35 protein-coding genes and 4 pseudogenes are annotated in these 46,474 nt (G+C 71.9%); 26 read left to right on the top strand and 13 right to left on the bottom strand.

Features of this window, described 5'->3' with window-relative positions; all coding sequences use genetic code 11:
* Positions 1-457: 457 nt before the first annotated feature.
* Positions 458-2,779 carry a SpoIIE family protein phosphatase gene (locus tag ACFF45_RS12435; protein WP_417801363.1) on the bottom strand — a complete coding sequence of 774 codons (2,322 nt, stop codon included), beginning with the start codon at positions 2,777-2,779 and terminating at the stop codon, positions 458-460.
* Positions 2,780-3,018: 239 nt separating this feature from the next.
* Between ACFF45_RS12435 and ACFF45_RS12430 the strand changes: the two genes are divergently transcribed.
* Together ACFF45_RS12430 and ACFF45_RS12425 are read left to right on the top strand one after the other, a co-directional pair.
* Positions 3,019-4,380 (top strand): PucR family transcriptional regulator, encoded by a 1,362-nt coding sequence (locus ACFF45_RS12430; RefSeq protein WP_381345685.1) that lies wholly within the window; start codon positions 3,019-3,021, stop codon positions 4,378-4,380.
* A 273-nt stretch (positions 4,381-4,653) separates the two neighbouring features.
* Positions 4,654-5,589 carry a LysR family transcriptional regulator gene (locus ACFF45_RS12425; RefSeq protein ID WP_381345683.1) on the top strand — a complete coding sequence of 312 codons (936 nt, stop codon included), beginning with the start codon at positions 4,654-4,656 and terminating at the stop codon, positions 5,587-5,589.
* A 41-nt stretch (positions 5,590-5,630) separates the two neighbouring features.
* Here the strand turns inward: ACFF45_RS12425 and ACFF45_RS12420 are convergent, their stop codons facing one another.
* The 4 genes from ACFF45_RS12420 to ACFF45_RS12405 all read right to left on the bottom strand — a co-directional run bounded on the left by ACFF45_RS12420 (position 5,631) and on the right by ACFF45_RS12405 (position 8,548).
* Positions 5,631-6,344 (bottom strand): TetR/AcrR family transcriptional regulator, encoded by a 714-nt coding sequence (locus tag ACFF45_RS12420; protein ID WP_381345682.1) that lies wholly within the window; start codon positions 6,342-6,344, stop codon positions 5,631-5,633.
* A 4-nt stretch (positions 6,345-6,348) separates the two neighbouring features.
* Positions 6,349-7,035: an alpha/beta fold hydrolase gene (locus ACFF45_RS12415; protein ID WP_381345680.1), complete on the bottom strand. Its 687-nt coding sequence runs from the start codon at positions 7,033-7,035 to the stop codon at positions 6,349-6,351.
* Between the two features lie 32 nt (positions 7,036-7,067).
* Positions 7,068-8,042 (bottom strand): DODA-type extradiol aromatic ring-opening family dioxygenase, encoded by a 975-nt coding sequence (locus tag ACFF45_RS12410; protein WP_381345678.1) that lies wholly within the window; start codon positions 8,040-8,042, stop codon positions 7,068-7,070.
* Between the two features lie 68 nt (positions 8,043-8,110).
* The gene (locus ACFF45_RS12405) at positions 8,111-8,548 is read right to left on the bottom strand and encodes a nuclear transport factor 2 family protein (protein WP_381345676.1); all 438 of its coding nucleotides are present in this window, start codon (positions 8,546-8,548) and stop codon (positions 8,111-8,113) included.
* 222 nt (positions 8,549-8,770) lie between these two features.
* Here ACFF45_RS12405 and ACFF45_RS12400 point away from each other — a divergent pair, with 222 nt between their 5' ends.
* The 3 genes from ACFF45_RS12400 to ACFF45_RS12390 all read left to right on the top strand — a co-directional run bounded on the left by ACFF45_RS12400 (position 8,771) and on the right by ACFF45_RS12390 (position 10,986).
* Positions 8,771-9,190, top strand: coding sequence for a winged helix-turn-helix transcriptional regulator (locus ACFF45_RS12400; RefSeq protein ID WP_381345674.1), 420 nt, complete (start codon positions 8,771-8,773; stop codon positions 9,188-9,190).
* Between the two features lie 162 nt (positions 9,191-9,352).
* Positions 9,353-10,240: a cupin domain-containing protein gene (locus ACFF45_RS12395; protein ID WP_381345673.1), complete on the top strand. Its 888-nt coding sequence runs from the start codon at positions 9,353-9,355 to the stop codon at positions 10,238-10,240.
* On the top strand, positions 10,237-10,986 hold the full coding sequence (locus ACFF45_RS12390) for an HpcH/HpaI aldolase family protein (RefSeq protein WP_381345671.1): 750 nt from the start codon (positions 10,237-10,239) through the stop codon (positions 10,984-10,986). Before ACFF45_RS12395 ends, ACFF45_RS12390 begins: the two co-directional genes overlap by 4 nt.
* 52 nt (positions 10,987-11,038) lie before the next feature.
* Here ACFF45_RS12390 and ACFF45_RS12385 read toward each other — a convergent pair whose 3' ends face one another.
* Complete coding sequence (locus ACFF45_RS12385) at positions 11,039-11,725, bottom strand: TetR/AcrR family transcriptional regulator (RefSeq protein ID WP_381345670.1); 687 nt, start codon at positions 11,723-11,725, stop codon at positions 11,039-11,041.
* A gap of 190 nt (positions 11,726-11,915) precedes the next feature.
* Here ACFF45_RS12385 and ACFF45_RS12380 point away from each other — a divergent pair, with 190 nt between their 5' ends.
* Positions 11,916-12,878, top strand: coding sequence for an amidohydrolase family protein (locus tag ACFF45_RS12380; RefSeq protein ID WP_381345668.1), 963 nt, complete (start codon positions 11,916-11,918; stop codon positions 12,876-12,878).
* 57 nt (positions 12,879-12,935) lie between these two features.
* Positions 12,936-14,003, top strand: coding sequence for an amidohydrolase family protein (locus tag ACFF45_RS12375; protein WP_381345667.1), 1,068 nt, complete (start codon positions 12,936-12,938; stop codon positions 14,001-14,003).
* Between the two features lie 69 nt (positions 14,004-14,072).
* On the opposite strand, the gene ACFF45_RS12370 is transcribed toward ACFF45_RS12375, so the two are convergent.
* On the bottom strand, positions 14,073-14,780 hold the full coding sequence (locus tag ACFF45_RS12370; protein WP_381345665.1) for a TetR/AcrR family transcriptional regulator: 708 nt from the start codon (positions 14,778-14,780) through the stop codon (positions 14,073-14,075).
* 232 nt (positions 14,781-15,012) lie between these two features.
* On the opposite strand from ACFF45_RS12370, the gene ACFF45_RS12365 reads away from it, so the two are divergent.
* On the top strand, positions 15,013-16,062 hold the full coding sequence (locus ACFF45_RS12365; RefSeq protein ID WP_381345663.1) for a hypothetical protein: 1,050 nt from the start codon (positions 15,013-15,015) through the stop codon (positions 16,060-16,062).
* A 40-nt stretch (positions 16,063-16,102) separates the two neighbouring features.
* Positions 16,103-17,011, top strand: a complete 909-nt coding sequence (locus ACFF45_RS12360; protein WP_381345661.1) for a cyclase family protein — start codon at positions 16,103-16,105, stop codon at positions 17,009-17,011.
* A gap of 129 nt (positions 17,012-17,140) precedes the next feature.
* Here ACFF45_RS12360 and ACFF45_RS12355 read toward each other — a convergent pair whose 3' ends face one another.
* Positions 17,141-17,860 carry a TetR/AcrR family transcriptional regulator gene (locus tag ACFF45_RS12355; RefSeq protein WP_381345659.1) on the bottom strand — a complete coding sequence of 240 codons (720 nt, stop codon included), beginning with the start codon at positions 17,858-17,860 and terminating at the stop codon, positions 17,141-17,143.
* A gap of 164 nt (positions 17,861-18,024) precedes the next feature.
* Between ACFF45_RS12355 and ACFF45_RS12350 the strand changes: the two are divergent.
* Positions 18,025-18,406: pseudogene (locus tag ACFF45_RS12350) on the top strand (FAD-dependent monooxygenase); the annotation flags it as partial.
* Between the two features lie 442 nt (positions 18,407-18,848).
* Here the strand turns inward: ACFF45_RS12350 and ACFF45_RS12345 are convergent.
* A complete protein-coding gene (locus tag ACFF45_RS12345) occupies positions 18,849-19,583 on the bottom strand; it encodes a dienelactone hydrolase family protein (protein WP_381345658.1) in 735 nt (244 codons plus the stop codon).
* A gap of 255 nt (positions 19,584-19,838) precedes the next feature.
* Between ACFF45_RS12345 and ACFF45_RS12340 the strand changes: the two genes are divergently transcribed.
* The 8 genes from ACFF45_RS12340 to ACFF45_RS12305 all read left to right on the top strand — a co-directional run bounded on the left by ACFF45_RS12340 (position 19,839) and on the right by ACFF45_RS12305 (position 35,848).
* Positions 19,839-20,249 (top strand): recombinase family protein, encoded by a 411-nt coding sequence (locus tag ACFF45_RS12340; protein ID WP_381345656.1) that lies wholly within the window; start codon positions 19,839-19,841, stop codon positions 20,247-20,249.
* 1,026 nt (positions 20,250-21,275) lie between these two features.
* Positions 21,276-22,691, top strand: coding sequence for an ABC transporter substrate-binding protein (locus ACFF45_RS12335; protein ID WP_381345655.1), 1,416 nt, complete (start codon positions 21,276-21,278; stop codon positions 22,689-22,691).
* A 106-nt stretch (positions 22,692-22,797) separates the two neighbouring features.
* Positions 22,798-23,757 (top strand): carbohydrate ABC transporter permease, encoded by a 960-nt coding sequence (locus ACFF45_RS12330; RefSeq protein WP_381345653.1) that lies wholly within the window; start codon positions 22,798-22,800, stop codon positions 23,755-23,757.
* A 16-nt stretch (positions 23,758-23,773) separates the two neighbouring features.
* Positions 23,774-24,649, top strand: a complete 876-nt coding sequence (locus ACFF45_RS12325; protein ID WP_381345651.1) for a carbohydrate ABC transporter permease — start codon at positions 23,774-23,776, stop codon at positions 24,647-24,649.
* A 210-nt stretch (positions 24,650-24,859) separates the two neighbouring features.
* A complete protein-coding gene (locus tag ACFF45_RS12320) occupies positions 24,860-26,464 on the top strand; it encodes a glycoside hydrolase family 13 protein (RefSeq protein WP_381345650.1) in 1,605 nt (534 codons plus the stop codon).
* A gap of 232 nt (positions 26,465-26,696) precedes the next feature.
* Positions 26,697-27,707, top strand: coding sequence for a LacI family DNA-binding transcriptional regulator (locus ACFF45_RS12315; RefSeq protein ID WP_381345648.1), 1,011 nt, complete (start codon positions 26,697-26,699; stop codon positions 27,705-27,707).
* Positions 27,708-28,094: 387 nt separating this feature from the next.
* Positions 28,095-31,469, top strand: a complete 3,375-nt coding sequence (locus ACFF45_RS12310) for a CARDB domain-containing protein (RefSeq protein ID WP_381345646.1) — start codon at positions 28,095-28,097, stop codon at positions 31,467-31,469.
* A gap of 86 nt (positions 31,470-31,555) precedes the next feature.
* Positions 31,556-35,848, top strand: coding sequence for a discoidin domain-containing protein (locus ACFF45_RS12305; protein WP_381345645.1), 4,293 nt, complete (start codon positions 31,556-31,558; stop codon positions 35,846-35,848).
* Positions 35,849-35,926: 78 nt separating this feature from the next.
* Here the strand turns inward: ACFF45_RS12305 and ACFF45_RS12300 are convergent, their stop codons facing one another.
* A complete protein-coding gene (locus ACFF45_RS12300) occupies positions 35,927-36,595 on the bottom strand; it encodes a TetR/AcrR family transcriptional regulator (RefSeq protein ID WP_381345644.1) in 669 nt (222 codons plus the stop codon).
* 164 nt (positions 36,596-36,759) lie between these two features.
* On the opposite strand from ACFF45_RS12300, the gene ACFF45_RS12295 reads away from it, so the two are divergent.
* Positions 36,760-37,851: a type 2 periplasmic-binding domain-containing protein gene (locus tag ACFF45_RS12295; RefSeq protein WP_381345642.1), complete on the top strand. Its 1,092-nt coding sequence runs from the start codon at positions 36,760-36,762 to the stop codon at positions 37,849-37,851.
* Positions 37,852-37,873: 22 nt separating this feature from the next.
* On the opposite strand, the gene ACFF45_RS12290 is transcribed toward ACFF45_RS12295, so the two are convergent.
* A complete protein-coding gene (locus tag ACFF45_RS12290) occupies positions 37,874-38,119 on the bottom strand; it encodes a hypothetical protein (RefSeq protein WP_381345640.1) in 246 nt (81 codons plus the stop codon).
* Between the two features lie 213 nt (positions 38,120-38,332).
* On the opposite strand from ACFF45_RS12290, the pseudogene ACFF45_RS12285 reads away from it, so the two are divergent.
* From ACFF45_RS12285 to ACFF45_RS12255, 7 genes and pseudogenes are all read left to right on the top strand, one after another.
* Positions 38,333-38,718 (top strand): annotated as a pseudogene (locus ACFF45_RS12285) (zinc-binding dehydrogenase); the annotation flags it as partial.
* Positions 38,715-39,396, top strand: a pseudogene (locus tag ACFF45_RS12280) (MBL fold metallo-hydrolase). The pseudogenes ACFF45_RS12285 and ACFF45_RS12280, both read left to right, overlap by 4 nt.
* Before the next feature lie 17 nt (positions 39,397-39,413).
* Positions 39,414-39,920, top strand: a complete 507-nt coding sequence (locus ACFF45_RS12275; protein WP_381345639.1) for a MarR family winged helix-turn-helix transcriptional regulator — start codon at positions 39,414-39,416, stop codon at positions 39,918-39,920.
* Positions 39,921-40,880: 960 nt separating this feature from the next.
* Complete coding sequence (locus tag ACFF45_RS12270; protein ID WP_381345638.1) at positions 40,881-42,014, top strand: GDSL-type esterase/lipase family protein; 1,134 nt, start codon at positions 40,881-40,883, stop codon at positions 42,012-42,014.
* 75 nt (positions 42,015-42,089) lie between these two features.
* Positions 42,090-42,404, top strand: coding sequence for a putative quinol monooxygenase (locus ACFF45_RS12265; RefSeq protein ID WP_381345636.1), 315 nt, complete (start codon positions 42,090-42,092; stop codon positions 42,402-42,404).
* A gap of 115 nt (positions 42,405-42,519) precedes the next feature.
* The gene (locus ACFF45_RS12260) at positions 42,520-43,344 is read left to right on the top strand and encodes a class I SAM-dependent methyltransferase (protein ID WP_381345634.1); all 825 of its coding nucleotides are present in this window, start codon (positions 42,520-42,522) and stop codon (positions 43,342-43,344) included.
* Between the two features lie 128 nt (positions 43,345-43,472).
* Entirely contained in the window at positions 43,473-43,940 is a 468-nt protein-coding gene (locus tag ACFF45_RS12255) for a MarR family winged helix-turn-helix transcriptional regulator (protein ID WP_381345633.1), read from the top strand.
* Between the two features lie 149 nt (positions 43,941-44,089).
* On the opposite strand, the pseudogene ACFF45_RS12250 reads toward ACFF45_RS12255, so the two are convergent.
* Together ACFF45_RS12250 and ACFF45_RS12245 are read right to left on the bottom strand one after the other, a co-directional pair.
* Positions 44,090-44,611 (bottom strand): annotated as a pseudogene (locus ACFF45_RS12250) (aldo/keto reductase); the annotation flags it as partial.
* 94 nt (positions 44,612-44,705) lie between these two features.
* A complete protein-coding gene (locus ACFF45_RS12245) occupies positions 44,706-45,806 on the bottom strand; it encodes an amidohydrolase family protein (protein ID WP_381345631.1) in 1,101 nt (366 codons plus the stop codon).
* Positions 45,807-46,474: the final 668 nt, after the last annotated feature.

Below are 46,474 nucleotides of genomic sequence, written 5' to 3'. Positions count from 1 at the left end.
ACGGTGTCGCGGAGCATCTCGTGCTCCTCCGACGGGCGGTACAGGTCGAAATCAGGCATTTTTTCCTCGGTCGTTCAGGATCTGCGGGCGGCGCGCCGCGCGGTGTCGTGGGAGGTGGGGGGAGTGGTGTGCGGCGCTGCCGAATGGAGGCGGGGCGGCGCCGCACACCGGCCGAACCGTCGGGGGGCGGCAGGGGCGAGTGGGTCGGGCACACCCTCGAGTGCTCGACCGGCAGAGTGTGCGGTTCTGCTCGGCTCGCCTGCCGCCCCGCCGAGGGCCCGGCGGTCAGGGGGCGCGGAGCGGCGGGGGAGGGGGCGGGCCCCCGGCGTACCGGTACCTGGCGCCCTGGAAGGCGCCGGGCCGTGCCAGGCGCATGGAAGCCCCCTCCGAGCCGTGCGGGATGTCTCTGCGTAGTCTTGCCCTGCCAATATCGATGACGCAAGAGATTAACGATAATTTATGAAACTGGCGTTGCGTCCAGCTCGACCCAGATGGTCTTGCCCGACTGCCCGTACCGGCTCCCCCAGCGGCTGGACAGCTGCGCGACGAGGAACAGGCCGCGGCCGCCCTCGTCGCTGAGAGCGGCGCGGCGCAGCCTGGGCTGGGTGTTGCTCGGATCGCTGACCTCGCAGAACAGCACGGTGTCGTGGATGAGGCGGAGGCCGATCGGGGCGCCCGCGTACCGCACCGCGTTGGTCACCAGTTCGCTGACGATCAGCTCGACGGTGAAGTCGAGATGGGCCAGCCCCCACTCGGTGAGCTTGCCGGAGGCCGCCGCCCTGGCGTCGGCGACCGTGGCGGGGTCGGCCGGGAACTCCCATTCGGCCACGGCGCCGGGGCGCAGCGGCCGGATGCGGGCGAGCAGCAGCGCGGTGTCGTCGGCTGCCGGTCCGTGCGACTGCCCGGTGATCAGGGCGTGGCCGGCCTCCTCCAGAGGGGTGCCCGACCGGTGCAGTGCGGCGATCCGCAGGGCCAGCCGGTCCGCGCCGGTGTCGATGTCGTCGGCGTGCCGGTGGAGCAGGCCGTCGGTGTACAGGGCGAGCCAGCTGTCCGGGGCCAGCTGGACCGTGGTCGTCTCGAACGGCAGACCGCCGACACCCAGGGGCGGGCCGGGCCGTACCGGGACGGGGCGCGCGGTGCCGTCGGGCTCGGCCACGATGGGCGGAGGGTGCCCGGCGCTGGCCATCGTGCACCGCTGCGTGACCGGGTCGTAGAGCGTGACCAGGCAGGTGGCGCCGACCGCGTCGCGCTCGGCCGGGCTCGCCTCGGCGGCGAGCCGGGCCACCAGTTCGTCCAGCCGGGTGAGCAGTTCGTCCGGGGGCAGTTCGAGGTCGGCCAGGGTCTGTACGGCGGTGCGCAGCCGTCCCATGGTGGCGGCGGCGTGCAGCCCGTGCCCCACCACGTCGCCGACGACCATGGCCACCCGCAGGGACGGCAGCGGCAGGGCGTCGAACCAGTCGCCGCCGATCTCCGCGCCCCCGGCCGCGGGCAGGTACCGGCCCACGGCGTCGATCGCCGGGGTGAAGGTGGTGGCGGCGGGCAGCAGCCGCTGTTGCAGGGCGACGGCCGCGCCGTGCTCACGTGTGTACCGGCGCGCGTTGTCGATGCTGAGCGCGGCGTGCGCGGCGATCTCGGTCAGCAGGTCCGCGTCCTGCTCGTCGAAGGGCTCCTCGCGGTCCGTCCGCCACGCGCCGATCAGGCCGAGGATCAGGCCGCGCGCGAACAGCGGGGCGACGGCCACGTAGCGCCCGTCGTCGGGGATGAGCAGCCGGCGCAGCGGGTTGTCGCCCATCGCCTTCTCGAGCGTGGCCCGGTCGGTGACGATCGTCCGCCCCTGCTGGATGGCGCGGATGTTGGGCCGGTTCGGCAGCGCGGGGAAGGCGTCCCCGGGACGCAGCAGTCCCGCCGGCCAGCCCTCGGCCCCCCGCACCGCCATGCGGCGCAGATGAGGGTCGCCGGCGCCGAGCGTCTTGGACGGCTCGTCGCCCGCCAGGACGGGCTCGGCGAGGTCGACGGCCACCAGCTCCGCGAAGTCGGGCACCAGCACGTCGGCGACGTCCTGGGCGGTGCGGCGCACGTCCAGGGAGCTGCCGACCCTGATCGCCGCCTGATGCCTCAGGCGCAGCCGCCGGGTCGCCCGCCACTGCGCCGTCGCGTCCGTCAGCAGCACCGTGACCCCGGACGGCCGTCCGCTGCGGTTGGTGGTCCGCACCGCGGTCACCGACAGCGAGTAGTCGTGCGCGGGATCGGACAGGGTACGCACGTGCTGGGCGCGGTCCACCAACGGCGCCCCGGTCTCCAGTACCGCGCGCAGTGTGGCCTCCGCGACGGCGGCGTCGGGCTGCTCCATGACGTCCGCCAGCCTGCTGCCCGGCGTCAGGCGCAGCGCTTCGCCCGAGTCGAGATTGCTCCGCACGACGGCCAGGCCGGTGTCCCGCAGCACGATTCCGATGTGCTGCTGGCCGAGCAGGGCGCGCACCAGCGCCGCCCCCCACTCGGCCTCCTCCGCGCGGTCGACGGGCACGGCGAGCAGCAGCCGGTGGGCGGTTCCCTCCAGCGGCAGCACACGGCAGCGGACGGCGACGTCGTGCCCGCGGGCGTGGCGCCACAGGGCGGTCGCCCCGTGGTCGGGCAGTACGCCGGCCGCCCGGTCCGGGTCCGCGAACAGCCGGGCCGCGGGCCGGCCGCACACGTCGTCGGCGGACCTGTCCAGCAGCTTCGCGGCGGCGCTGGACCACTGCACGACCTTCCCCTGGTCGTCGATCAGGGCGGCCACCACGTCAGTGAGGGCGTCGTCGAACGCGTCGTGGCCGTCGTTGTCGTCCCCGAAGCAGGTGCCCACGCCGGACCTCACCAACCGATCGAGACCTAGAACATCCTCATTATGCGCGTTTGGGTGGTATTGGGGGCACTGTGGGTGCTGCACGGGTGCACTGCCAGGCCTGACGTACTCGATAACATCGCCGATTGGCGATAATCCGCAGCGCGCGCTGCTCTCACGACGGCAAGGACGGCGTCATGACAGCTCCCCTCGGCTCCGGCCGTACCGACTGGGTCTACCGGCTCGCCCCTCCACCCGGGCAGGCGGCCGGAAGGGACGCACCGTACCAGCCCGCCGGCACGGTGAGCGCCCTGACCGACGCCACGGACCGGCTCGGTCCGGGCCCCGTGGCCTGGGCCGTTCAGGTCGGTCACGACCTGGCCCGCACCATCATCGACGCGGTCCCCGAACTCGGCGGCGGCAAAGCGCCCTTCGAGACCCTGCGCATGGGCACGGAAGCCGCGACGCTGCACGCGCTGACGCTGCTGGCCGACCCCTCGGCCGACCTGGTCGTACCCGAGGAGTCCCTGCGCGGCGACCGCGAGTTCGCCCGTCGCCGCATCGCGCTCGACAAGGTCCTGCGGGGCATCCGGGTCGCCCACGCCAGCCTCACCCGGTCGCTGATGGCCGGGTGCCAGGACCTCGTCCCGCCCGACGACCTGGCCGGACAGTTCCGCCGCATCTCCGAGCTGCTCTTCGGCTACATGGACGCGTTCTCCTCGCACATGACCGCGGAGTACCTCGCCGAGCACGACCGCTGGATCACCAGCGGCGCCGCCGCGCGCGAGGAGACCGTCCGTCTCATCCTCGACGGCGAACCGGTCCGGCAGGACACCGCGAGCCAGCTGCTGGCCCACCCGCTGGAAGGGCGCCAGCTCGCCGTCATCGCCTGGTGCGAGGCCCCCCGGGCCGAGGCCACGACCGACCTTCAGGCGGCGACTGCCGAGCTGCTCCACCAGCGCGGCTGCTCCTCCCCGCTCGTCGTGCCGATCGGTGGGACGACCGTGTGGGCCTGGGGCAGCCCCCATCCCGGGCCGCCGGCCCCCCGGCGGCCGGAGCCGGCGTTCCCCGCCGACATCCGGTTCGCCTGCGGCTCCGTGCGCGAGGGCCTGGCCGGATTCCGCCAGTCGCACGAGGACGCCCGGCACGCCGCGCGGGTCGTGCAGCTCAACCCGCGCGGGACCGGACGGCTCGTCGAGTACCGGGACGTGGGGCTGGCGGCCCTGCTCTCCGCCGACCTGCCCGCGCTGCGCCGCTTCGTCAGCGACGAGCTCGGCGCCCTGGCGGTGGACAGCCCGCAGGCGGACCAGCTGCGCGAGACCGTACGCCGGTACCTGCGCAACGAGCGCGGTCTCGCGGCCGCCGCCGCCCAGCTGCACGTGGCGCGCAACACCGTCACCTACCGCGTCAAGCGGGCGCAGGAGATACTCGGCCACGACCTCGCCGCCCGGCTGCCGGAGCTGACGGCGGCGCTGGAGGCCGCGCGGGTCCTGGGCTCCGCCGTGCTCCGGAGGGACGGTACGGAGCCACGTGACGCCGCGCCCGGCCGCGCCGGGTGAGTCGCCCCGGGGCCGCCCCGCCGGAGCGACCGGCGCCCGGGCGTCCCGGCGCGGGTCCCGCACCTCGGGGAGGGAGTGGAAGCCGGCCGCCCGGCAGGTGGCGACCGCGCCGACACGGGCGCTCGGGACACACCGCCGCGCCGCCGGTCCGCACCCGGTTTCCCGTCCGGCGCCGCCGGCCGCGACGCCGCGACGCGGGTGGCGGCGGCCCCGCGCGCAGCATCAGCCGGGTACCATCCTTCGGCAGAGCCGAACGATGCGTGGGAGACCGGCATGAACATCGCCCAATTGGAATGCTTCCTCGCGGTCGCCGACGAACTGCACTTCGGCCGGGCGGCCGAGCGGCTGCACCGCAGCCCGGCGACCGTCTCGGAAGCGGTCGCCGCGCTGGAACGCGGCATCGGCGGCAAGCTCTTCGCGCGCACCAGCCGACGAGTCACCCTGACCCCGGAGGGCGCCCGGTTCCTCCAGGAAGTGCGGGAGCCGTTCGAGGCGCTGCTCCGGGCACACGCCCGGGCGTCCGCCCGCGCCCGCAGGCTGCGGCCCGAGGTGGTCATCGCCCACACCCCGCAGCTGGGGCACCTGCTGCTGCCGAGCCTGCAGGCCGCCGCGGGAGCGGGCTCGGCACCGGCTCTCCCGGTCTGGCGGCCGGTGCTGATGCACACGCACGAGCAGCAGCGGGCCGTGGAGGCGGGCACGGCCGACATCGGTCTGTGCTGGTCGGCGACGGTGCAGCCGCCGCTGCGCAGCGTCGTGCTACGGAAACTGCCCATCATGGCCGTGCTGCCGCAGGACGACCCACTGGCCCGCGAGGACGTCGTCGCGATGGCGTCGCTGCGGGGCAGAGGGCTGCTGATGACCCCGCGGAAGGACAACGCGTTCCTCGCGGGGACCGTGCAGATCGCTCTCGCGCAGGCCGGTCTGAACCCGGGTGACGTCGAGGAGGTCGAACGGTACGAGGACCTCGCCCTGCGTATTCGGACCGGCCGGCTGGTGGGTCTGCACCCGGCCACCGGGCTGGGCTCCGACCGGATGCCCGGACTGGTCATGCGCCCGCTCGCACCCGGGGTGGGCGCGACGATCTGCGCGCTGACGCGTGAGGACGCCGGGCAGGACGCGTGCGCCTTGGTCGACGCCCTGCGCGCGACGGCCCGGAGCCTGGAGGCCCCGGCGTCGTCGGACGACCGCCAGGGGCGCGCGGCGCGATGAGGGCGCTGCCGGACGGTGGCGTCGGCGAGGCGGCGGCGCGTTCATCCGCGCCCGTCCGCCGGGCGGGCGCCGCCGTCCGTGCGGGTGAGGTTGCCGGCGATGGCGACGGCGTTCTCGGGGAGGGGGGAGGTGATCAGGCGCTGCACGCGGGAGCGGTGCAGGCCGAGACCGAGGAGCACCGCCTGGGTGACGTCCTCGGCGTGGGAGGGCCCGGCCTGACCCTCGCAGACCGTACGGATGGCTTGCAGACCGGCTCCGGTGACCAGGTCGAGCGCGGCCTGCAGGCTGCTGAGCCGGAGCAGACCGCCGGCGATGCCGTCCCGCAGGGTCTCGGTGGCGTTGCGGAAGGTGTCCTGGCCGAAGACCTGCTGCCCGCCCGCGCCGACGTTCACCATCGCCCAGCCCCACTGCGGGTCCCGCTGGGCCTTGCGGATGTACAGCCTCAACGCCCAGCTGGTCCGGGTGGCGGGATCGGGCGCCAGCGCCACCGCCTCGTCCATCCCGTGGTTCAGCTCGTAGGCCATCACGTCGAGGAGGTGGTCGCGGCTGTCGAAGTAGTTGTAGAACGTGCCGCGCGCCACCCCGGCGTGACGGATGACGTCGTCGATCTGCGTGTGGCGTCCCTCGGGCCGGCCCAGCAGGTCGAAGGCGGCGCGCAGCAGCCGCAGCCGCGTCTCCGCGCGCTTCCTGGCCCCCCGCTCGCCTCGGGGATCCGGTGGGCCGGCGGGCGGGGGGGACGGCAGTCGGTCGGTCATCGCGTCATGCTAGTCGGCGGCCTTCGCCCAGGAATCCGAGGGCGAGCCGCTGGAACGCGGCGGACGCGGGCAGGTCCAGGTGGGCGACCTCGGGGAGGGTGCGCACCTGCGCGCCGGGCAGCGCGTCGGCCAGGGGCTGCACCGGATGCGCCACCCGGTCGTGCTCCCCGACGACCAGGAGCACCGGGCCCCGGACGCGGAGAAGCCGGTCGGGGGTGAGCACCGGGTTCGCCGTACGGCGCAGGCACGCGGCCAGGGCCAGGCGGTCGTTGCCGTTGCCGATGCCGTAGGCGGCCAAGTCGCTGACGGCCGCCGGGGTGCCGGCCCGGGGGCCGGCCTCCAGGGCGTCGGCGAGCTCCCGTCCCAGGCGTTCGGGAGCGAACGCGTTGCCGCCGAGACCGCCCAGCACGAGCCGGCCGAACCGGTCGGGATGCCGGGCGGCCAGTTCCAGGAGGACCTTCGCGCCCAGCGAGAACCCGACGGCGTCCAGCGGGCCGCCGTCCGGCAGCTCCGCCAGGACCCCGGCGGCCAGGTCGGCGTAGTCCGCGGGGTCGTGGGACTGCGGCAGCCGGCCGTGCCCGGGCAGGTCCACGGCCAGCGCAGCGCGTCCGTGCCCGGCGAGCAGGCCGCCCCAGCCGTTGTCGTGCCAGTCCGACGCCGCGGAACCGCCCCAGCCGTGGATCAGCAGCACGGCGTCAACGGGAGCCCGGCCGTCCACCCCCCTCACCGGGCGGTGCGCAGGCGGCTGTGCGCGATGCCCACCCCTACCGCGGTGGCCGTGTCCGGGGAGTAGTAGTCGACCACGCGTTCGTCGGCGCCGCACGCCTGTGCCGCTGCCGCGGCCGCGACCCACTGGCGGATCTCCGATCCGCCGCCACCGCCGGCCTCGAGGATCTCCTGGTCGGTCCAGGAGTCGAACGCGGTGAGATCGCCGGCGAACGTGGCCAGGAACTTCTCGTCCCACTCCTTGTTGATCCACGGCACCCGCAGTTCCCCGCTGACCAGCTGCCCGCTCAAGTCGTCCATGTCGGTCTGGATCTTCTCCATGAACGCGGTACGGGTCAGCGCTCCCCGCGCGCCGCCGCTGACGATGTAGTCCCGGGTGACCTCGTCCGGAGCGGTGTCGTACTGCGGGAAGATCGCGTCGGTCTGGTGCGAGAGACCGCCCGAGCCGAGGAAGGCGACCTTCAGACCGAGCGTGCGGGCGAACGTGCCGATCGCCTCGCCCAGGGCCCGGCAGCGGCGCATGGTCGGACGCGGATCGCTGAGGACGTTGACGTGGATGGGGATGACCGGCTTGGCGTCGAGTTCACCCAGGAAGTGCCCGAGGACGTTGGAGAAGCCGTGGTCCACTCCCATGTCGTAGGAGGTGGCGATGTCGAATTCCTGCTCGACCAGGTAGTCGGCCAGCTTCCGGGAGATGTCGGAGGGCACGTCGAGGACGCCGGGCTTGCCGCCGCAGTCGTCCACGGCCCAGGCCTTGTGCCCGATCATGAACTGCGGAGCCAGGTTGAGGAAGACGTTGTCGTAGTGGTCCCCGCCGAAGACGATCACCAGATCGGGGTCGAAGCTGCGGAACTCGGCGACCCGGGCGTCGTACGCCGCCCAGGCGTCGGCGTTGATCTCGCGGTCCTGCATGGTGAACAACGGCACGTGCACGACACAGGCGAGGTAGGCGGTGGACTCGGTGGAGGACATAGGAGAGCTCCTGGTGATCGTGAGGATGGTGACGGTGAGGTGATGAGTGCTGCGTGACGGGCGCGGGTTCAGGCGGGGGGTGCGGCGAAGGCGGCGGCCGTCGGGCCGAGGAAGACCGGCGTCAGCCGGCGGCTGCGGAAGCGCCAGCCGTCGGCGGTCAGCACGCACTCGTCCTCGGCGTCGGCGATGGTGGCGGGTGTCGAGGTCGTCAGCGGTGGGCGCCCCGCACCTGCGAAGACCACCACGGTCGACCGGCACAGAGCCTGGGTCGGCGTGAGCAGTCGCAGGTGGAGATTGGTCTGGAGATGGCGGGTCAGCCGCCCGCTGGCGGCCTGTTCTCGGTTGCGCTCGGCGAAATAGCTCTTGATCGCGGCACGCCCGTGCAGGTCCAGTGCTCCGGCACGGAAGACGCCGTCATCGGTGTAAAGGGCGTCGACGGGTTCAGGACTGCGGAGGTCCACCCGCAGCCAGTAGTCGGCGATCAGAGCCGCAAGGTCGGTTTCCATGTGCACCAGCCCTTCCGGCAGGTGTCCGGGACGCGGCGGCACCGTGAGCGGTGCGTTTCTGGAACGTAAGCCAGGGTGACACTTGTGTCAATTCAAAGTGCGGCAACAGCCTTCACCCGTGCGGGAAAAGCAGATCTGAGCGGGAAGTGCGCTAACTTTTTCGCAGCACGCTTTCCAGTTCACAGCCTGGCGGCCGCCGCGTCACGGCTCTAGGCTGCGGTCATGGATGCCGTGGATGCCGTGGATGCCGCCGTCGACGACGGCTCGGGAAGTGCGGCGGGAGCCGTGGACGTCTTCGCCCGCAACGGTGTGCCGAGGGCGACGCTGGAGACGGTCACCGGCCGCTGGGCGCCGTTGGTCCTGCTGGCTCTCGCGGAGCGCAGCCGGCGGTTCGGGGTGCTGCGTCAGCGTGTGCAGGGGGTGAGCGAGAAAATGCTCGCCCAGACCCTGCGAACCCTTGAGCGTGACGGACTGGTGGAGCGCAGGCTCTCCGGCGGGGTCCCGCCGCGAGTGGAGTACGCGCTCACTCCCATGGGCGTCGCGTTCGCGCAGCGCCTGCGGCGGCTGGCCGACCTCTGCCAGGAGTCCGCCGGGGAGGTGGCGGCGGCGCGGGAGGCGTACGCGGACGGTCTGGCCGGGTGAGGGGGGCCCGGCCGCTGCGGGCCTCTCGCCGCCGCGCATGCGGACCGTTCGGGTTCGTCGAACGATGCGATCGGCAGTTGCCCATTGATGGTGTCCGAGGGCGGATTCCACAGTGGGCACATGTCCCACCCCATTGATGACCCTCGCCGAAACCTGACCCCCGTGACGCGGTCCGACGTCCGCGGCCGGCTGCCGCGTGCGCCGGAGGTGACCGAGTGGGAGCAGCCGTCCGGACCGCGCCCCGCCGACCGCTCACAGTACGTGCGGGGCCAGAACTTCGTCGTGTCCCACACGCCGCTTCTCTCCGGGGAGGCCGTCGTTGAGGCGGGTGTGCCCGACGAGCACATCGTGCTGCTCACGCAGGAGGGCGTGCGGCTGACGGTCTCCGGCCCCGGCGGACAGGGCGTCCTCGACGAGCCCGGTCTGGTGATCGTGCCCCCCGGCGACAGTTCGGTCGTCGCCGACCGGGACTGCGCGGTGCTCAGGGTCTTCTCCGTTTTCGCGAGCTCCGTGCTGGAGCGGGCCGACAACGCGGCCCGGTACGAGAGTCCCGACCCGGCCGTCGCTCCGCTGCGGCGGTGGACTCCCGCGGCGATGCCCTCGGTGCCCGCCGTGCACCGGATGTCCGAGGTCCCCGAGGATCCGGCGCGGCTCGGCCGGATCTTCCGGACCGCCCACCTGATGGTCAACTGGTTCCCCCGCCAGGTCGGCCCCCGCGATCCCGAGCGACTCTCCCCGCACGTGCACGAGGACTTCGAGCAGGGGTCGGTGACGCTGGCGGGGGACTTCGTCCACCACTTCCGCACCCCCTGGACACCGCGGCTGAGCGAGTGGCGCGAGGACGCGCACACCCGGTGCCACAGTCCGTCCGTGGCGGTGATCCCGCCCGGCGTCATCCACACCACGCGGGCCGTCGGTGCCGGGGACCACGACCTGGTCGACGTCTTCGCGCCGCCGCGCGCGGACTTCCTCGGCCAGGGATGGGTCCTCAACGCGGACGACTACCCGGCGGACCCCGGACAGCAGGCGCAGCAGGGGAGTGACGCGTGAGGGCCCTGGGCACCCACGGACGGCCGGCGCTCGGCACGTTCGTGAAGCTGCCGACGCCGGAGGCCGTCGAAGTCCTCGCGGTCGGCGGTCTGGACTTCGTCGTCCTCGACACCGAGCACGCCCTCATCGGGCCCCGGGACCTGTCGGCGATGATCGCGGTCGCGCGCGGCAACGGCATCGCACCGTTCGTGCGCGTCCCCGGTCATGCGCCGCGGGACGTGCAGCCTCCCCTGGACGCCGGTGCGGCGGGACTGGTCGTCCCGCACGTCGACGACGCGGACCAGGCCCGCAGTGCCGTCGCCGCCTGCCGGTTCCCTCCGCTCGGCCGGCGCAGTGTCAGCAACTCCGGCAGGGCGGGCGGCTGGGGAAGCACGGGACTGGCGGACTACATGGAGCGCAGCGACCGGGACGTCCTGCTGATCGGCCAGTTGGAGAGCCGGCGGGCCGTCGAGAACGCCGGCTCCATCGCGGCCACCGCCGGTCTGGACGCCGTTATGATCGGCCCCGCTGACCTGGCCGTCAGCTGCGGTCTCGCCCTGGACGATCCGGAGCTGGACCGGATGGTGCGCAGCGTCGAGGACGTCTGCCGCCGGGCCGGTCACACCCTGGGCATCACCGCCTCCGACGGGGCCGGTGCGGCCGCCCGCATCGCCCGGGGGCACCGGTTCGTCGTCGTGTCCACCGACGTCGCCCTGCTGGCCCGCGCCGCCCGCGAGGTCGTCACCTCCGGGTCGGCGGCCGGGTGACGGCGGCCACCGGTCCCTCACCGCCCGGGAGCCCCATGGGCGGCCGGGGCGGTCAGGCGGTGCTGGGCCGCTGAGCCGCACGGGGGCGCCGAGCGTGCGCCGCCGTCAGCGGCAGCAGCACCTCGTCGACGATGGCCGCCACCTCCGACGGCGGCACCGAGTCGTGCTGCATGGACTCCATGATGACCAGACGGGGGCCGACCGAGGCGATGCGCTGGGTCACCGCGTCGGGTTCGGCTTCGCCGCGGTCGGCCGCCGCGCGGAGGATGCCGAGGAGAAGCCGCTGGTGCGGCGCGACCAGCACCCGCAGGAACTCGTCGAACAGCTCCGGATGGCGGGGCCGCTGGGTGATCAGCGGTCGCAGTGCGCGGCCTCTCGGCTCCTGGAGGCTGTCCGCCAGGGCGGTGAGCACGGACGCGAGGTCGTCGCGCAGGGAGCCGCTGTCGGGGGCGACCGGCTGGGGGAAGCCGGTCGCCGGATCGGACAGCGCGGCCAGCACCAGCTCCGCCGTGGTGGACCAGCGGCGGTAGAGGGTGGCCTTGCCGGTGCCGGCGCGCGCCCCGATCTTCTCGAAGCTGAGCTCCTCGAAGCTCGTCTCGGCCAGCTCTTCCAGGGTCGCCAGGTAGATCGCCCGCAGCAGCGCGGCGCCCCTGCGCCGGCTGCTTCCGCGCGGGACGTCCGGCGCGTCCTGCGGGGAGGCGGTGGTGTCGGAGCCGGCGGGCCGGCGAGCTGCTGTCACGGCTCCGGTTATAGCTGGCCGACTGACGTCCCGTCGAACGGGTCCATGGAAGCGTGCCCGGAAGGGCGCCGGTGACCTGCGCGAAGGCGGGACGGGACCCCAGGGGACCCCTGGGTCCCGCAAGGCGGGGAGGAGGAGTACTCTTCGCTTTTAAGAGACGCATCCGTATCTTATTTGGAGCTTATCTCTCGTGTCACCGAATCGCATAGACGTCCACGCCCACTACACGGGCGGGACCGTCGACGAAACCTTCCGCAACGGCTTCGCCCTGGCCGGCGGCTTCAAGATGTCCGTCCAGTGGTCCCCGCAGGCGGCGCTGGAGTACATGGACCGCCAGGGCATCGCCACCCAGATCCTCTCGGCGCCGTGGACGTTCACCGGCACCGCCGACGACCCCGGCTTCGCCACGCGCTGGGCCCGGCGCGTCAACGAGGAGTACGCACAGCTCATCGAGGAGTACCCGGGCCGCTTCGGCGCGTTCGCCGCCCTGCCCGGTGACAGCGCCGAGGCCATGCTCGAAGAGCTGGCCTACGCGCTGGACACCCTCCACCTCGACGGCGTCATGCTGAACTCCAACACCGCGGGCCGCTACCTCGGCGAGGACTGGGCCGAGCCGCTGCTCGCCGAACTCCACCGGCGGCAGGTGCCGGTCTTCCTGCATCCGTTCGACAGTCCCGTCATCGCGGACCACCTCGGCTTCGGCCGGGCCAGCTCGGTGTGCGAGTTCCCCTTCGACACCGCGCGCAATGTCATCAACGCCCTGTACCGCGGGGTCTTCCAGCGCTATCCCGACCTGAAGCTCATCCTCGCCCACTGCGGCGGAGCGCTGCCCACCCTCGGCTGGCGCATCGCCGAACACTCGACCATGGGCACGGGCCCCCGCGACGCCGCGCTCGACGCCGCCCAGGTCACCCGCGCCCTCAGCGGCCTCTACTACGAGACCGCGCTGGCCGGCGGCAGGCACTCGATCCTGCCCACGCTGGAGGTCACCGGGGCCGACCACATCCTCTTTGGCACCGACTGGCCCGCGGCGCCGGAGGCCACGGTGGAGCGCGCCATCGAGCAGCTCATGACCAACAGCGCCCTCACCGACGCCCAGCGCGCCGCCGTGCAGCGCGACAACGCCCTGGCCCTCTTCCCCCGCTTCGCCTGACCCTCTTTCTTTTCTCACGAAGATCCCCCCACCTCTCCCCTCACCCCTGGAGCACACGTGACCACCACCAGGACCGCGCTGACCGACGTCCGGGTCTTCGACGGCGCCCGGCTGACCGAGCCCACCACCGTCGTCATTGACGGCACCGTGATCGGCGACGACGCCACCGGTGCCCGGACCGTCGACTGCGGCGGTGCCACCCTGCTGCCCGGACTCTTCGACGCGCACGTCCACCTGATCTTCCCCGACGACCTCGCCAAGCTCGCCCACCACGGCATCACCACCGCCCTCGACATGGCCTGCTGGCCCCCGCAGCGGGTGGACTCCTTCCGCGGCCGGGTGCCCGACATCCGAAGCGCCGGCATCCCCGCCATCGGTCCCGGCGGCAACCACGCCCGCATGCCCGGCATGCCCGGCGAGGCCGCACTGACCGACGCGTCCCAGGCCAAGGGCTTCGTCGCCCAGCGGGTGGCCGACGGCTCCGACTACATCAAGGTCGTGATCGAGGACGACCTGCTCGACCAGGCCACCATCGACGCCGTGATCAGCGCAGGGAAGGCCCACGGCAAACTGACCGTCGCCCACGCCTCCTCGGTCGACGCCTACCGCCGGGCCGTACGCGCCGGCGCCGACGTGGTCACGCACGTTCCGCGCGACGGCGTCCTCGACTCCGACACCATCGCCCGGATGACGGAGCAGGGGCAGGTCGCCGTCCCCACGCTCGCCATGATGGAAGCCGTCATCAACGGCGCCCGCCCGCACGGCCAGGACTACGCCTACAGCCGCGACAGCGTGGCCGCCCTGCACGCGGCCGGGGTGCCCGTCCTGGCCGGCACCGACGCCTTCTCCGGCCCCGCTCCCATCCCGGACCCCGTCACCCACGGGCCCGGCCTCCACCACGAACTGGTCCTCCTGGTCGACGCCGGCCTCACCCCGGCCGAAGCCCTGCAGGCCGCCACCGCCCTGCCGGCCCGCCACTTCGGCCTGCACGACCGCGGCGCCGTACGGCCCGGCCTGCGCGCCGACCTGCTGCTCGTTGACGGCGACCCGCTGACCGACATCACCGCCACCCGCAGGATCAAGCGCATCTGGGCCGCCGGGGCCGACATCACCCCCGCCGCCTGACACCTGCTCGACGGCCAGGGCCCGCCACCGCACCCGGTGGCGGGCCCTGGCCGTCGTCGCCGACGACCGTCAAGCCTCCACGATCGCCTGCAGAGCGGGGCCGTAGTAGCGCACCACCGTGTCGGTGTCGGCCGAGGCGAGGGGCTCCAGCAGTGCGACGTAGCGCATCATGGCGAGCCCGATGAGCTGAGTGGAGATCATGCTCGACCGCAGCGTCACGTCCTCGCCGGTCACGACCTCGCTGAGCGCGTCTGCCAGGACCGTGGTCGCGGTGTCCCGCAGCCGGGCGGCGGCGGCACGGTGAACGGCGGCCGAGCGCACCATGGTCATGAGCGCCGGCCGCGCCGACAGGTCGTCCCACACGGCGAGATGGGCGCGCACCACGCGTTCCCCGACCCCCTCGCGCTCGCCCCGGGCGGCGGCGGCGAGAGCTTCGTGCATCTTTCCCGGTAGCTCCAGCGCCTGGAGGAACAGGCTCTCCTTCGTGCCGTAGAAGTGGTGCACCAGCGCCTGGTCCACCCCTGCCGCCTCCGCGATGCGGCGCATGCTCGTCGCGTCGAAACCGCGCTCGGCGAAACAGGCCCGGGCCGCGGCCAGGATCGTCTCCCGGGTCCGGGTCTCCCCGGGCCGCCGGCCCCCGGCGCGCTTGCTCCCCGTAGCCGCCGTGCCCGCTGCCGTACCCGCCGCGGCCGCCGTCGCCGCCGCCGTTCGCGCGTCCGCCCCGGCCTGCTCACGGCCGGGGCCGTTCTCTTCGCGCATGTCTCTGACGCTTCCCATGCCTCCATGATGCCTGCCTCCGTTAACTCATCGTTCGATGAACTCATCGCTCGCTGAGTTGTATAGTCGAAGTGTCGGGGGCGCCCAGTGCGCCCGTCCGCTCGTGTCCGACCCCTTCGCCGCGCCCCGCGCGGCCGGCCGAGGGCCGAGTTCCACGTTCCACACGCACCACGTCCGCCGTCCCGTCCCCGCTCGCCGGGGCCAGGGACCCGTACCACGCGAAACGGTTGTCATGCCTGCCAGCTCCGCCAGCTCCGCCCCCACCGCTCCGGAACCGGGCGGTACCACCCCCTCCTCCGCAGCGCCGCCCGGTGGCCCGCGGCTGGTGATACGGCTCACCGGCGTGATCATCGGCCTCACCGCCGCGATCACCCTCATGCTCTGCGCCTTCGGGCTGCCGACCGCCAACGGCGGCCCGCACCACGCCCCGCTGGGCGTCACCGGCCCGGAGTCCGCCGTCACCGCCGTCCAGGAGCAACTGCCCGGCGACGAGTGGGAGGTCACGGTCCACGACAATCCCCAGGCCCTGACCGAGGCCATCGAGAACCGCGACACCGTCGGAGGCCTCGTCTTCGCCGAGGACGGCGTGACCGTCTACACCGCGACGGCGGGCGGACAGCAGATCGGCGCCGCGATCAGCGGACTCGGCACCACGCTCGCCGAGCGGCAGCACGTGCCCGTCACGGTGCACGACCTGGTCCCCTTCCCCGAGGACGACCCCCGGGGCACGGGCCTCGCCTCCGCGGCGCTGCCCATGGTCTTCGGCGGCATGCTCCCCGCCGTCGTGCTGCTCCAGCTCTTCCCCGGCCACGCCGGGCGGCGCGTCCGGCTCGCCGGGGTCGTCGCCTTCGCGCTCGCGGCCGGCGCCGCCGTGACCGCCGTCCTCCAGTTCGGGATCGGCACGCTGGACGGCGACTACTGGACCACCTCCCTCGGCCTCGCGCTGGGCATGGCCGCGCTCGCCATCCCCTTCCTCGGCCTGGAGTCGCTGCTCGGATACGCCGGGTTCGGCGCGGGGTCCGTGGTGATGATGTTCCTGGGCAACCCGCTCTCCGGGCTCGCCAGCGGCCCGTACTGGCTGCCGGACGGCTGGTCCACCCTCGGCCAGCTCCTGCCGCCCGGCGCCTCGGGCAGCCTGCTGCGCGCCAACGCCTTCTACGACGGCACCGGCGCCGGCGGCCCGGCACTCGTCCTGGCCGTCTGGGTCCTCGCCGGCCTCGCCCTCATGTGCGTCGCCGACCGCCGCCACCGCAGGAAGACCGGCGCCTCGCCGACCGCATGAGCAACCGACCCCACTCCTGAGAGAACAGGCGGCACGGCAGATGACCGAACGCGGCGCACGCACCGACCGGCAGCACGGCACGGAAGACCTGCCCGACAACCGGGGCCGGTGGGGTTCGGACGACCAGCTCGGCACGCTCAACCTCATCACCGAGGAGGCCAGGGCCCGGGGCGCCGCCGAGGCGCGCACGGGACGCTTCGTGTCCCTGGCCCAGCCGGTCGAACCGGTCCCGCTCGTCAGCGGCCCGCTCGCCCTCGCCGACCGGCCCGCCTCGCCCGTGCAGCAGATGCTGGCGTACACCGGCTCCCCGGCGACGGCGGCGGTGGACGTCATCACGGTCACCAACCACCACCCCCGGTCGACCCACATCGACGCGCTGGTGCACAAACCGCGCGAAGGCCGGGTCTACCCCGGGCGGCCGCTCGCGGAGAGCCTGACCCCGGCCGGTGTGCGGCACGCCTCCACGACCGCGTTCGCGGCGGGCATCGTCACCAGGGGCGTGCTGCTCGACCTGGCGGCCGACGGGCCGCTGCCGGAACGGTACGCCGTCACCGCGCGTGACCTCGACGCCGCCGAGGAACGCCAGGGCGTACGGCTGGAGTCCGGGGACGCCCTCGTCCTCCGCTGCGGCTGGATCGAGGGCCGTCAGCCGGGCCGGGCCATGCCCGGCGTCAGCCTGGACGCCGTCCGCTGGATGCACCGGCGTGGTGCGGCCCTCTTCGTCGGGGACGCCGGGGACGTCCATCCGCCGCTGGACCCCGCGTGCCCGCTGCCGCTGCACACGGTCGCCCTGCCGTTGATGGGCATGCCGCTGGTCGACGTCGCCGAACTGGCGGAGCTGGCCGCCGTCTGCGCGGAACTGGACCGCTGGGCCTTCCTCCTCACCGTCGCGCCTCCGCGCGTCAACGGGCTGACCGGGGCGCCCGTCAACCCGCTCGCCGTGTTCTGACACGGTGTTCCGACCCGCCGGGGCCGGCCGCTGTCGGCGGCCGCGGCGCCGGTGAGGGCGGCCGGCACGGTCGGTCACGGGGGACCGTCGGTGCCTGCCGCCCTCGTCGCCGGCGCCTGCCGCTCCCGCTCACGAACGGCTCGCCCGGCTCCCGTCGCTCCCCGTGCGGGTGCCGGCCGGCAGGGTGGCCGTGACGCCGGCCAGGATGAGATCGATGCCGGCGAGGAACTGCTCGCGGTCGTCGTGCGCGGGCAGTTGTTCCGCCACCCGGTGCACGAACGGGTACCGCGCCGGGTCGAGCCGCGCCCACTGCGCGGCGACCGCGCCGAGGAGGGCCTCGCGACCGGTCCCGTGGGCGTGCAGGCGGGCGTTCGCGGCGTTCTGGCCGGCGACGCCGAGGATGTAGTTCACGAGCGCGGACACGGAGTCGAACCACGCCCGTTCGGGCACGCCGAGCGCCTGGAGCCGGCCGCCGATGGCTTCGAAGATGCGCGGCATCGCGGCCAGCCACGGCGCACGGGTGAGCTGGGTGCCCACCCAGGGATGCGCGTCGATCGCGTCGAACACGCCCAGGGCGACGGTCCGGATCGCCGCCCGCGGCTCCGCGCCGTCGTCCACGTCCGTGACGACACGGGCGACGACGTCGTCGGTGGCCGCCGCCAGCAGGTCGTCCTTGTTGGCGACGTGCCAGTAGATCGCCCCGCTCCCCGTGGCCAGGCGCGCCGCCAGCGCGCGGAAGGTCAGAGCGCTCTCGCCGCTCTCGTCGAGGATCGCGATCGCGGCCTCCACGATCCGCTCCTTCGACAGCGCGTCCGTGCGCCGTTCGGCCCGCTGCGTCCTGTTCGTCATGAGCCCGAGTCTGACACGCCTGTAACGTTGTTCCGAGCGCCGCGTCCCGCTCGGCTCCCTCCCCGAGGGAACGGTCCGGCGGGGGCACGAGGCCACCGGTGTGCGTTCCCGCGGTGCCGGCCGGCACGAACCGACGTTCGCCGACGGCTCGTCCGTGACCAGCCGCGTCCGAGTTCGAGGGGTGGGCTCCGCGGCTCACCGCGCTGATCACCGACGGCGAGACCGCTCCGGTCCGCGCGCCTGATCCACACCCTGCCGGACGGACACCGGTGGGACCGCGTCCCCGCCGTGACGCTCCTCGGCGACGCCGCTCACCCGGTGCCGCCCTGCGGTGACGGCGCGAGCCCGGCGATGTTCTACGGCGCCGGACTCGGCAAGGCGATCGCCGCCCCTCCCGGCGACGTCGAAGCGGCGCGCACCGCCTGCGAACAGGCACGGTTCGCGCGCAGCGAGGCCTTCTCCGCCGGCGCGCACGGGATCCTGGACCTCTGCCTCGGCGACCGTGCCCCGTACAGCTTCACCGACGTCTTCGGCGCCGGCCGGGGACCGCAGCAGACAGGGAAACCGGTCCTGAGCGGCACCGGCCGCCACCGGCCGGAAAGATCAGCCGTCCTCCGCCGTCCTCCGCCGTCCTCGCCCGTCCTCGGCCGGGTAAAGAGACGGCCGCCGCCTCCAGCCGTTCGGCCTTCCCCTTTGTCTCAGACGACAGAGACGCCTCACACCTGCGAGACGGAAGGGGGTTGCACCATGACGAGACGCTGGGCGACGGTGCCCGGCGAAGGACCGGCCCGCGGACCTGATCAACATCGCGCGGGAGAAGGTGGTGGAGGCCGGCTGGAGCTGTCTGGGAGCCGCCCCCGCGCTAGCGGGGCGGCCCTGCGACCACGGTGGATCACCGGTCGTTCACCCTGCGGGTGCGGCCCCGGACGGCATTGGCCAGCGGGCGCGGAGCCGTGTACTTCAGGTTCGTTCTTTCCGAGCCGGAGTCTCAGCTGTTACCCAGGGCGCGGCCCAAAAGAGGGAGCAGGCGGTCCCAGTGACGCTTCAGCCCGGAGGCGCTGAAAGCGTCGGTGTCGGACATGGTGAAGCCATGGATGGTGCCGGGGTAGATCTCGGAGGTGTAGCTGACACCTGCGGCATCCAGGGCCTGGTTGAGCTCGCCGAGGGCCTCGGGCGTCACGTCGCTCTCGGCGTGGCCGAAGTGGACCTCGGCGGTGAGCTTCGAGAGGCTGTCAGGCCCGTCGACTCCCACTGGGCCGTGGAATGCGGCGAGGGCGGACACCTGGCCGGGGTGGGCCGCGGCGGTGCGCGTCGCCAGGAGGCCGCCGATGCAGTAGCCGGTCACCCCGACCGGTCCGGCGCTGACCTCGGGCTGAGCGCTGAGGAACTTGAGATAGGCGTCGGCGTCGATCAGGACACGTTCTGTGGTGTGCGCCTCGATCATCGGCATCAGCTGGGCGAAGACCGTGGGCCGGACCTCATCTCCCATGTGCTCGGGAAGCTCGATCACCGGAGCCGGGCCGTGCCGGTAGAAGAGGTTGGGGACGAGCACGTAGTACCCGTGCCGGGCCAGTTCGCGGGCCATCTCCCGCAGCACGGGTCGGATGCCGAAGCCGTCCGCGTACATCAGCACCCCCGGGTACCGCCCGCCACCATCGGGGAAGGCGGCGAACGCGTCGGCCTGGCCGTCCGCGGTGGGAATCTGCAGCGTCTTGATGGGCATGAAATCTCCTGTCGTGGTTGACGTGCCGAGCCTGTGATCAACACGACGGAGGCGGAGCCCGCGCAGCGGCGCAAGAACCTCGATCGGACAGCGGGCCCGCACTGGCCCGTACGACGCTCAGAAGAGCACCGGGTCACCAATCCGTGTGCGGCGCGATGCCATCCCGGTAATCATCCCTACAACATAGTCCACAGCCCCGACCATCCGGTGCGACAACATGACGAGGACCAGAACGCAACGGCCGTCACGCTCCACGTGCGCAGAAATAACGCCCTGAAAGAGGCGGGCAGTGATCCGGTCTTCTCCAAGGAGATCAGCACCCGGGTCAAGGTGACGCCGGAGTTCGTCAAGGCGATGGACTTCGCCCGCACCATCAAGAAGGCCGTCCCGCACCAGCGGGTGATCTTCACGGTGCACGAGATGAAGCGCCTCGGCCGCGGCGCCGCCGAGCTGCTGACCATCGCCGAGGACTTGCGCCACCACGACGTCCGGCTCGAACTCCTCACCGGCCCCCTTCAGGGGGTGTACGACCCGTCCGGGCACGGCGCCGCCCTGTTCGCGTTCTTCGCCGGCATGGCGGAGTCCGAACGCGCGTACACCCGGGAGAAGCCCCTGGAGGGCCAGGCGTCCGCCCGCGAGCGCGGCCGGCATGGCGGGCGTCCCTAGGGTGTCGACGACGACATGGCCGCGTACGCCCGCAGCCTGCGGGCCAACGGGGTCCCCGTCCCCGAGATCGCCCGCAAGCTGGTCATCACCCCGGGCAAGAATCAGGACAAGCGGCCCTCGGTCGCCACCGTCTCAACTCATTGCCCCATCGACGCGTATCTGGGTCACACCCCGAGAAGGACAGCCGACAGCCGGACCACCTCGCAGTGTGCTCGTGGGTCCCCCGTCGGCTCGTGTGCGACGTGCCCGCTGGGCGGCGGTTCTGGGCGCGTCACGCCCGTATCGGCAACGGCGTCTTCGGGTGCGCGGGACCGGGCGGCAGATGAGCTTCGCACCCTGCCGGGGTCGCGAGCAACCGGCCGCTCGTCGTTCGGCGCCGCGGGGGACGGCTGAGTGGTTTCCTGCCGGCCGGGATGCACGCACGCTTCCGTCAAGAAACCGTCCAGCCCGCGCTCGACGCGCCGGCGGTCGCGACCGGGCCCGCGCTCGACGCGCTGCGCGAGGGCGAGCCCTGAGACTGCCGGTTCGGTCTTCGTCCAGGGGCCAGGTCTCCCCGGCCGGGCCGAGGCGACGGTGCGCAGGCCATCGAGCAGATCAGAGGCGGTCCGGTCGGCAGGCAGGGACATGCGGCCACTCCAGGGCGGCCCCGGGGCAGGACCCTTCGTCGTCGGCCGTCGACGAGGTCTCGTACCGCGGCGCACCCGACCCGCAAGAGGTTCCGCAGCCTTGACGGACGCCGTTGCCCGCGATCCGCTCGGCGCGCCCCGTCCCCTCACCGCCATCACCAGGACGTGGCCGCAGGCCGGCGGGGTGATCCCGGTGTCCGCCGCAGCGAGAACGTGCGGGACGACATCGATCTCGCGAGCCTTCAGCGAATAATCGACTGTCCCCTGTCAGTGATTTACGAAATCAACGCGAGATCTTGCGTTCACTCGGGCGGAGTGGTTGAGTGTGCCGCACCCCACAACGCCTCCACCGTCTGGTGGTGGGGCGACCTTCCACGTTCCTGCCCGAAGGGGACCACCCATGAGAAGTGCCCGGTTCCGCCGTACTCGCCGCGCCAGCGCGGTCGTCCTCGTCTCCGCTCTCACGCTGAGCGCACTCGCCGCCTGCGGCACGAGCAGCAGCGACAACGACGGTGGCGCTTCGGAGGGGAGCGGCTCCTCGGATCCCTCCGCCCCGCTGGATCCGAAGACGAAGGTGACGATCACCATCGACTGCATGCCGCCGACGGCGAAGGCGGCGGAGCTGAAGCAGTGGAAGGAGGACGTCGCGGAGTTCAACAAGACCTACCCGAACGTCACCATCGAGGGCCGCTCCACGCCCGGCCAGTGTCTGGAACCGCCCCGCTTCACCGCGATGCTGAAGGCGAAGTCGCAGCCGGACGTCTTCTACACCTACTTCACCGACCTGCCGCAGGTGCTCGACAACGACGGCGCCGAGGACATCACCGCATACGTCAACGACAAGACGGTGCCGGCGCTGAAGGACATCGACCCCGACGTGCTGGGCGCGCTCAAGCAGGACGGCAAGCTGTACGGCCTGCCCACCAGCAACTACACGATGGGCCTGCTGATCAACCGCAAGCTCTTCCAGCAGGCCGGCCTCGACCCCGACACCCCGCCGCGCACCTGGGCGGAGGTCCGCACCGCGGCGGAGAAGATCGCCGGACTCGGCGACGGCATCGCCGGTTTCGGCGAGTACAGCGCAGGCAACCAGGGCGGCTGGCACTTCACCGCCCAGCTGTACAGCGTCGGCGGCGAGGTCGTCGACGTGAGCGGCGAGAAGGCGGCCTTCAACAACGCGCTGGGCAAGCAGGTCGCCGAGAACCTCCACGCCATGCGCTGGCAGGACGACAGCATGGGCGAGACCCAACTGCTGAAGTGGGGCGACCTGCAGAAGCAGATAGCCACCGACAAGCTGGGCATGTTCCTCGCCGCACCCGACGACATCGCCTACATGGCGCAGCAACTCGGCGCGGAGTACGAGAACTTCGGCATGGGACCGATCCCCGGCGAGCAGGCCACCCTGGCCGGCGGCAACAGCTACATGATCAAGAAGGGCATCTCCGCCGACAAGATCAAGGCCGCGATCGCCTGGCTGAACTTCAAGAACCTCACGGTGGGCAGGGGCCAGTTCGACTGGGAGCGCACGAAGGCCGACGGCCTGCCGGTCGGCGTCCCGCAGCCCAACTTCTGGCTGAACGAGTCCAAGGCCGAGGACGACGCCGCCCGCGTCGAGCACGCCACCATGCCGGTCGAGAACTTCAAGACCTTCATGGACAATCCCGTCCCGGGCAAGGCCGAGCCGCCCAAGGCCCAGGAGGTCTACAAGGTCCTGGACACGGTGATGTCCGGCATCCTCACCAACGAGGATGCCGACATCGACAAGCTCCTCGCCACCGCGGAGTCGCAGGTCAACCAGATCCTGGCCAACCAGTGACCGCACCGGGCGGGGCAGCGCGCGCAGCCGCCCCGCCCGGCGGCCCGGCCCCGGCAACAGACACGGCAGACCGTACAAGGACGGCAGACCCGTACAAGGAGCGACGATGTCGGCCCCCAGCCTGACCCCGAGCACAGCGAGACCTCCCCGCCCTCCCGAGCCGCGCAAGACACCCCGCGCGACCTCCGACGGCTCCTTCGCCAAGAGCCTGCGGCGGAACCTGACGGCGCACGGATTCCTCATCGGCGCGGTGGTCTGCTTCGCCGTGTTCTCCTGGTACCCGATGGTCCGGGAGTTCCTGCTGGCCTTCCAGAGGACCGAGGGCGGCGAGGTCACCTGGGTCGGCCTGGACAACCTGGTCACGGTCTTCAACGACCCGGCCTTCTGGCAGGCGTGGCGCAACACGCTCCTGTTCACCGTGCTGGCCCTGGTCCTCGGCTTCGCGGTGCCGTTCGTGGTCGCGATCGTCATCAACGAGTTCCAGCACGGCAAGGGGTACCTCCGGCTGCTCGTCTACCTGCCGGTGATGCTGCCGCCGGTCGCCTCCGTCCTGCTGTTCAAGTACCTCTACGACCCCGGCTACGGGCTCCTCAACGAACTGCTCGGCTTCTTCGGCCTGCCGGAACAGCAGTGGCTCCAGGACGCGGACCTGTCGATGCTCTCCGTCGTCCTCGCCTCCACCTGGATGAACATGGGAGGCGCCGCCCTCATCTACCTCGCCGCGCTCCAGGGCATCCCCGGCGAGCTGTACGAGGCGGCCGAACTCGACGGCGCCGGCCTGTTCCGCAAGATCTGGCACGTCACCATCCCGCAGACGCGCCTCATCCTGTCGCTGATGCTGCTCATGCAGGTCATCGCGACGATGCAGGTCTTCGTCGAGCCGTTCCTGCTGACCGGCGGCGCCGGCCCCGAGGGCTCGACCACGACGGTGGTCTACCTCATTTACCAGTACGCCTTCAACTTCAACGACTACGGCGCCGCGGCGGCCCTCGGCCTGCTCCTGCTCGTGCTCCTCGCCGGGTTCTCGGCGGCGTACGTCAAGCTCAGCCGCGCCGAGGACGAGTAGGCCAGGGGAGACCATCATGTCCACGCGTACGCTCATCTCGCCGGCCCAGCTCGCCAGGCCGCGCGGCAAGGCCCTGTACTGGATCGTCTTCGCCCTGGTCATCGGCGGTTTCACGCTGGTGTTCCTGGGACCGCTGTACTGGCTGGTCTCCAGCGGTTTCAAAGACGCGCAGGAAGTGATCCACACCCCGCCGACCCTGGTGCCCGAGTCCTTCGAGCCGGCCAACTACAGCCAGGCCTGGGAGGTCATGGACCTGGCCAGGCTGCTGGGCAACACCCTCTACTACGCCTTCGGCGCGCTCGCCTTCCAACTGGTCCTGGACGTGGCCGCCGCCTACTCGCTGTCCAAGCTCCGCCCGATGTTCGGCAAGGCGATCCTGGGCATGATGCTGGCGACGCTGATGATCCCCGCGACGGTGCTCGTCGTGCCGCAGTACCTGACGGTCCTGGACGTGCCGATCGTCGAGCGGAACCTGCTGAACACCCCCTGGGCGATCTGGCTGCCCTCGGTGACCAACGCCTTCAACATCTTCCTGCTGAAGCGGTTCTTCGACTCCATTCCCAAGGAACTGCTGGACGCCGCGTCGATGGACGGGGCGAGCCCGATGCGCACCCTGTGGTCGATCGTGCTGCCGATCTCGCGGCCGATCCTCGGCGTGGTGTCGATCTTCGCGGTCGTGGGGGTCTGGAAGGACTTCCTGTGGCCGATGCTCACCCTGCCGGACCCGACCAAGCAGACCCTGAACGTCGGGATCTACTCGCTGTCCACCGGAGTGCCCGTCAACGTGCTGATCGCCGCGCTGACCATCGCCTCCCTGCCCACCCTGCTGATCTTCCTGGTCTTCCAGCGCAACATCATGAGCGGCCTCACCGCGGGCGGCCTCAAGGGCTGACCGCCCCTCACCGCCCCTTCACCACACCCCTGCCGACACCTCCGCCGCACCTCACCTGGATGCACGGCCGCACCAAAACCGTTCGCCCCACCCCGAGCAGCTCACCAGCACCCTCGCCGCACCTCACCCGAATCCTTCGCCGCCGACCCGTCCGACGCCCCGCTGTCCGGGCCGGCGGCGAAGATCCACCCTGCCCGAAAGGACCGTCACGTGGCAGCCCCCACCCCGCCCCGCACCGACGACTGGTGGCGCGACGCCGTCATCTACCAGGTGTATCCGCGCAGTTTCGCCGACGGTGACGGCGACGGCACCGGGGACCTCGCGGGCGTGCGCGCCCGACTGCCCTACCTCGCCGAACTCGGTGTCGACGCCGTCTGGTTCACCCCCTGGTACCTCTCGCCGCTGGTCGACGGCGGCTACGACGTGGCCGACTACCGCACCATCGACCCCGCCTTCGGCACCCTGGCAGAGGCGGAGAAGCTGATCGCCGAAGCCCGGGAACTGGGTATCCGCACCATCGTCGACATCGTGCCCAACCACGTCTCCGACCAGCACCCCTGGTTCCGGGCCGCGCTCGCCGCGGGTCCCGGCAGCCCCGAGCGAGAACTGTTCCACTTCCGCCCCGGACGCGGCGCGAACGGGGAGCTGCCGCCCAACGACTGGCCGTCGCAGTTCGCCGGCTCCACCTGGACCCGCGTCCCCGACGGCGAGTGGTACCTGCACCTGTTCACGCCCGAGCAGCCCGACCTCAACTGGGCGCACCCCGCGGTGCGGCAGGAGCACGAGGACGTCCTGCGCTTCTGGTTCGAACGGGGCGTGGCCGGCGTGCGCATCGACTCCGCCGCCCTGCTCGTCAAGGATCCCGCCCTGCCCGACTTCGTGGCGGGTGTCGATCGGGAGCCCTTCGTCGATCAGGACGAGATCCACGACATCTACCGCTCCTGGCGGGCGGTCGCCGACGCGTACGGCGGCGTCTTCGTGGGCGAGGTGTGGCTGCCCGACGCCGAACGCTTCGCCCGCTACCTGCGGCCCGACGAACTGCACACGGCGTTCAACTTCAACTTCCTGACGTGTCCCTGGGAGGCCGGCCGGCTGCGCCGCTCCATCGACGACACCCTCGCCGAGCACGCCCCCGTCGGCGCCCCGGCCACCTGGGTCCTGTGCAACCACGACGTGACCCGCACCGTGACCCGCTACGGCCGCGCCGACACCGCCTTCGACTTCGCCACCAAGCGCTTCGGCACCCCCACCGACCTGGATCTCGGCACCCGGCGCGCCCGTGCCGCCGCCCTGCTCAGCCTCGCTCTGCCCGGCTCCGTCTACCTCTACCAGGGCGAGGAACTGGGCCTGCCCGAGGCCGACGTCCCGCTGGACCGCATCGAGGACCCGATGCACTTCCGCTCCGGCGGAACGGACCCCGGCCGCGACGGCTGCCGGGTCCCCCTGCCCTGGGAGGCCGAGGCACCGTCGTACGGGTTCGGAGCACAGGCCGAGCCCTGGCTGCCCCAGCCCGCCGACTGGGCGCGCTACGCGGTCGACCGGCAGAGCGGCGACCCGGACTCGATGCTCGCCCTCTACCGCGAGGCCCTGCGCCTGCGCCGTGCGGAGCCGGGCTTCGGCGACGGTCCCATGGCCTGGCTGCCCAGTGAGGACGGCGTCCTCGCCTTCCGCCGGTCCCATGACCTGGTCTGCGTCGTCAACCTCTCCGCAGCGCCTGCCGCCCTGCCGCCGCACGAACGGCTCCTCCTCGCCAGCGGCCCGCTGCACGCCGACGGAACGCTGCCGCGGGACACAGCCGTGTGGCTGCGGGGCTGACCGCTCCCGACCCGTCGCCCTGTCCGCGTCGTCCGGCACCGACAGGGCGCCGCGGGCAGGGCGACGCACCCGCCGGCCCCGCCCCACCGAGCACTTGCGCCCGTTTGCGTACGACGGGCCACGACGAACGGTGTGCTCGGTGCCGGGTCCGGACCGGCCGGTGCCCGGAGGGCAGACCGGATCGGAAAGAAATACCGCAACAGCTTGCGGGTTTTGCGTTATTCTTGCGTTCATGACGCGACGACTGGCCCAGGTGGCGAAGAAGGTGGGGGTCAGCGAGGCCACGGTCAGCCGTGTCCTCAATGGCAAGCCCGGTGTCTCCGAAGCGACACGGCAGTCCGTGCTCACCGCACTGGACGTCCTCGGGTACGAGCGCCCGACGCAGCTGCGCGGGGAGCGGGCCCGGCTCGTGGGGCTCGTGCTGCCGGAGTTGCAGAACCCGATCTTCCCGGCGTTCGCCGAGGTCATCGGGGGAGCGCTCGCGCAGCAGGGGCTCACGCCCGTGCTCTGCACACAGACCAAGGGCGGTGTGGCCGAGGCCGACTACGTGCACCTGCTGCTCCAGCAGCAGGTCTCCGGGGTGGTCTTCGCCGGCGGCCTCTTCGCGCAGGCCGACGCGCCGCACGAGCACTACCGCCTGCTGGCGGAGCGCAAGGTGCCGGTCGTCCTCGTCAACGCGCCCATCGAAGGCCTCGACTTCCCGTGCGTCGCGTGTGACGACGCGGTCGCCGTCGAGCAGGCGTGGCGCCACCTCGCCTCCCTGGGGCACGAGCGCATCGGCCTGGTGATCGGTCCCGCCGACCACATCCCGTCGCGCCGCAAGCTCGACGCCGCCCGTGTCGCGGTGCAGAACGCGGGCCTGTCCCTGCCGGACGAGTTCGTGCAGCGGTCGATCTTCTCGCTGGAAGGCGGGCAGGCCGCGGCCGCCCGGCTCCTGGAACGGGGGGTCACCGGCATCGTCTGCGGCAGCGACCCCCTGGCCCTCGGCGCCATCCGGGCCGCCCGCCGGCGCGGCCTCACCGTACCCGCGGACGTGTCGGTCGTGGGCTTCGACGACTCGGCCTTCATGACCTGCACGGAGCCGCCCCTGTCGACCGTGCGCCAGCCCATCGAGGCGATGGGCCGCGCGGCGGTCGACCTGCTGTGCGCCCAGATCGAGGGCTCCCATTCCCCGCTCGGTGAGCTCCTGTTCGAGCCCGAGCTCGTCGTCCGCGGATCGACGGCCCCGCCCCCGGCGCGCTGACCGCCCGCGCCCGACCCCCTCTGACCGGGCGTCGCGCCCGCCGTCCCCCGTCGACCGATCCCCCGTCGGCACCGGTGTCACCGCCGCCCCGAGCGGCACCGTCACCGGTGCCGTCCGCATGCCCGGGGCAACCGGGCCTGCCGGGATCTGGACGGAACCGTTGACAAACGCGTCACGCGGTAGAAACCTCTCAGCTCAGCGATGCAAACAAGTCACAGAGTTACTCAAGAAGTTGGCTTTGCGTCGCCATTCCTTGCCGGAATCATGCTGGGCTCCCGGCGCGCGACCTGCCAGCTTGCTCACCGAGCCTCTGCACGGACGTCACAGCGGCCGGAACGACAGCCACCTGACGGGTCTGCGCCGCGCCCACGATGTGGAGAGGCCACCATGAGAGGCACACGCACGGGCAGGCGATGGGGGGTCGGCCTGCTGACAGCGGGCCTGGTCACCGTCGGACTGCTGCCCGCCCCCGCGCACGCCGCGGACGACGGTCCCAACCTCGCGCTCGGCAGAACGGCGACGGCCGGCGGGGCGCTCGGCGGCTACCCGGCGACGAACGTCACCGACGGAAGCCAGCAGTCGTACTGGGAAGGCCCGGCGGGCTCCTTCCCCCAGTGGGTGCAGGTCGACCTCGGAGCCCAGGTCCCGCTGGACCGCGTCGCACTGAAACTGCCCACCGGCTGGGCGGGGCGCACCCAGTCCCTGGCCGTCCTCGCCAGCTCCGACGGCGGCTCCTTCACCACGCTCGCCGGCCCGCAGGCCCGCGCGTTCGCCCCCGACCAGGCGAACACCGTGAACCTCGACCTGCCCGCCGCCACCGCTCGGTTCGTCCGGGTGCAGGTGGCCGCCAACTCGGGCTGGAACGCCGCACAGCTGTCCGAGCTGGAGATCTACGGCGAAGGCGGCGGAGGGCCCGCCGACCCGCCGCTCGAAGGCACCGACCTGGCGCGCGGCAAACCGGTCGAGGCGACCTCCGCGACGCAGAACTACCTGGCGGCGAACGCCAACGACGACAACGTCGGCACCTACTGGGAGTCGGCGGGCTTACCGGCCGCCCTCACCGCGAAGCTCGGCGCCGACGCGGACATCGAGGCCGTGGTCGTCACACTGAACCCGGATCAGGTCTGGGGAGCGCGCAGGCAGTCCTTCGAGGTCCAGGGGCGCGCGCAAGGCGCCTCGGCGTTCACCACCCTCAAAGCCAGGGCCGACTACGCCTTCGGCCCCGCCGCGAACCAGAACTCCGTCGTCGTCCCGGTGACGGGCCGCGCAGCGGACGTGCGGCTGGCCTTCCAGTCCAACACCGGCGCCCCCGGCGCCCAGGTCGCCGAACTCCAGGTGATCGGCAAGGCGGCGCCCCACCCGGACTTCGTCGTCACCGGCCTGACCTGGTCCCCGGCCGCCCCGTCCGAGAGGGACGCGGTGACGGTGGACGCCACCGTCCGCAACGCCGGCACCGCGACCGCCCCCGCGACCACGGTGAACGTCAGCGTCGAGGGCACCGTCGCGGGTTCCGCTCCGGTCGCCTCCCTCCCGGCCGGCTCGTCCGCCACCGTCTCCGTCCCCGTCGGCAAGCGGCCGGCCGGCTCCTACACCGTCTCCGCCGCCGTCGACCCCACGGACACGGTCGCCGAGCTGGACAACGGCAACAACAGCCGGACGGCCGCGCAGAAGCTGACCGTCGCCCGGGCCCCGGGCCCGGACCTGCGGGTCACCGGCATCACCAGCAACCCCGCCTCACCCGCGGTCGGCTCGTCGGTCTCCTTCACGGTGGCGGTCGACAACCGCGGCACCACCACCGTCCCGGCCGGCAGCGTCACCCGCCTCACCGTCGGCGGCACCACGCTCCAGGGCACCACCGGAACCATCGCCGCGGGGGCCACGGCCACCGTCGCCATCGACGGCACCTGGAAGGCCACCGACGGCGGCGCCATCCTGACCGCCACCGCCGACGCCACCGCCACGGTCGACGAGACCGACGAGAACAACAACGTCTTCGCCCGCTCCATCGTCGTCGGCCGGGGCGCCGCCGTGCCCTACACCGAGTACGAGGCCGAGGACGGCGCCTACGACGGAACCCTCCTCACCGCCGACAAGCAGCGCACCTTCGGGCACACCAACTTCGCCACCGAGTCCTCCGGCCGGCGGTCGGTACGCCTCGACGCCACCGGCGACCACGTCGAGTTCACCTCCACCAGCGCCGCCAACTCCGTCGTCGTGCGCAACTCCGTCCCGGACGCGGCCACCGGCGGCGGCCGCGAGGCCACCATCAGCCTCTACGCCGACGGGCAGTTCGTGCGCAAGCTGACCCTGTCGTCCAAGCACAGCTGGCTGTACGGAACCACGGACGACCCCGAGGGGCTGACCAACACCCCGGGCGGCGACGCCCGCCGGCTCTTCGACGAGTCGAACGCGCTGCTCACCCGGACCTATCCGGCGGGCACGACGTTCCGTCTGCAGCGCGACGCGGGCGACACCGCCGCCTTCTACGTCATCGACCTGGTCGATCTCGAACAGGTCGCGCCGCCGGCCGCCAAGCCCGCCTCCTGCACCTCGATCACCGAGTACGGGGCCGTGCCCAACGACGGGATCGACGACGCGGACGCCCTCCAGCGCGCCGTCACGGCGGACCAGAGGGGCGAGATCGACTGCGTCTGGATCCCCGCCGGCCAGTGGCGGCAGGAGAAGAAGATCCTCACCGACGACCCGCTGAACCGCGGCCAGTACAACCAGGTCGGCATCCGGGACGTCACCGTCCGCGGCGCCGGCATGTGGCACTCCCAGCTGTACTCGCTGACCCCGCCGCACCAGGCCGGCGGCATCAACCATCCGCACGAGGGCAACTTCGGCTTCGACATCGACGACAACACGCGGATCTCCGACATCGCCGTCTTCGGATCCGGCACCATCCGCGGCGGCGACGGCGGCGCCGAGGGCGGCGTCGCGCTCAACGGCCGCTTCGGCGAGGACACCAAAATCACCAACGTGTGGATCGAGCACGCCAACGTCGGCGCCTGGGTCGGCCGCGACTACGCCGACATCCCCGAGCTGTGGGGACCCGGCGACCGGGTCGAGTTCAGCGGCGTGCGCATCCGCAACACCTACGCCGACGGCGTCAACTTCGCCAACGGCACCCGCGACTCGACCGTCTTCAACTCCTCCTTCCGCAACACCGGCGACGACGCGCTCGCGGTGTGGGCGAGCAAGTACGTGAAGGACACCTCGGTCGACGCCGGCCACGACAACCACTTCCGCAACAACACGATCCAGCTGCCCTGGCGCGCCAACGGCGTCGCGATCTACGGCGGTCACGGCAACACCGTCGAGAACAACCTGATCTCCGACACCATGAACTACCCGGGGATCATGCTGGCCACCGACCACGACCCGCTGCCCTTCTCCGGCCAGACCCTCATCGCCGGCAACGGCCTGTACCGCACGGGCGGGGCGTTCTGGAGCGAGGACCAGGAGTTCGGCGCCATCACGCTCTTCGCGCAGGGGCCGGACATCCCCGGTGTCACCATCCGGGACACCGACATCCACGACTCGACCTTCGACGGCATCCAGTTCAAGACGGGTGGCGGCGCGATGCCGGACGTGCGGATCAGCAACGTCCGCATCGACCAGTCGGTCAACGGCTGCGGCGTCCTCGCCATGGGCGGCGCCCGGGGCAGCGCCACGCTGACCGGCGTGACCATCACCGGCTCGGCGGAAGGCGACGTCTGCGTCGAGCCCGGCTCGCAGTTCGTCATCCGGCGCACCTGACCCCCGCCGGCACCGGCTACGGCGGCCCGCCTGCCGGGCCGCCCAGTTGACCGACCTCTAAAAACTCCCCGACTGAGCGAGGACTGATGACGACCCGCATCTGGAGATCCCGGTGCCTCAGCGCCGCGATCACGACGAGCCTGCTCGCGCTGGGCGGCCCGCTGGTGGCCGCCCACGCGGCCGGCGGCCCCAACATCGCGCTCGGCGACACCGCGTCGGCGAGCAGCTCCCACACCGAGTACGGCGCCGCCCACGTCACCGACGGCAACCAGGGCACGTACTGGCAGAGCGCCGGACCGAACCTGCCCCAGTGGGTGCAGGCCGACCTCGGCACGACCACCCGCGTGGACGAGGTCGTCCTGAAGCTGCCGGCCGGCTGGGACAGCCGCACCCAGACGCTCTCCGTCCAGGGCAGCACCGACGGCACCAGCTTCACCACGCTGAAGAGCTCCGCCGGCTACACCTTCACCCCGGGCACCGGGAACACCGTCACCGTGTCCTTCCCGGCCACCCGGACGCGTTTCGTGCGCGTCGACATCACCGCCAACACCGGCTGGCAGGCCGCCCAGCTCTCCGAGCTGGAGGTGCACTCGGCGGACGAATCCTCCGCCGACCTCGCCGCCGACCGCCCCCTGACGGCCAGCAGCCACACCCAGGTCCACACCGCGGGCAACGCGGGCGACGGCAACCGGGCCACCTACTGGGAGAGCGCCAACAACGCGCTCCCGCAGTGGATCCAGGTCGACCTCGGCGCCTCCCGCGCCGTCAACCGCGTCGTGCTGAAGCTGCCGGCCGGCTGGGAGGGCCGCAGCCAGACCCTGAAGATCCAGGGCAGCACCAACGGCACGGACTTCACCGACCTGACGTCCTCCCAGGCCCACGCCTTCAACGCGGCGAACGACAACACGGCGGCCCTCGCCCTCGACGCGACCACCACCCGGCACGTCCGCGTACTCGTCACGGCGAACACGGTGCAGCCCGCCGCGCAGGTCTCCGAGTTCGAGGTGTACGGACCCCGGACGGGCGACACCCAGGCCCCCACCGCGCCCACGAACCTCGCGCTCACCCAGCCGGCCACCGACCAGGTGCGGCTCACCTGGAACGCCGCCACCGACGACGTCGGCGTGACCGGCTACGACGTCTACGCCAACGGCGAGCTGCTGACCAGCGTCGCCGGGAACGTCACCGCCTACACCGACAACCGGCCCGCCGACCAGACCGTGTCCTACCGCGTACGGGCCCGGGACGCGGCCGGCAACCAGTCCGCCGACAGCAACACCGTCACCCGCACCGGCGACTCCGGCGACACCCAGGCCCCCACCGCCCCCGCGAACCTCGCCCTGACCGAGCCCGCGAGCGGGCAGATCAGACTCACCTGGACCGCCTCGGCCGACAACGTCGGGGTGACCGGTTACGAGATCTACGCCAACAACACCCTCCGGGGCAGCGTGGCCGGCACCGTCACCACGTACACCGACACCCAGCCGGCCTCGGCCACCGTCACGTACCACGTGCGCGCCAGGGACGCCGCCGGCAACCGGTCGGCCGACAGCACCACGGTGACCCGCAACGGCTCCGGCGGCACCGCCTCCAACCTCGCCGTCGGCAAGCCGATCGACGCCTCCTCCACCGTGCACACCTACGCGGCGGCCAACGCCAACGACAACGACACGGGCACCTACTGGGAGGGCGCGGGCGGCAGCTACCCGCAGACCCTCACCGTGAAGCTGGGCTCCGACGCCGACCTCGACCGCCTGGTGCTCCGGCTGAACCCGGACACCGCCTGGTCCGCCCGCTCGCAGACCGTCGAGGTCCTCGGCCGCGCACAGGACAGCACGGCGTTCACCACCCTCGCCGCCGCGCGGAGCTACGCCTTCAGCCCGGCGAGCGGCAACACGGTCACCGTCCCGGTCACCGGCCGCGTGGCCGACGTACGGCTGAGGTTCACCGCCAACACCGGCGCCCCGGCGGGCCAGCTCGCCGAGTTCCAGGTGTTCGGCGTCCCGGCGCCCAACCCGGACCTCGTCGTCACCGGCCTGACCACCAGCCCCGCCGCACCGGTGGAGTCGGACGCCATCACCGCGACGGCCACCGTGCGCAACGACGGCCCGGCCCCCGCTCCGGCGAGCACCCTCGCCCTGCGCCTGGGCGGCAGCGAGGTCGCCACCGCCCAGGTCGCGGCCCTCGCACCGGGTACGCAGACCACGGTCACCGCCGCCCTGGGCACCCGGGACGCCGGCTCGTACGAGCTGAGCGCGGTCGCCGACAGGACGAACGCGGTCGTCGAGCAGAACGAGACCAACAACACCTTCACACGTCCCACGCCCCTGGTGGTCAGGCCGGTCGCCAGTTCCGACCTGGTCGTCGGGCCGGTGACCACCACCCCGTCCAGCCCCAGCGCCGGTGACGCCGTCACCTTCAGGGTGCCGGTGCGGAACCAGGGCACCGAGGCCGGCGCCGCGGGCGGCCACGCGGTGACGCTCACCCTCGTCGACGGCAGCGGCGCCACGGTCAGGACCCTGACGGGCAGCCACTCCGGGTCCCTCGCCGCCGGCGCCACGGCCGAGGTGACGCTCGGCCCCTGGACCGCGGCCAACGGCTCGTACACCGTACGGACCACCGTGGCCGCCGACGCCAACGAGCTGCCGGTCAAGCGGGAGAACAACACCTCCACCCAGCCGCTGTTCGTCGGCCGCGGCGCCAACATGCCGTACACGATGTACGAGGCGGAGGACGGCACGGCCGGCGGCGGCGCACGGGTCACCGGGCCCAACCGGACCGTCGGCGACATCGCCGGCGAGGCGTCCGGCCGCAGGGCGGTGACCCTCGACGCGACCGGCGAATACGTCGAGTTCACCACCCGCGCCGAGACCAACACCCTGGTGACCCGGTTCTCCATCCCGGACGCCCCCGGTGGCGGCGGCATCAGCTCCACCCTCAACGTCTACGTCGACGGCGTCTTCACGAAGGCGCTGCCGCTGACCTCGAAGTACGCCTGGCTGTACGGGTCGGAGACCGCACCCGGCAACGACCCGGGCTCGGGCGCCCCGCGGCACATCTACGACGAGGCGCACCTCCTGCTCGGCGAGACCGTCCCCGCGGGCAGCAGGATCCGCCTGCAGAAGGACGCCGCCAACACCGCCGCCCACTACGCCATCGACTTCGTCAACCTGGAGAAGGCGGCCCCGGTCGCCAACCCGGACCCGGCCACGTACGCCGTACCGGCCGGCTTCGGTCACCAGGACGTGCAGAACGCGCTCGACCGGGTCCGCATGGACACCACCGGCAGGCTCGTCGGCGTGTACCTGCCGCCGGGGGACTACCAGACCTCCAGCAAGTTCCAGGTGTACGGCAAGGCGGTGCAGGTCGTCGGCGCCGGGCCCTGGTACACCAGGTTCCACGCGCCCACCACCCAGGACAACACCGACGTGGGCTTCCGCGCCGACGCCACGGCCAGGGGCTCGCTCTTCAAGGGCTTCGCCTACTTCGGCAACTACACCTCGCGCATCGACGGCCCCGGCAAGGTGTTCGACTTCGCCAACGTCTCGGACATCACGATCGACGACATCTGGAACGAGCACATGGTGTGCCTGTACTGGGGCGCCAACACCGACCGGATCACCATCAGGAACTCCCGGATCCGCAACATGTTCGCCGACGGCGTCAACATGACCAACGGCTCCACCGACAACCTGGTGGCCAACAACGACGCCCGGGCCACCGGCGACGACAGCTTCGCCCTGTTCTCGGCGATCGACGCCGGCGGCGCGGACATGAGGAACAACGTCTACGAGAACCTGACCACGACCCTGACCTGGCGAGCGGCGGGCGTCGCCGTCTACGGCGGCTACGGCAACACCTTCCGCAACATCCACATCGCCGACACGCTCGTCTACTCGGGAATCACGATCTCGTCCCTGGACTTCGGCTACCCGATGAACGGCTTCGGCACCGAGCCGACCCGCTTCGAGAACATCTCGGTCGTCCGGGCGGGCGGCCACTTCTGGGGCAACCAGACCTTCCCCGGCATCTGGGTCTTCTCCGCCTCGAAGGTGTTCCAGGGCATCCGGGTCAGCGACGTGGACATCGTCGACCCCACCTACAGCGGGGTCATGTTCCAGACGAACTACACGGGCGGCCGGCCTCAGTTCCCGGTCACGGACACGGTCTTCACCGACATATCGATCACCGGAGCCCGCAAGAGCGGGGACGCCTGGGACGCGAAGTCCGGTTTCGGCGTCTGGGCCAACGAGAGGCCCGAGGAGAGCCAGGGCCCCGCCGTCGGCGAGGTCACCTTCACCTGCCTGCGGATGAGCGGCAACGCGCAGGACATCCGCAACACCACCAGCACCTTCAAGATCAACGTCAACCCCTGCTGACCCGGGGCGCGATCTCCGACTGACCAGGGCCGGCGCCCGCCACCGTCCGCGGCGGGCGCCGGCCCCGCATGCGAGCCCTCAGGTCCGGTCGGCGGCGGCGGTCAGATAGGCGCGGGCGACCAGGGCCGCCTCGTCGCGCAGCCGGGCCACCCCCTCGCTTCCCGCGGCCGGGTTCTCGAAGGTGGCCCGAACCAGTCCGGACACGGTGGACAGCAGGGTGAAGACCACCGGGCCGACGTTGCTGAACGAGGCGTCGGAGGCGTGCGCCAGCACCCGGACCGTCGCGGACTTCAGTCGTTCGTACAGTCCGATGGCCAGGTTGCCCCGGTCGATGGCTCCGGCGACCTGGTACATCGCCATCGTCCTGTCGGGTCGGGCCACCTTCACGGAGACGTAGGCGTCGGCAAGGCTCTCGGCCAGCTGGACGATCGGCTGCCCGGGGCCGTCGGCGCAGACACGCTCGACGGTGTCCGCCAGTTCCTCGAAACGGTGCACCACCTCGTCGAAATGGCGCTCCAGCATGGCGAACAGCAAGGCCTGCTTGTTCGGGAAGTACTGGTACAGCGTGCCCACCGAGACTCCGGCGCGCTCGGTCACCCGGGTCGTCGTCAGCCGGGTCGCGCCGTCGGCGAGCAGTACCTGGATCGTCGCTTCGAAGATCGCCTCGACGGTCGCTCCCGACCGGGTCTGGACCGGCGTCTTCCGTGGTGCGAGGCCGTGCGGGACGGTCGGATCAGTATCTTTCACCGTTCGAACACCTTCATGCTCCAGCCGTGAACCATTCTCCACCAGTCGTGTGGTTATCAAATCATCATGCGATGATCCATTGGTTGAAGGATCCTTCAGGTATGGTCGCGCCATCGCGCCTGCGTCAGGCAGGCGGCCATCGACGGCGAGCGGAGGCGACTTCCATGATCGAAGACGGTGAGAGGTCAACTGGCGGCGGCATCAGCCGGAGGTTGCTCCTGGCGTCGGCGGCCGGCGCCGCGTCCGCCTCCCTGCTGGCGGGCGGAGCGGCACAGGCGAGGAGTGAAACGCCGCGGATCCTGACCTTCACGGACCATGAACCGCTGGGCGGCATGCGCACCCGGTTCCTCAAGGACGTCCTCTTCCCGGCCATCGAGAGGGAGTCGAACGGTCGCCTGAAGATCGAGGACCACTGGAACGGCGAGATCGCCACCTCGTTCGACGCCCTGCGCGCGGTCGGCGACTCCGGGGTGGCGGACCTGGGCACCGTCGTGCCGGAATACGCGGCCGCCCGGCTGCCGTTGCACCAGATCTTCAAGGGCTTCCCCGTGGGACCGACCGGACAGAGGCAGGTCGACTTCTTCCGCCGCGTCTACGCCGACGTGCCGGCCTTCCCGGCGGAGCTGGAGAAGAACAACACCGTCCCCTTGTTCTGCGGCACCGGGTACCCCGCGGCCTTCTTCAGCGCCCCGCCCCTGCCCGACCTGGACGCCCTGCGGGGCGGCACATGGCGTTCCGCCAGCTTCTGGCACCATGACTTCCTGGTCAACGCCGGGGCGACACCCGTGACCATGCCCTGGGGACCCGCCACCGTCGACGCCCTGACGGCGGGGACGCTGGACGGCGTCCTGGTGAACGTCGACAGCGGATACCTGCTGCCCGTCCACGACGCCGCCCCCAACGTGCTGATCTCCAAGGAGCTGTGGCTGGGGCACCTCTACCTCCTCGCGATGAACAAGGAGGTCTGGGAGGGGCTCCCGCAGAACGACAGGCGCGCCGTCCGACGGGCCGTCCACAGCTCCTACCAGGCCCTGGGCGCGGTGATGGACAGCAGCTTCGACACACAGATCGAGAACCTGAGGCGGGCCGGCGCGAACGTGCGGATCCTCGGTCCCGAGGAGCTGAGGCGTTGGCGGACCGTCACCGGGTACCGCGAGGTGCAGGCCTCCTGGGTTGAGGAACAGCAGGCCAAGGGCGTCGCGGAGGTCGACACCACCCTCGCGGCCGTCACGTCGATCATGGACTGCTTCGTCTGAGTGTTCCCGGGGGCGGTGGCGGTCACGGCGCCGGGCGTTCGACGCGCAGCACGTGCTGGTCGTGGCGGAACCCGTAGCTGCCGTCCCCGTCGCTGACATGCCGCCGCACCTGAGCCTCCACCGCCTCGCGGGGCGGGGGAGAGGCGCCGGGCACGTCGAGGAGGAAACCGGCGACCGTGACGGTCTCCTCCAGGCCCCGCCCGCGGTAGCGGGCGGGCACGACGTCCGGCTCGGTGCGGCCGACCGGTCCAGGCGGGAGGCCGGCCATTCACCGGCGAGTTCGCGCACGTCGAAACGGGCGCCGGTGAAGTGACGGACCATGCGCAGGCAGGCGTTGTCGGGGTCCTGTAGCACCACGAGCAGGACCCCGCCCGGCGCGACCCGCTCCAGGACGCGCGCAGCCGTCGCCGACCACCGCGTTCGCGGAACGTAGTACAGCACGGGGGACAGCGGGGCCAGATCGGCCCGCGCGTCCACCCGGGCCTCTCCGGTCGAGGACGTCCGGGAACTCACCGGCGGTCACGGCGCCGACGTCGTCATCGACGCCGTCGGCAGCCCGGGTACGTACCGACAGGCCTTCTACGCGCGCGACCTGGCCGGAACGGTCGTGCCGGCCGGAGTGCCCGCGCCGCAGACGCGGCTGAACCCGCCCCTGCTCGACGTCTTCGGCCGGGGCGGAGCCCTCGAGTCCCCCTGATACGGCGACTGCCTGACCAGCCGCGACTTCCCCACGCTGATCGACCTCTGCCTCCAGGGACGTCTCGACCTGGACGCCTTCGTCAGCGAGGCGATCCCGCTCGACGGTGTGGAGGAGGCCTTCGGCCGGATGAGGAGGGCGAGGTCCTCCGCTCCGTGGGGGTCCTGTGACGGGCGCCCGGGTCGAACGACTCGTCACCTCCGGCACGTTCACCCTCGACGGCGGCACCTGAGGGGTGGACAACAACGTGTGGCTGATCGGCGACGACCACGAGGTGCTCGTGGTCGACCAGGCCCACGACGCCGAGGCGGTGGCCGCCGCGGCGGGGGGCAGGTGCCTGGCGGCCATCGTCTGCACCCACGCCCACAACGACCACGTCAACGCGGCGCCCGCGCTGGCCGACCGCACCGGCGCGCCCGTCTTCCTCCCTCTCGACGACCGGCTGCTGTGGCGGCAGACCCATCCCGACCGGACCCCGACGGCCACCTCTCCGACCGCCGCCGGTTCGACGTCGCCGGGACCGAGTTGACCGTGCTGCACACTCCCGGGCACTCGCCGGCGGAACCTACCTGTACGCGCCGGACCTCGACGCGGTCTTCACCGGCGACACCCTCTTCGCCGGCGGCCCCGGAGCCACCGTCAGGTCGCTCTCCTCCTTTCCCACGATCATCCGCTCCATCCGGGACGTGTTGTTCTCCCTGCCGCCCGAGACCGTCGTCCACACCGGCCACGGAGCCTCCACGACCATCGGCGCGGAGGCTCCGCACCTGCCCGAGTGGGTGGCCCGGGACGCGGAGAAAAGGAGGGTCGCGATCAGTGCGGGGCCTCACGATGAGGATGTACGTTGACTCTGAGGTGAGAGCGAGTGAACGAGTTCGAGTTGTCGGAACAGCTCCTCGGATGTGTCACGAGGATCCGCAGGGTACTGGACGGCCGGCTGAGGAAGTACGGCCTGTCGGTGTCCCGCAAGCGCGTGCTCGCGTTCCTCGCGCGAGGGCCGGTGCGGCAGGGCGCGCTCGCCGCCGCGTTCGAGGTCGCGCCGCGGACGATCACCGAACTGGTGGACGGCCTGGAGCGGGACGGCCTCGTGGAGCGGCACAACGATCCCAAGGACCGCCGGGCGCGTCTGGTGTACATCACCGCGGCCGGGCGCCGCGCCGACGAGCAGGCGATGGCCGCCCGTGCGGAGACCCTCGGCGAGATCTTCGCCGACCTCGCGGAGGAGGAACGCGAGGCTCTCTCCCGGATGCTCACGGCGGTCGACAGGCGTGTCGCCCGCATGTCGGCCCAGGACAAGGAGGAGCCCGCGGCCGCCGGCCACGCGGCCGTCCCTCTCGACGCCCCGTTCACCGTCTCGGACGAACGGCGCTGAACACCGTGAGCCTGCACAGGGGCTCACTGGACCTGGCGGCCCGGCACGGCGGCCCGCGTTTCCCCGGCCCTGACCCGGCACGCGTCGCCGCGGTGCGGTGACCGCCCGTACGACCCCGCCACGTGCCGCCGGACCGTGCCGGGTGCGCCGCCGGGCCGGCGGCCCCGGCCGGCCGGGGCCGCGCCCACCTGCTGCCGACGGCGCGTACGGCGCCCCGCCATCGCGGTGGCCGTCACCCCGTCGACGGGCCGGCCAGGCCACGACACCTCCATCACCGTGAGCCGTGAGCCGCAGAGCGCGGTCCGGACCCGGCACCCGTCGCCGGGGGGCGATGCCCGCACGTTCCGGACCCGGCACGCCAGCCCGCCTGGGCATGCCGCTCATCGATGTCGCCGCCGTCGAAGAACTGGCCGAGGCCCTGTGCCGAGGAAGGCCGCCACACCTTCCTACTCGTCGCCGCCCCGCCCCGCCCGGGGGCGGCCGGCGGCGTCCCGGTCAATCCGGTGGCGATCTTCTGACGGCCCATGCTCCCGACCGTCCGGTGCCGGGACCGCGGCCCGGACGGCATCGGCGGTGCCAATTAATGTGGTGCCTCATTATGGGGACATGCACTACTGAAGAGTCGGTTGCGACCCGTCCGCCCGTCGGGCAGCGCGGACGAACGAATGCCGCGCCGCCCCGCCCGATCCCATGGCGTCCGCGGGCGCCAGGTGCGACCGGCCGGGCGGACAGGGTCCCGGTTGACGGACCCGCTCGCCCGTCGGCCCCACTGTCGACCGTCTGCCGGGCGGCGGAGCCACCCCCACCTTGCTAGTTAGAGTTCTATATGTTTGACTTCTAAGTATTGGCCGATGGGTGGCGCCCGCCGCCCGGCCAGCCGGACCGGCTGGCCCGCGGGCCCTTGTGCACCGGATGCCGCCCCTGGTGGCGGCGCGGTGACATCGCACGGAAGGAGGACTTGTGGATCAATGGAATGCGGGCTGGGTGCAGTCCGTCTCGGACATCCGGGCTTACGGCAGTGCCACGACGGACGTGACGCTGCGTGTGCGGGTCCGATCGGCCGTCGGCGGCGATCGCACGCGTGTCGAACTGAGCAACCGTTTCGGCGACGCCCCCCTTGTGGTGGGGGCGCTCTCGCTCTCGGTGGCCGGTCGAAGCGTGTCGGCCCGGTTCGCCGGGCACACCGGCACGACGATCCCGGCGGGCCGCACCCAGTGGACCGATCCGGTGGCGCTGCGGCTCTCTCGCGGCAGCGAGGTGACGGTCGACCTGTACCTTCCCGCGGCCACCGCACACACGACGGGCAACTTCTCACGGATGCCCGTGGAGATCTCCCAGCCCGGTGACCACACCGGGTCGCCGGACTTCCGCCCCGTTCCGACGCCGACGATCCCGGCCCCCGACGGCAGTCGCCTTCCCGTCCCCCTTCCCTTCATCAGCGGCCTGGAGGGATTCGGGCCGGCACCGCAGGCGCTGGTCGTCTGCCTGGGGGACTCCATCACCGCCGGCGGCTGGCCCGAGGAGGTCCAGGAGCTGCTGGCGGACCGGCTGGAGGTCGTCATGCTCAACCGCGGGATCGCGGGGAACCGGCTGCGTTCCGACCCTGACGCGTCGATCGCGTCGTACGGGCCCTCGGGCCTGACGCGCTTCGAGTACGACGTCCTGGCCACCGCGGGGGCGAGTGAGGTGGTCATCGCGCTCGGAACCAACGACTTGGGCCTTCCCGGCGCCACCGCCCCGCTTTCGGACCTGCCGTCCGCCGAGCAGATGATCGAGACGTACCAGAGCCTGGCGGACCGGGCCGCGGCAGCGGGGCTCCGCGTCACGATCGCCACCATCACACCGTTCTGGCAGGCGGAGGGCTACGACGAGAGCCGCGAGGCGATCCGGCAGACCGTGAACGACTGGATCCGCTCGTCGGCGCCCCACTTCGTCGACTTCGACCAGGCTCTTCGGTCGACGCAGGACCCCCGGCGCCTGGGCCCGGAGTACGACTCGGGCGACCACCTGCACCCCAACAGCGACGGCGACGAGCGCCTGGCGCAGGCCATGGCCGCCCACCTCGCGATGCGCCACGGCGTATCCGCCGGCTGAATCCGCACACGTCCACCGGTGCGGCGCGGGCTGCCGCGCGACAGCACCGAACTTCACCACAGGAGGTAGGTCAATATGCACGCGAAGCAGCCGGGAATGGTGCTGCGGCTCAAGGCGAAGCCCGGCATGGGCGACGAGCTTTTCAAGGTCTGCCACGAGCTGCACTTCAACGACGACCCGGACGGCCCCGTCGACTGGGTCCTGAGCCGCTCGGACGAAGACCCGGACGTCATGTGGGCCTTCGAGTTCTACCGGGACGACGAGTCCTTCGAGCGTCACTACTCCAACCCCGCGATGGACGAGGGGCACCAGCGGGTGTTCGACCTGGTCGCCGAGGGCGTCGAGGAGTGGGGCGTGCGCGAATCCGTCCACATCGTCACCTCCAGCTGAAGGACACCGGCCTCCCGCGCCGAACCGCGGGAGGCCGCCCGGCGGGGAAGCGGAGCAGCCCCGCCCGCAGCGTCCTCGGCACGCATGTCGACACGTCACTGGTAAGGACTGAGGAATGAACCAGGAAAACCCCACTTTGACCATGATCCGGGAGTTCGTCGCCCTCGGGCGGGTCGAGTTCGACCGCCCCTTCACGCGCGACGGCTACGACTCCGCACAGTGGAAGCTGACCGAGGGCATGACGGCACCGGGCCCGGACGGTAAGCCCACCGAGATGAACGAGCTGCTGCTGCGGCTCCTGGAGCCGCGCGCCCCCTACTTCGACCGTCTCGTCCTGGACGCCCTCGCCTCCGGGATCACCCAGGTGGTCAACCTGGGCGCCGGCTACGACGACAGGTCGCTGCGTTTCCGCTCCCCGGGCGTGCGCTTCTTCGAGCTCGACCTCCCGCACGTCATCGCCGACAAGAAGCGGCGCCTGGCGGCGACCGACTTCGACACGAGCGCGATCACCCTCATCGAAGCCGACCTCCAGACGGACTCGGTGGGCGAGCTCCTGCCCGCGGCGGGCTTCGACCCCGGCGAGCCCTCGCTCTTCCTGCTGGAGCACGTGGCCCTGTTCCTCGAGAGCGGCGCGGTCAGCAGCCTCCTGGCCTCGCTGGCCGGCCAGGCGGCGAGCGGAAGCACCCTCGCCCTGACCGCGGAAGTCCACCCGCAGGGCACCGACTCCGCCGCGCTCCTGGCGACCGCGGACGAAACCCTCTTCGGCGGGACCAGTCCGCTGCACACCATCATGAGCCGTGACACCTGGATGGACGTGCTCAAGAGCGCGGGCTGGGAAGTCCGCGACCCGACGCACGTCACCGCGGTCGACCACTTTGAGGTCCTCGTCGGCGGAGAGACCGCCCAGGTCCAGACCCAGTTCCTCACCGCCACGGCCTGACGCGCCCCTTCGCCGACGGGCCGCTGGTGCACAGGGCGGACGTCGTGCTGGGATCGGCGGAGGACTGGCGCGCCGGCCACTCGCCCGACCCCTCGAAGGTTAGCCTTCTAACTGTTAAAGTCATCGACGTGACTGCCTCACATCATATGGATCGCAACAGTTTCGAATGGATGCGCTGGATCGTCTGGGCCCAGCGCAAGGGCGGCGAAGAATGGTTCCGGAAGCGCGAGCTGAGCCCCGAGCAGGCGTTCGTCCTCGGCTACCTGCTGCAGAACCCCGGCGCGATCCAGCGCGACATCGCGCAGGTGAGCCGCACCAGCGCCGCAAGCGTCTCGTCCCTGCTGAAGGGAATGGAACGACGCGGCCTGATCGAACGCCGCACGGGCGGCGAGGGGGACGACCGCAGCAAGCGTGTCCACCTGACACGGACGGCCCGAGAACTGATCGACGGCATCGAAGCCGCCATGGCCGGCGTCGAGGAGGGCATCCTTGCTCCCCTGGACGAAGCCGAGCGGGCCTCCCTGCACACCCTCCTCGCCAAGATCACCGCGAACCTGTCGCAGCCGACCCTCGACGGGGCGTGCAGCGAGCTGTGACCGAAGGGCCGAACCCGCCTTCGACACGGGGAGCGGACCGGGCGAAGGTCCCCCGCCGCACACTGATCACTGTTCCTGCGGCCCGCCACGCCCTGGAGGAGATCACCGCACCCACCCGCGCCGACCCGGACTGCCCGGAATTCCCCGTGATCGCTGACCGGGTGGACGGCGTGGGCACGGCGGATGGTTTCGGGAGTCGACCTCGGGACAGTCCGATGTGACGGACGTACCCCGCCTCCACCAGCTCGGCGATGGCGCCGATCGTGTCCTCGATCGGCACGGCGGGGTCCAGCCGGGCGGGCCGGCCGATGCCGACGTGGCCGGTTCCGGGCTGGTGGAGCGACTACGTGAGGAAGTTCCTGACCGCGACGGGCCTGTTGTCGAGGCCCAGCATCGTGCCGTCGGGCGCCCGCAGCACCCCCGACTTCACGCTGAGCGCGATCCGGTCCCGGCCGCCCGGGCGCAGCGCCTGGCGGAAGAGCCACTCGTTGTGCCCGGTGCCGTGGAAGTCACCGGTGTCCAGCAGGGCGCCCCCCCCGCGTCGATCGCGGCGTGGATGGTGGCGATGCCGTCGGCGTCGTTCGCGGGCCGTACGTACCCGACCTGCCCATGCAGCCGAGCCCGAAGGACGACACGCGCGGACCGTCGGCTCCCAGAGTGCGCATGTCCATGACCCCATGGTGCTCACTGACGTTCTTCGTCATTCGTCACTCATGACGGGGTCGTCGCCGAGCCGCCACCGGGCCGCCGCGGTCGGGCCGGGCGTTACAGCTGCAGGATGCGTTCGGCGTTGCCGTGGGCGATCTTCCTGCGCTGGGCGGGCGTCAGGTGCGCGTTGCGCAGGAACCCGACGGCCTGAGCGCTCTTCTCGAACGGGTAGTCGATGGCGAAGAGCACGTTGTCGATGCCCACCGCCTTGATCGCGGCCTGGAGCATGGTGTCGTCCATCACCCCGGAGGTGGTGATGGCGATGTTGTCGACGAGGTATTCGGACGGCTTCTTCTTCAACGCCACGCGCGTGGTGATGTTCTCGATCTGCACGTCGAGGCGGGGCATGTGGAAGGGCAGGAACTCGCCCATGTGCCCCAGGATGAGCTTGGCACCGGGGAAGTCGTCGAACACCCCGCCGAGGATGACGCGCAGGGCGTGCCCCGCCGTCTCGGCCGCCCAGCTGTACAGAGGACCGACGAGTTCGGGCCGGTTCTGCGTGAGGCCCCAGTCGCCGGACGGGGCCGGGGTCGGGTGCAGGTAGAGCGCCGCGCCGAGTTCCTCCAGCGCCGCCCACACCTCCCGGAACTGCGGCTCGTCCAGGTAGTGCCCGCAGGTGTGGCCGTTGACGAGGAACCCGGCCATGCCGAGGTCGTCCATGGCGCGCCTGGCTTCCCGTACGGCTGCCTGGGGGTTCTGCAGGGGCAGGGCGGCGAGCCCGCCGAACCGGGTCGGGTGCGCCGCGATGATGCCGGCCAGGGCGTCGTTGGCTCGCTGGGCGTCCGCCACGGCGATGGCCGCGTCGGGCTGCATCTGCACCCCGGGCGGGGTGAGCGACAGCACCTGCATGGTGACGCCGTTCTCGTCCATGTCGGCGAGTCGGTACTCGGTGATGTCCGGCAGCCGCTTCATCCACTGCGCGGCCACTTCGGGCTTGAAGGGGATGGCGCCGTTCAGCGCCGTGCCCTGGGTGACGAGGCCCGGCAGCATCACGGCTTCCTCGATGGCGATGATCCTCATGCGCGACCTCGGATCGGGCCCGCCCTCGTCGGCCTGGGCGACGCCGGTGCCCATCACCGTGGACGCGCCGAGCGCGGCGGCCCCCGTGCCCGCGGCGGTGTTCAGGACCTGTCGTCTCGTCCATTGGTGAGCGGTCATCTTCGCTGATTCCCTTCCGCGGCGCCCGATCAGCCGGGCGGCCTCCGCCGCCCCCGCATTTCACTTATGTTCATCGACTTCATGCATAGTGAAGCGCGCGATCAGTCGGTGGTCAACCCTCCGTAAGGTGCCGGCCGCCGGAGCGGCCCGCGAACCGTCAGACCGAGAAGGCCTCACCGGGCCGGTCGGCCCGGTGAGACCACCTCATGTCAGGAAATCAGGGGATCAGCGGATCTGGAAACCGTCGTCGAACAGCCTCGGCCGGAGAGTGGCGCTCCCTGCGTCGAGCCGCCGGCCCCGAACGGTGTTCTTCCTGATGCCGCCGGGCAGCACGGTTCCGTCCGCGCGCCGCCTCCGCTGCCGCGCGGGACTCGGCGCCGACTGTCGCCAGGCCACTCGGCCGTGCGTTCTCCGTCTGCGGTGTTCCGTTCGATCGCGCCGAGGCGCCCGCCGAACGATCCGGTCACCATCCCGGCAGGGCCGTATCCGACGAGGACGACGTCGCACGACACGGGCGCCGGCACGACGGGGGACTCGGGCCCGCAGGCGGAGGTGGCCGGCGTGTGAGGGGATCTCCCCTGCTGGTTCTCGGCGCTCGGGACCGCCGCGGCGACCGGTTCCCGGCCGCGGCCGGGAACGCCGATGGGCGCCCACGGCCACGCACAGGT

Source organism: Streptomyces cinereospinus (genome assembly GCF_042430725.1).
Classification (GTDB): domain Bacteria; phylum Actinomycetota; class Actinomycetes; order Streptomycetales; family Streptomycetaceae; genus Streptomyces; species Streptomyces cinereospinus.
Note: the sequence above shows the minus strand (reverse complement) of the source record. Positions and strands in the feature narration are given on the sequence as shown.

Bases quoted from the DNA above. Each gene is read 5' to 3' on its own strand.
- ACFF45_RS12410 (WP_381345678.1), bottom strand. From the start codon at position 8,042: ATGTCCTCCACCGAGTCCACCGCCTACCTCGCCTGTGTCGTGCACGTG.
- ACFF45_RS12400 (WP_381345674.1), top strand. From the start codon at position 8,771: ATGGATGCCGTGGATGCCGTGGATGCCGCCGTCGACGACGGCTCGGGA.
- ACFF45_RS12345 (WP_381345658.1), bottom strand. From the start codon at position 19,583: ATGCCCATCAAGACGCTGCAGATTCCCACCGCGGACGGCCAGGCCGAC.
- ACFF45_RS12335 (WP_381345655.1), top strand. From the start codon at position 21,276: ATGAGAAGTGCCCGGTTCCGCCGTACTCGCCGCGCCAGCGCGGTCGTC.
- ACFF45_RS12310 (WP_381345646.1), top strand. From the start codon at position 28,095: ATGAGAGGCACACGCACGGGCAGGCGATGGGGGGTCGGCCTGCTGACA.
- ACFF45_RS12260 (WP_381345634.1), top strand. From the start codon at position 42,520: ATGAACCAGGAAAACCCCACTTTGACCATGATCCGGGAGTTCGTCGCC.
- ACFF45_RS12315 (WP_381345648.1), top strand. From the start codon at position 26,697: ATGACGCGACGACTGGCCCAGGTGGCGAAGAAGGTGGGGGTCAGCGAG.
- ACFF45_RS12290 (WP_381345640.1), bottom strand. From the start codon at position 38,119: ATGGCCGGCCTCCCGCCTGGACCGGTCGGCCGCACCGAGCCGGACGTC.
- ACFF45_RS12245 (WP_381345631.1), bottom strand. From the start codon at position 45,806: ATGACCGCTCACCAATGGACGAGACGACAGGTCCTGAACACCGCCGCG.
- ACFF45_RS12295 (WP_381345642.1), top strand. From the start codon at position 36,760: ATGATCGAAGACGGTGAGAGGTCAACTGGCGGCGGCATCAGCCGGAGG.
- ACFF45_RS12420 (WP_381345682.1), bottom strand. From the start codon at position 6,344: ATGACCGACCGACTGCCGTCCCCCCCGCCCGCCGGCCCACCGGATCCC.
- ACFF45_RS12355 (WP_381345659.1), bottom strand. From the start codon at position 17,860: ATGACGAACAGGACGCAGCGGGCCGAACGGCGCACGGACGCGCTGTCG.
- ACFF45_RS12405 (WP_381345676.1), bottom strand. From the start codon at position 8,548: ATGGAAACCGACCTTGCGGCTCTGATCGCCGACTACTGGCTGCGGGTG.
- ACFF45_RS12325 (WP_381345651.1), top strand. From the start codon at position 23,774: ATGTCCACGCGTACGCTCATCTCGCCGGCCCAGCTCGCCAGGCCGCGC.
- ACFF45_RS12365 (WP_381345663.1), top strand. From the start codon at position 15,013: ATGCCTGCCAGCTCCGCCAGCTCCGCCCCCACCGCTCCGGAACCGGGC.
- ACFF45_RS12305 (WP_381345645.1), top strand. From the start codon at position 31,556: ATGACGACCCGCATCTGGAGATCCCGGTGCCTCAGCGCCGCGATCACG.
- ACFF45_RS12425 (WP_381345683.1), top strand. From the start codon at position 4,654: ATGAACATCGCCCAATTGGAATGCTTCCTCGCGGTCGCCGACGAACTG.
- ACFF45_RS12360 (WP_381345661.1), top strand. From the start codon at position 16,103: ATGACCGAACGCGGCGCACGCACCGACCGGCAGCACGGCACGGAAGAC.
- ACFF45_RS12265 (WP_381345636.1), top strand. From the start codon at position 42,090: ATGCACGCGAAGCAGCCGGGAATGGTGCTGCGGCTCAAGGCGAAGCCC.
- ACFF45_RS12330 (WP_381345653.1), top strand. From the start codon at position 22,798: ATGTCGGCCCCCAGCCTGACCCCGAGCACAGCGAGACCTCCCCGCCCT.
- ACFF45_RS12430 (WP_381345685.1), top strand. From the start codon at position 3,019: ATGACAGCTCCCCTCGGCTCCGGCCGTACCGACTGGGTCTACCGGCTC.
- ACFF45_RS12370 (WP_381345665.1), bottom strand. From the start codon at position 14,780: ATGGGAAGCGTCAGAGACATGCGCGAAGAGAACGGCCCCGGCCGTGAG.